This window comes from Parashewanella sp. 2304DJ23-3 (assembly GCF_056591695.1).
The window spans coordinates 230564-288234 of sequence record NZ_JBWQOH010000003.1; the positions used below are offsets into that span (position 1 = coordinate 230564).

Consider the following 57671-nt stretch of genomic DNA (forward strand, 5'->3'; position numbering starts at 1 on the left):
TGAGCGAATGAGGTTTTCTGCTTTTAATTGCCAAGTCATTGAAAAGTGACGAACAGCTTCACGAGCGGTTTTCGCAACATTCACATCGACCATATCTGATGGTAAATCACCAGACATAACCCAGTAGGTTTTCTTAGTAGGTTGCTTAGACTCCATTTTCCAAACCGCCATATAAGGGGCTAGATATCGGCTTTCTTTGTCAAGAACTTTGCTTGGAATTATACCCTTTTCAGCCATAAATCGGTTTGCTTTTTGAAACTGTGCTCGAATCCACTCAGCACGCATTTGCTCTAACTGCTCTGGAGTTGGCTCTGCCTGTTGTGTCTGCGCTTCAGCATTTAATTCTTCGTTTTTAATTTGCTCTTCAGCCATTACTTCTATTCCTTGCTTATTGCTGCTTGTTATAACCGTTAACGTTAATGGAGTTTACGTGCATAAAACCATTATTTAACCAACTTAATAAAGTGGAAACCTATATTGCCACATGTCTCAAAAATATTGCACATTTCATTTTGTTGAGACTATCGCGAAATGCTAAGGTTTCGCAACAACAATAACAAGTAATCAAACAGAAAAATCTGTTGATGAATATAACTACAACATCGGAGATAAAGTAGTGACAGTATTTAGTAATCTGTCTTTTGACGATCACGAGCAAGTCGTTTTTTGTCAGGATAAAGCAAGCGGCTTAAAGGCCATCATTGCAGTTCATAACACCAATCTTGGGCCTGCTGTTGGTGGTTGCCGTATGTGGAACTATGAATCAGATGAAGATGCATTGAATGATGTACTGCGTCTATCACGTGGTATGACTTATAAAAATGCTTTAGCCGGTTTAACAATGGGTGGCGGTAAATCCGTTATCATTGCAGACAAAAACAAAGTCGATCGTGAAAAGCTGTTTAAAGCATTCGGTCGTGCAGTTCACCAGCTAAGTGGTAAATATTACTCTGCTGAAGATGTTGGCGTATCAACGACCGATATAATGATTGCACTGCAAGAAACACCATACATGGCTGGCCTTGAAGGCAAAAGTGGTGATCCTTCACCATTTACTGCATTAGGTACATATTTAGGTATCAAAGCCGCAGTAAAGCATCAAAAGGGCTTAGGTAGCTTGAAAGGTCTAAAGATCTCAGTTCAAGGCGTTGGACACGTAGGTTATTACCTTTGTAAACACTTACATGATGAAGGTGCTGAGCTATTTGTTACCGACATCAACCAAGATAACCTAGACCGTGTTGCGAAGGACTTTTGTGCAGTTGTTGTCGCTCCAGAGGACATCTATAAACAAGACGTTGATATTTATGCTCCTTGTGCACTTGGTGCAACAATTAATGATGAAACTCTTCCGCAGTTAAAGGCAACTATTGTTGCTGGTTGTGCAAACAATCAACTTGCTGAGGCACGTCATGGTGAGCGCCTGAAAGAAATGGGTATTTTGTTCGCACCAGATTATGTCATTAATGCTGGTGGCATCATCAATGTTTCTTTTGAACAAGATTATGACGTAAAGAAAGCAACGGCAAAAGTTGAAAAAATTTACGATACATTGTTAGAGATTTTCGTAAAATCAGATGAGCAAAATCGTACAACAAATGTAATTGCTGATGAAATGGCGCGTGAAATTATTGAAGCAGCAGCTAAATAATTTCTAATGACGCTATACAAAAAGCCCTTCGATAATTGAAGGGCTTTTTTGTGTCTCATTGATATCTGCATCCCATTCATAGGAAAAATGAATCTGCAGAAATTCTAAACTTCACTCGCTGGTACAGTAAATGCGACTGATTTAGTTTTATTCAAATGCATAATGGCCGCAATAAACATACTTACCGATATAAATATCATTGCTATCGCTGTTGCAATCGCTGCACCTTCGATGTCGAAAATTGGAAGCAATAACAAATTCAATACGCCATTAAGTAATGTTCCAATGATAAGTAATATAACGGTAAGGTTTTGTTTACCATTGAACTGCAGCCAAGTGATGGTTCCTGTAGATAGAATACAAACAATATAGCTAAAACATAATGTCAGAAGTGTTTGATAAGCCAGCTCAGTATCATGTCCATAATACGATAATGCTTCATGCCCATAAACCACAATTATCAGGAAAAAAGGTAAGGCACAATATAGCGGAAGAGTCAGACATTTCTTAAGTGTTTTTAGTATTTGCTCTTTGCTTCCATCTTGAACAGTAACAATTTTTATCGCAAGTAAATAAGCAAAACCATATTCTAAATCGAAAAAAATCCAACTAATAGTCTGAGCTGCAGCAAAGTGCCCAACGGCACCTTCACTTCCTAAAATTTCAATCATAAAAATATCAATTTTTTGTATTAGATATTGAGTTCCTGTTGCAATCATTAAGGGAATAGAAACCTGCAACCAATCTTTTTTGGCTTTGCTAAGCGCTATTTTATGTTTTGGAATTAAATTTAAATTTTTCAATTTAAAAAAGTTGAAGAGTAACAATCCTATAAATGTTATAAAAACAGCGAAAATAACATGTTTATCATTGACATCTTCCATCGCAAGAACGATGAACGCAAAGATACAACCACAAATAAGGCCGTAGCCTAAAGAATAAGGTAAGACCGCTAAGTTCAATTTGTTTGCAGCTTGTAGAACACCACTTAACAAACAATATATTGAATAAATAGGTACGATTAATACAGCGATCAATATTGAGTGGTAATGACTTGTGTTAAATATTGCTACATGCAAAAAGTAAAGTACAGCCATTATGGCTGCAATTACTATTGTTGCGAATATAATCAGTAATGAAAAAAACTTTACGTATTCCCAACTCGCATTGCTCGTCTTACTCTTTATTTGATGGCTCAAAAATTTGGGCGCTGCTGCTGCTCCACCAATAGAAGCAAATATTGCACAAAGATAAAAAAAAGCTTCCGCAACTTTAAAGTCGCCATAACTTTCAGAGCCAAGTTGTCTAGAATAAAAGACATTAACTAAAATTGTAACAATGGACCCAACAACGATAAATGCAATGAATTGCATATCTTTTATTGAGCTTTTAGAGATCTTTGAGCGCACTGAACTTCCCTTTTCTGCAGGCATCTCAGAAAGTATAGAAGAGTTTAAGCAGATTAGATTATAGATTCGGAAAGTGATGATATTTAAATATTAAAAACAAAAAGGCCTCATCTAATGATGAGGCCTTTTTGCGAATATTGGCGGAGCGGACGGGACTCGAACCCGCGACCCCCGGCGTGACAGGCCGGTATTCTAACCAACTGAACTACCGCTCCAATGGCAAAGAATATTACTGACGCAACTCGCAAAGGTCAAACACTTTTAACAACATGAATATTCAACTGAACAACTTTTATACACCCTATGTAAGTACGTTTAATTTGACTTCTCTTCAGGCAGTGTCAAATCGATCTCTTCGAGTGTTATCGGAGCTTCATCAGCTAACGAATCATTCATCGCTTCATTAAGCACATTCAATTCTGCCGCTTTCATAGCTGCTTTCATAATCTTACGTTTTCGCCAGTAAATGAAGCTTACAATGCAAGCAGAGATAATGATTAAGTTGGCCACTATTGCTGTAATTATGATACGAGACTTTGCGCTTTCTTCTTTACGTTTTGCTTCTTGGAGTTTAACCAGCGCAACTTCCGCTTCTGAGGGGCCTTTCTCTGGCGGTTCGATTAAGCTAAATGATGAAGTAGGCAGTGAAATCATGATCTCTCGGCCATCTTTAGTCGTTGTTACTGCTTTACCGCTTAATGTGTAGTTACCATAGTTTGTAACTTTAGGAAGCTCAAGTCGCTCGTCTTCATTAAAAATATGATCAAGAATCAACTTATCTTTAAATCCGTTTGGCCCATATAGATTATATTCAACATGTGTTTCATCAAGCTTAATGTTATTTCTATCAGCTCGAATATTTAAACGATAAGGTAATACCGAGTTTTCAGGCGGTGCAACAAGGTCTACTTTGATAGGACTAGGCTCTAACTTAATAGGAAAAGAATATTCGCGACTGAATACTTCATTACTCGCCTTTACCGCAAAAACATAATCGCCCCAAGGCAAATCTAAATCAAAATTACTGGTAAATATACCGTCGCCAGGAGCTTCATCTAGTAACTTACCATTATCATGATAATCACCTAGACGTTTAAAGCCAGCGGCAAAGTTTTCCTGATCAGCTTTCTGAGCGCTTGTGACAGTCGCACGCCAATCCATTAATAATTCCAAACCAGGAATCTGTAGCAACTTGCCGTCACCTTTCAAGTTTGCAGTAACTTTAACAGTTTCACCTTGATATAAAGGCTGAGGTAGCGGTTGTACTTCGATTTGAATGTCGCTGACTTTCTCCAGCTTAGAACCCGGAGTAATTCGGCTGATCAATTGCCATGGGCCAGCCATTGGTTCAGGTATATATACGATATCTCCAGTTATTCCATCCATCCACTTGACGTTCTCTGGATGGCGAGTGGAATACCACTTACGCCCATCAGGTAAAATGATGATTGACGGTGGAGAACCATATTCTCTTTGAATAAACAACGTGACATGAGACACCATATGATCTATTCGAAAACGGTTTTCTAATTCTTCAGCGGTGTTGAAATTGACGATTTTTGCTTGTGATACGCTAATAGTCCAAATAGATAAGACGAGTGCAAATATGCCAAATAATACTTTGTTCAACGTTAGTCTCTCCAGACACACTTACCTGCTTTAGCAACTATGTCGAGTCTTTCTTCATGCTTAAGTAATTCATCGGCACTTGCAGAGATGACTTTAAGACTTTCTCTATTTTCAGGTAATCTAACAATTCCTCCAGTTCCTTGACCTTCTGAATCTGTAGACAAATTGAATTTAGTTTGCCCACCTGTCATTAGCAAATAAACATCTGCTAAGATCTCAGCATCCAATAAAGCGCCGTGAAGGGTTCGTCTGGAGTTATCAATAAAATAACGTTTACATAATGCGTCAAGATTATTTTTCTGACCTGGATGTAAAAATTTTGCGATATCAAGTGAATCTACAATTGTGCAAATATCTGCAGTAATTGGACCTTTTGGGTTCAGCAAGGAAAATTCATGATCCATAAATGAAATATCGAAGGGCGCATTATGAGCCACAATTTCTGCGCCATCGATGAACTCAATAAACCCTTTTGCAACCTCATGAAAACGTGGCTTATCAGAAACAAATTCATCGGTTATTCCGTGAACTCTCATTGCTTCTTCATCAATTAACTGACCCGGATTAATGTATTCGTGATAATGCCTACCGGTGAGCTTTCGATTAATTACTTCTACACAACCTATTTCAATGATTCTATGACCCATGTAAATAGGACCACTAGACTGGTTCATACCCGTGGTTTCTGTATCAAGAATAATCTGGCGTGCCGCTTTAGAAACAATATTCATAGGATTTGTTATACCAAATTTGTATACTCATTATTAATTAATGAATATGGTAGCAATTTGATGGAAGAACTGAAACAAATTCACATTTATACTGACGGATCTTGTTTAGGTAATCCTGGTCCGGGTGGTTATGGTGTTGTGATGAACTATAAACAACATCGAAAAGAATTGAGTGGCGGTTTTGTATTGACCACCAACAATAGAATGGAGTTATTAGCTCCAATCGTTGCTTTAGAGTCACTGAAAGAGCAGTGTGATGTAGTCCTAACGAGTGATAGCCAATACATGCGTCAAGGCATAACTCAATGGATACATGGCTGGAAAAAGAAAAACTGGATGACATCCAATAAAAAACCGGTTAAAAATGTCGATTTATGGAAGCGTTTAGATCTTGCTGCCCAAAAACATAAAATTGATTGGAAATGGGTAAAAGGTCATTCTGGTCATCCAGAAAACGAAAGATGCGATGACTTAGCCAGAAATGCAGCTGAAGCCTCGCCTTCAGAGATAGATGAAGGCTATCAACCTGCTGATTAATCTTTCAATCTTGGCACTCTTCCTGCTGAAGGTGCTGTAGCCCAGTTGGGTGCTCTTTTCTTTTTCCAAGCTTTTGATGGCGTTAAAGGGCACTCTACTTTTTTAGCATTTAGAATATAAAATGAGCCAACTTGAGGAATCCAATCTTCAAGCATATTTTGCCACAAGCTATAATCAGAGTACTTTCCTATTAATGGGTGATAAATCGCTTTTTTTTCTTCAATCACCTGATACCCCAAAACTTCAAGCCAATCTCTTACTCTATGAGAAGTAAAAAACCGGCCATTCCATGGGTATGTATTTTTTCGTTTGGGAATCATTTTACCCAAGCTCAACATGCTCAAAGGATTGCACCCAATAAGATATAAATGTCCACCTGATACCTGAATACGGTTAATTTCTCTTAAAATTTTAAAAGGATTAGCTTCGTACTCTAAAAGTAAAGAGCACACTATTGAATCAATTGAACTGGTTTCAATTGGTAAATGAGTGTATTCACAAATGGCATGCGCCAGCGGCTTATCGCTCAAAGACAATTGATTTGATATTGAAGAGTTTAGTGTATTAATTTCAGCAGAAAGACGCCCGATTTTAAGTAAATGATAACCAAAAGATTGACTTAACATCGGCGATAGAGTTTGTTCTATATTTTGTTTTAACAACTCACCATGTGGGAGTTCAATCCATGAATTTGGCTTATTATGCATAAATGCCTACTCAAACCGGTTTCCAAATAGCTTAAATTTAAAGAATACTCTAGTTTACTTTAAATTGTTATGTACACTGTCCTTATAGCAATATTTTAATCATAAACACAAGTGATAAGTATGTTTGAAGTCAAAAGTATTCCAGCATTTAATGATAATTATATCTGGTGCATTGTTACCGCCAATAATAATGCTTTTGTAGTTGACCCTGGCACTTCCACACCTGTTATCAAGTTTATTGAAGATAACAATCTTACATTAACTGGCATTTTAGTTACCCACCACCACCCAGATCATATTGGTGGAGTAAATGATTTACAAGAATACGCTGATAACCAACTCATCGTTTACGGTCCTGACTCGAAATACATTTCAGAAATAACAAACAAAGTGTATGAAGCCGACTGTTTTACACTCGAAAATATTGAAGAGGAAGTAAAGGTACTAGAGATCCCTGGTCATACGCTTGATCACATTGCATATATGATCGATGGTCATTTATTTTGCGGTGATACATTATTCAGTGCTGGTTGTGGTCGTATTTTTGAAGGAACAGCAGACCAAATGTATTCTGCACTTCAAAAAATAAGCCGACTACCCACTTCAACTTTAGTTTATCCGGCTCACGAATATACATTGAATAACCTAAAGTTTGCCGTTGAAGTTGATGACCAAAATGAACGTTTAAATGACTATATTTTAAAATGTGAACAACTTCGACAAAGTAATATTCCAACACTCCCAACAACAATTGAAACTGAAATTGCTATTAATCCATTTTTACGAGTAAACGAAAAAGCGGTTTCAGAAAAATTAATGTTCCAATTTCCTGAATCTCCGCAACAAGATGCAATCAGTCGGTTTGCAACCTTAAGAAAATGGAAAGACAACTTCTAGCATATAGAGTAGTATGCTTAACTTTAAATCAATTATAAGCCTAGGGAATAAATCCATTTATGAGATTTTCGCACTACTTCCTTACAGGATGTTTTACAGTACTTGCGGGCTGCCAATCCGTTCCAACACAATTAAACAAGCCAACGACTGTTATTGAACAGCCTATAGTAGAATCAGAATCTCTACCAGATCTCTCTACCGATATAGAACAAACCCAAACAACAATTGATGTTTGGGAAAGGCTTCGTTTGGGCTTAGATATGCCGGTACCAGATAAGAAGCTGGTTAACCAATATCGTAATTGGTACTTAAAGCACCAAAAACATATTTTAAGAGTGACAGATCGTGCACACCCATATATGTACATGATCATTGAAGAGTTAGAAAAAAGAAACCTACCTCTTGAACTCGCATTACTTCCATTTGTTGAAAGTTCTTTTGACCCATTTGCATATTCTCATGGCTCAGCCTCAGGACTGTGGCAATTTACATCACCAATGGCCAGACACTTCGGTTTAAAAATTGATTGGTGGTATGACGGCAGAAGAGATGTTTACGCTTCTACCATTGCGGCACTCGATTTTCTCGAATATTTATACAAAAAAACCAATCAAAATTGGTTGTATGCTATTGCGGCTTATAATACTGGTGAAGGTCGAGTTTTAAGAGCAGTAAAAAGAAACAAAAGAAAAGGAATGAATACCGATTTCTGGTCTCTTGATTTACCAACAGAAACTGAGCGATATGTTCCTCAACTACTTGCTTTAGCGGATATCATTAAGCACTCAGATAAGTATGGTATTAAACTATCACCGATTCCGAACGATCCACAAATCAGAGTAGTGAAAGTTAAGCACCAAATGGATTTAGCTGTAGCGGCTGATTATGCAGGTCTAACAACAAAAGAGTTGCACCAGTATAATCCGGGATATAATCGCTGGGCTACAGGCCCAAAAGGTCCACATACATTTGTATTACCACTTGAAAGTGCTGATGAATTTGAACTTGCTCTTAACGAAACGTCACCTGAAGATCACATGAAGTGGCAGCGATATAAGATCAAAAGTGGCGATAATATCGGGGTAATCGCAAAACGTTTTAATACAACACCTTCAGTAATTAAATCAGTTAACCGTATTCAAGGTAATACAATCATTGCTGGCAAACATTTACTAATACCTATTGCGACAAAAGATTTAAGCCACTATACGTTAACTGCAAAAGCCCGTTTAGAGCGTAAACAGAATATAAAACGTGGCGATTATAAAGTTAATCATAATGTACAATCTGGTGAATCGTTATGGACAATTGCTAGAAAATACAGCGTTAAGACTTCACAACTTGCTCGTTGGAACAACATGGCACCAAAAGATCCCCTAAGGGCCGGTAAAAAGCTTGTTGTTTGGCAAAAAGGAACCGCAGTTCAATCTAAAAGTGTTATCCGTAATATTAATTACAAAGTAAGAAATGGTGACTCGTTAGCAAGAATTGCAGATAAGTTTAATGTACGTATCAGTGACTTATTAAAGTGGAACCAATTAGACGCTAAAGAATATTTACAGCCAGGCCAAATGCTGAATTTGTATGTTGATGTGACTAACTTCTCGTCATAAGTTCTAAATTAAATAATGCCCGCTTTATCTTGTAGCGGGCTTTTATTAAAAGTGTATTCACTTCCGCCCTTTCAATCTGAATGCCGATTACCTTCTATTTATTATTTAACCAAGTAGACTTCAACAGCACAGCTATTTATTCGAACTTCGGTATGTAGTCGCTAAAGATAACTCGCTATTTCTTCTCAACTACGTCTTATTCTTGTAATTAGCAGCACTGAATATTACATATTAGGTTTGATTTTAAATCAAACGAATATTGATTTCGCTTTGCAGAGCTCAGGCTATTTAAATTCCAATATAAACAAGGCAAAAAAAACGCCACATTAAGTGGCGTTCAATAACTATCTATTCTGCGGTTAAATCTTTCCAAGCTGCCATGATATAAGCCAACATAGACCAGAAAGTAAGGACGGCTGCAACATAAAGCAAGGCGTAGGCTAAATAGACCATGAAGTCACTTTGCTTCCAGATAAGACCAATAATGGCTATCATTTGGAATGCTGTTTTATATTTACCTATCCAAGAAACGGCGACAGTTCCTCTTTTTCCAATTTCAGCCATCCACTCTCGAAGCGCAGAAATCACAATCTCGCGCCCAATCATAATAATTGCAGGAATCGTTAACCAAACCGATGAGTATTGCTCAACTAATAAAACTAAAGCTAATGCGACCATTAATTTATCAGCGACTGGATCTAAAAAAGCACCAAAGCGTGTTGATTGCTTTAGCTTTCTAGCAGCATAACCGTCTAATGCATCTGTAATTGCAGCTAACCAAAATGCAAACGCAGCAGCAAAAGGCGCCCATGTAAAAGGTAAGTAGAACAGAACAATGAAGACTGGAACTAGGAATAATCTGAAAAGTGTCAGTGCTATGGGTACATTAAACGGCATTATTACATCACTAGTTTGAAAGTTATTGCAATCTTGCCTGATTTTTATCAACCCCGCAATGCATCATGAATCGTTTGCGCCATTTCTGCGCTAATTCCAGGGACTTTTGCTAATTCAGCTACACTAGCACCTTTAACTTCCTGTATTCCGCCTAGAAATTGTAAAAGTGCTTTGCGGCGCTTAGGGCCAACACCAGGAATGTTTTCTAATGAAGACGTACGGCGAGCTTTTTGCCTCTTTCCTCTATGCCCAGTAATAGCAAAGCGATGCGACTCGTCACGGATGTGTTGAATTAAATGTAGGGCTGGAGAATCAGCACTAAGGTTGAACTCTATTTCACTGCCGCCATAAATCATCGTTTCTAAACCCGGTTTACGTCCTTCACCTTTTGCGACACCGATTAAGGTAGGTATATTATCTAAATCGTTAAATTTTTCGTTGACGATTTTTTGAGCGCAGCGTAACTGCCCTATTCCACCATCAATAAAAAGAATATCTGGTACTTTTGCTTCTGCTGTAACTTTGTCAAATCGTCGGCTTACAGCTTGTGACATTGCGGCATAGTCATCACCAGGTGTTATGCCTGATATATTATATTTACGATACTCTGCTTTATCAGGGCCTTCTCGATTAAATACAACGCAAGAAGCTACCGTATTTTCACCCATAGTATGGCTTATATCGAAACATTCCATTCGAGTGATTTGTTGAGTCACTTCAATCGTTTCTTCAAGTAAGTTAAATCGACGTTCTACGGTGTCTTTGTGACTTAAACGAGTTTGCACAGCATTGTTTGCATTGGTTTGCGCTAATTTTAAAAAGTTAAATCTATCGCCACGAACGTTCGTTTTGATGCTAACTTTCTTATCTGCCGATTCTGATATAGCTTTCTCTAGATCTTTGCCTTCTTCAAGTACTTCAGAAAGCAAAATTTCACTTGGAATCGTTCTTTGAATATCATGGTTAAGATAATATTGCGTCAAAAATGAATAAAGCACTTCTTGAATAGCCGTTTGCTTTGGTACATCAGGAAAATAGCTGCGACTTCCAAAAACCTTACCATCTCGGATAAATAAAATGTGAAAGCAAGCAATGCCTTTCAAGTAAGAAACACCTATCACATCCATGTTCCCATGTGTCGATGAGACTTCTTGTTGCTCCGCAACTCTTCTTAGTGCCGTAATTTGGTCCCGAAAAATAGCCGCTTTTTCGTAGTTGAAATCTACAGCCGCCTGCTCCATCTTTGATACAAGATCAGTCATTACCTGCTGGTCTTTACCTTTTAGAAACAATTCAACTAAACGAACTTGCTCTGAGTAATCCTGTTCATTTATTTTATCGACACAGGGGCCACTGCAGCGTTTAAGTTGATATTGTAAACACGGACGTGAACGCGCTTTATAGTAAATATCAGTGCATTGGCGAACAGGAAATATTTTCTGAAGTAGATGTAGGCTTTCTCTTACAGCGCCACCATTAGGGTATGGCCCGAAATATTGACCTTTCTCTCGCCTAGCACCTCGATGATAAGCAAGGCGTGGGTGTTTGTGCTTACTGAGAAAAATATAAGGGTATGACTTATCATCACGAAGCAACACATTATATTTCGGCATGTAGTGCTTAATATAATCATGCTCAAGAATTAATGCGTCGGTTTCACTGTGAGTAACCGTAACATCGATACTTCGAATATGGCTGACTAAAGCTTCTGTTTTTACACTTCCGACATTTTTTCTGAAATAGGAAGTTAAACGCTTTTTGAGATCTTTTGCTTTTCCGACATAAATGACTTCGCCTTTGTTATCATACATTCTGTAAACCCCAGCTTGTTCTGAAACCGTTTTTAAGAATGCTTTTGAGTCAAATAGTGAAGTCATTGGTAATTTATGTATCGATTAAAACTGAGTGGTATCTAATATTTTATAACGAATTGCTAAACGAGTAAGTTCAACATCACCACTGATACTTAATTTATCAAACAAACGATATCGATAACTGTTTACTGTTTTAGGGCTTAAGTTGAGGCGCTCTGAAATATCATTCACTTTCTCGCCATTCGTAATCATCATCATGATTTGCAGTTCACGTTCAGAAAGTGAAGTGAAAGGATTTTCGTCAGAATGCGAAACTTGATTTAACGCCATTTTTTGGGCAATGTCAGGTGCTAAGTACCTTTGACCGTGAGCCACTTGCCTAATGGCATTCACTACTTCGGTCGGAGAAGAATTTTTAGTTAGATAACCAGATGCACCAGCTTGCATTACTTTTGTTGGAAGTGGATCTTCTGCGTGAATCGTCAATACAATAATCTTAACATGAGGCTGATAGCGCATTATTTTTTTGGTCGCTTCAAGCCCGCCCATCCCAGGCATATTCATGTCCATTAGGATTACATCAGCTTCATTTTGACGAGCCCATGCTACAGCCGTTTCTCCGTCAGGAGCCTCTCCGACAACATCAAATGACTTTTCGTCTTCAAGAATACGGCGAATTCCAGTTCGTACTATTTCATGATCATCAACAAGATATACTTTTATCAAACTTCGCAGTCCTTTAACTCAATATAGTGAAATGCTTTGAAGGCGACAACAATCTATCCTATATAAGCGTCATAATGAAGTAATAAATGACTTAAACTTTTTTTCGGTTAAATTCTATTCATTCAATAACATAATTGCCTTCAGTGCCTTGTTTGTATGTTCGGCCTCTTACAAATAAATAATAAAAATGCGATGATTTATTTTGTCTCGCATTTTTTTAAGATTTCATGGCCAATATATTACTCATTGCGAATTTAAATTGTGATCGTGTTCTCCACCTTGATAAACCTATTCATTTAGGTGGGCGTTTTTTATATGAAGATTCAGGTCGCAGAATTGGTGGCGGAGGCTCCAATACTGGAATAAGTCTAGTAATGGCATCTCATAAAGTCAGTTTAATCACCGAAGTTGGGGATGACAATACAGGTCATTGGCTTGTTGAAGCAGCACATGAGCATGGAATGCAAACGGGTTTAATTCAACACAGAACTGGTGACACTCAAGAACTCTTGCTATTAGTAACACCTGATGGCGAAAGAACCATTATTAGACCCTACCGACCACTTTTCGAACTTGGAATCCCACCAGAATTCTCCGAAACAGATGCAGTTTATGTTAACTCATCAGCACAAGGCATAAATAGCTGGTGCAAAATAGCCCTCAATCGGTGCCTTGTTGTTGCACAACTCGGAAAAGATGAACGAAAAAGGCCTTGTCATGTATTGATTGCATCTGCCACTGATATGTTAGGCCGTACGCATGGTGAATTTTGGGAGTATGGTTCCAGTATCGCTGGAAGTTCACTTAAATATTTCATTGTTACTAATGGTGAGCATGGCGCAACGGTTTACACATCAGAAATGAGAGAGTCCGTTCTAGCTGTAAAAACTGAAGTTATAGATGCAACAGGCGCAGGAGATGCCTATGCAGCAGGCTTAATCCACGGACTCGTTAATGAGAAAGATATTATTGAATCCATGCAAGAAGCCGCTAATTGGGCAGCCTGTGCCGTAGCAACAGACTCTTCGATCCCAGGAGAAAAATTAGAGAGTTATCTATCTGAATAACCATGCTAAAGATACTCTCATTTAACCTTGAAGCCTTAGATTTCTAAGGCGAGTTCAACACCTTGTCTAATGGCTCTTTTCGCATCAACTTCAGCAGCAACGTCAACTCCGCCAATCATATGAATAGGTACAGCTGTCGCTTGCAACGCATCTAATAACTCTCTGTTTGACTCTTGCCCTGCACAAACAACGACATTATCAACAGCTAGAACCTCAGGTTTATCATCAACTTTGATATGTAAGCCTTGATCATCCACTTTTTCGTAGTTCACCCCAGACATGTTAATAACACCATGTTGTTTGAGTACACTACGGTGTATCCAGCCAGTTGTTTTACCGAGACCTTTACCCATTTTTGTGGTTTTACGCTGCATTAAGTATATTTTTTTCTCTCGGTGGTGCACAGGCTCATTACCATCAAGGCCACCCGCATTTTTATATTTTTTATCGATGCCCCAATTATCGAACCATTTATTTTGATCTAACGTAATGGAATTGTTTTCAGCAATAAAATGTGCAACATCAAAACCGATACCACCCGCTCCAATGATTGCAATTGATTCGCCTAGCTCAACTTCACCATTGAGCACCTGTTGATAGTCAGAAACCTTATTATGCTCAATACCATCAATAGTTAATTTTCTCGGGGTTACACCTGACGAAAGTATGACTTCATCAAAGCCATTTTCTTTCACCATATTAGGGGCAAATCGTGTATTTAGTTTTAGCTCGATGTTTAACTTTTTTATCATTTCATGGAAATAGCGAATGGTTTCATTAAATTCTTCTTTACCTGGAATTTTTCTCGCTAAATTGAATTGTCCGCCAATTTCGCTTTTTTGTTCAAATAAGACAACTTCATGCCCTCTTTGCTTTGCACTCATTGCAAAAGCAATCCCAGCTGGACCTGCACCAATGACAGCCAATTTTTTTAGATTCGTTGCCTTCGTTAAATTAAGCTCAGTTTCATAACACGCTCTTGGGTTTACAAGGCAAGTTGCTCTTTTTAATTTGAACGTATGGTCTAAACAGGCCTGATTGCAGCCAATACAAGTATTAATTAATTGAGCTTCATCATTTTCAGCTTTTTGAACAAAGTGCGAGTCCGCCAAAAATGGACGAGCCATTGAAACCATATCCGCTTGTCCTGATGCGATGATATTTTCTGCGATTTCAGGAGTATTGATGCGATTTGTTGCAATAAGAGGTACCGATACCTCTTGCTTCATTTTTTCTGTTACCCATGAAAAAGCAGCTCTAGGCACGCTGGTTGCAATCGTAGGAATTCGTGCTTCGTGCCAACCTATTCCTGTATTTATGATTGAGACACCAGCCGACTCGAGCCATTTTGCTAATTGAACGACCTCATCCCACGTAGAACCATTTTCAACGAGATCCAGCATCGACAACCTAAATATAATAATAAAATCAGTTCCGACTTGTTCTCTAACGGCTTTCACAACTTCAATGGCTAAACGACAACGGTTTTCTAACGAGCCACCCCACTGATCATTTCGTTTATTTGTTCTATTACAAATGAACTGATTAATTAAATAGCCTTCAGATCCCATCAACTCAACGCCATCGTAACCAGCCTGTTGAGCTAGCTTAGCTGCTCGCCCATAGTGTTTAATTGTCTTGTGAATTTGTCGACTCGATAAAGGAGACGGAGTAAAGGGTGAGATTGGAGACTTAATTTTACTTGGGCCTACCGCTAATGGGTGATATCCATAGCGTCCTGCATGAAGGATTTGCATACAAATCTTGCCTTCTGCAGAATGAACTGCGTCTGTGACTAATTTATGCTTTTTTACTTGCCAACTAAAACTCAATTGCGATGCATTTGGTGCTAAACGGCCGCGAAAATTTGGAGAGATACCACCAGTAACAATTAAACCTACACCACCCTCTGCTCTTTCTTTGTAGAACTGAGCGAGTTTCAAAAATCCATTTTTTTCTTCTTCTAAACCAGTATGCATCGACCCCATCAGTACTCGGTTTTTTAATTGAGTAAAACCCAAGTCTAATGGTTGTAATAAATTTGGATAGCTCATTTAAACACCCTTTTTAAACGACTGATTGAATTATTATGTTCAATAACATAGCCTGTACAACCACTAACCACAAGTTAGATTTATAAAATCAGTTACAATTGAATTTAGAGATATTTTTTAATTTAAAGTAGCATTTAGCTAATATTTTCAATAAGGGAGTGGCCATGTCCACTAAGAAGCCTCTAACAACCAAAAATACATTAAAGTTGATTTGGAGTGTGATTAACTTTATTCGTCAACTCGTGCTGAATATTGTTTTCTTTCCGTTACTTTTTATAGGGCTAATTTTAGCTGTATTTGCTTTAAGCTCTGATGAGCCAATTACTGTCGAAGATGGTTCAGCTTTAGTCTTAAATTTAAATGGCCAGATTGTTGATCAAAAACATTATGTTGATCCATTGGAGGCTGCCATTATTGAAAGTAAAGGCGGAGCAAAACAATCTGAAACTCTACTTTCTGATGTTCTTTATGTGATAAATAACGCCGCTCATGATAATCGTATTAAAGCGATCGTTTTAGATCTTTCTGGCATGAGAGGTGCAGGAATCAGTAAAACTGAAGCCATCGGTAATGCTTTATCTAAGTTTAAAGAAACGGGCAAAAAGATTTATGCTGTAGGTAACTATTACAATCAGCAACAGTATTTACTTGCAAGCTATGCAGATAAAATCTACATGAATCCTCAGGGAACCGTTTCTCTAGAAGGTATAGGTATTTACAGATTATTTTATAAGTCTGCATTAGAAAAACTTAAAATTACTACGCACGTCTATCGTGTTGGTACGTTTAAGTCTGCAGTAGAACCATACATTCGAGATAATATGTCTCCAGCTGCAAAAGAAGCTAATCAAGTACTTATTAATGATTTATGGTCAAGCTATTCATCAGTAATTTCTAAGAATCGCAATATAAAAGCTGAAAACCTTGTTTTATCACCTAAAGATTATCTTACAGAGTTAGACTCTGTTGATGGTGATGATGCGAAGTTGACCGTCAAGCGTAAACTCGTTGATGAAATTGCAACATCTGAGCAAATCCGTCTTGCGATGATAAAAGAATTTGGCAAAGCTGACTCTGGTCATTCTTATAACAACATTGACTTTAATGATTACCTATCCATTGTAAAACCTAAGCACAACATCATCTTAGGTGACGCCGTGGGTATCGTCGTTGCGAAAGGCACAATTCTGAATGGTTCTCAACAACCTGGAAATATTGGCGGTATCAGCACATCGGAGTTATTAAGAAAAGCACGCTTTGATAGCAAAATTAAGGCTGTGGTTTTACGCGTTGATAGTCCAGGCGGTAGCGCATTTGCCTCAGAGCAAATTCGCCAACAGATATTGGCATTAAAGGCTGCAGGAAAACCAGTAGTTGTTAGTATGGGCAGTTATGCTGCTTCAGGCGGTTATTGGATTTCTGCAAGTTCAGATTATATTTATGCAACACCAACAACTTTAACAGGCTCTATTGGTGTATTCGGTATGATCAATACTTATGAGAATGCGGCTAAGTACTTAGGTGTTCACACCGATGGTGTTGCAACATCTGACTGGCCTTCCGCTTCTTTAACCAATGGTATCTCTCCTGCTATCGGCAAAGTCATTCAACGTGGTGTTGAACACAACTATCATAACTTTATTTCTTTAGTGGCTAAAGAACGAAATATGTCTCTTGAAGACGTAGATAAAATAGCTCAAGGACGTGTATGGACTGGTAAGCGTGCTCTTAAATTAGGGCTTGTAGACGCTATAGGAAATATGACTGATGCGGTAACTAAAGCGGCTGAATTGGCCAAATTAAAATCGTACGATACTGAAGTTATCGAGAAGGAACTGTCTCCAGAGCAGTTATTTATGCAAGAACTTTTTGCTCAAGCTTCAGTATACCTTCCTGAGAGCAGTACTAAAGAGTCATTGCTCAATAGAATAATTAGCAATATAGACACAAGTTTGACTCAACTATCACAATTTGATGATCCTAATAATATCTACATGCTTTGTGAAAGCTGTAATGTTCACTAGGTTACCTTCTATTTTTCAAAAATAGTTTCTTAAAGGGTGGAGAAATCCATCCTTTTTTATTATTTTAGATTCGGCAAAGTATAGTAAACTTCATTTATCCACTCTCAGTAATCACCAATAATGAACAATAAGACTATTTATGTCGCCTATACCGGCGGAACCATTGGCATGCAACAAACAGATAATGGCTTCGCTCCTGTTAAGCACTTTTTAACTGAAACAGTTAAATCGATGCCAGAGTTTTATCACAGTGAAATGCCAGCTTTTGTTATAAATGAGTATTCACCACTTATTGACTCATCGAACATGCAGCCTGATGACTGGCAAAGAATTGCAGATGATATTAAAACCAATTATGACAAGTACGATGGATTTGTGATCCTACATGGTACTGACACGATGGCATTCACTGCTTCTGCATTATCTTTCATGCTTAAAAACCTTGATAAGCCGGTCATCGTAACGGGCTCACAGATTCCGCTTTCTCAATTACGATCTGATGGTCAAGCTAATCTATTGAACTCACTTTACATTGCTGCTAATTACCCTATTCCTGAAGTGACGTTGTTTTTTAATAACAGTCTGTTTAGAGGAAACAGAACAACGAAAGCTCACGCTGATGGCTTTAATGCTTTTGCTTCTCCTAATTATCCTGTTCTGCTAGAAGCGGGAATAAAAATTTCACAAAAAATACAACTAAATACGCAAGTCGAACGGAAAGCTTTGGAGGTTGTCTCGATAGAGCCTCAACCAGTTGGCGTTGTACTTCTTTATCCAGGCATTTCTATTGAACTATTCAAGAATATTTTGCAGCAACCTGTAAAAGCATTAATTATCAGAACATTTGGTGTTGGCAATGCACCAGAAAGTGAAGAGCTGTTAAATGTACTAAAAGAAGCCGACGAAAAGGGAATTGTTTTAGTGAACTTAACCCAATGTATGCAAGGCCGAGTTAATATGTCTGGTTATGCAACCGGAAACGCTTTGTCTAAATCAGGCGTGATCAGCGGTGCAGATCTAACCATCGAGGCAGCTTTAGCAAAACTGCATGTGTTACTTTCTCAAAACTTAACAAGTAACCAAATTAAGTCTGCTATGCAAACAAATTTGAATGGTGAATTAACACCTGATTAACCTTATTGGTCACGTTTTTTTAGGTATAAGCGGTTTGTTTTAATAGCTAATCGCTATATTTCATTTTAATTCATCATTTAATAGAGAACGATGAACTCAATCACGAGCATTAAAGCCAGCATTATCAACACTATAAATGAGAACAAACCATTAACCGATTAAGTATCTATTAATTATATTTCACTGTAATTTTTTGTAAATTCGAAACAAAATCAAACAATAAAATATTGTTCTGAGTTCAAATGATTATTACAACCAATAGACGTTCATCGAACGAAAAGAGACAGCAACCCTTAAATAAAATTTCAATGGATTATTGTGCTTTTCCCAAAGAAGATTCTGTCCTAGTAGAGAAGTTTATTGAAGCCCTTAATTGTTGTTCTTCCATGAATGACTTTGTTGGTGTTCTCATCGATTTCAACGTTGTCACCGAAAACAAAAACTCTTTTCAATGTGAATTAAACTCAAACCTTTCCGAAGCATATCGCAAATTGATAAGACAAAAAATCAAAGTAAATGACTGCCTTGAAATTAGTATTTCTAAGTTTGTAAGAGAATCACCTAACACCTATTTCAATGAGAACCTCTGTGATGCTTTAGGCTCACCAGCAATAACTGCGCAACACTTAAAGGCTCTTAGTGAGCGTGGGTTATTGATAAACAATGACAAAAGGTTATTACAACCTAAAATTATCGCTGAGATGCCAGCCAGTTTTATCAGACAACAATTTGCCTCTCAAACTTTACAAGCAGCAATGTTGAGATCAATTGCCGCCGATAATGCTAAGGCTGTAAATAATTTACTATTGGCAGGTATTACTCTCAAAAGAGATAAAGATTTCCAATTGCCTTGGATACATACCTGTGTATTAAACGACAGTGTAAAAGTTACAAAACTTATGATTCGCTGGGGCATCAATGTTAATGAATTAGATACAAACGGTTCCGCCCCGCTTCATACAGCAGCAAAATCTAACCATTTTAAAACGTTGAGCGTTTTGCTTAAACAGCCAGAACTAAATATTAATATTGAAGACGCTAACGGCAACACCCCAGCTCTTGTAGCCGCAAATCATGATTCATGGGAATCACTTGAGCTTCTTCTTTCATCTGAAAGACTTAATATAAATGCTGAAAATCAAGCTGGTAAAAGTTTGATCTCTTTTCTATTATTTTCGGATAGGGAGCAAATACTCTCTAAAGCCATTAATCATCCACAAATACAATTGATGCCTAAGCACTTGATCAATTCGATTCATAGACACAACCAATATGCTGCATTTGCCATTTTGAATGCTTCTCCAACATTACTAAAGCAATGTGAAAAGGAAACTTTAGCTGTCACAGTTTCGCATGGACATGTAGAAATCCTAAAGTATTTAATTGAAAAAGGCGTTGATATTAATAAACAAGATGCTCGTGGTTGTACACCTCTTCATATTGCGTGTGAGTACAGCCATCCTGAAATCGTGGAACTTATACTCGCATGCCCACAAGTAGACCTCACATTACTTGATTATAAGAGCCAGAATGTTTTATCAATTGCGAATTTGGCCGCTGAATCAGCACTTGCACAAATTAATAATTCAAGTGAAATAACGCCTCAGAAAATGCAGCGCTTAAAAAACAGCCAAACCGTTCTGGATTTGTTAAACGATTACCTTAAATCAATGTATTTATAAAAACACCCTGACCATTTGATCTTTTTTTCATCAAACAGCACAAGATCGACATAACATTATGTAATTTAATTACATAATCCCTTTTCTTTTGTTATCTTGCTCACAGATTTAGACCCCATATCACGGTAAATTTCGTAATAGAAAGAACATTTAGCCAAGTAAGATTTGCCTAAATATTTTTATAGGAATCATCATATGCCAGTAACAAACGAACAAGAGCTTGATCTTCTCGTCGATAATGTCGCAAAAGCTCAAGCTGAGTTTGCTAATTTTAGCCAAGAAAAAGTGGACAAGATTTTTCGAGCTGCTGCATTAGCTGCTGCAGACGCTCGTATTTCACTCGCAAAAATGGCTGCAAAAGAAACCCGAATGGGTGTTCTTGAAGACAAAGTGATTAAGAATCATTTTGCATCAGAATATATTTACAACAAATATAAAGATGAAAAAACGTGTGGCATTTTAGAAGAAGATCATACCTTTGGTACTATCACTATTGCCGAACCAGTTGGTTTAATTTGTGGTATCGTTCCAACAACGAATCCTACTTCAACTGCAATATTTAAAGCACTGATCAGTCTCAAAACTCGTAACGGTATCATTTTTTCACCGCACCCGCGTGCAAAAATGTCGACTACGACTGCAGCTAAACTAGTTTTAGAAGCTGCAATAGCCGCTGGCGCACCAAAAGATATTATTGGTTGGATTGATGAACCAAGTGTTGCGTTATCAAATCAGCTGATGACTCATGACAAAATGAATCTGATTTTGGCGACGGGTGGACCAGGCATGGTTAAAGCTGCCTACTCTTCTGGTAAACCAGCAATCGGTGTTGGCGCTGGTAATACACCAATCGTAATTGATGAAACAGCAGATATTAAGCGTGCTGTTAGCTCAATATTAATGTCAAAAACATTCGACAATGGTGTTGTTTGTGCCTCTGAGCAAGCAGTAGTCATCGTAGACAGTATTTATGATGAAGTAAAAGAACGCTTTGCGACGCATGGTGGTCATTTACTCTCCACAAAAGAAACAAAAGCGATGCAAAAGGTCATCCTTAAAAATGGTGGCTTGAACGCAGATATCGTTGGTCAAAGCGCGATTAAAATTGCAGAAATGGCTAACATCAAAGTACCTCATACGACTAAAGTCCTTATTGGTGAAGTCAGTAAAATCGAAGATGCTGAAGCATTTGCCCATGAAAAGTTATCTCCATTATTAGGCATGTATCGTGCGAAGAATTTTGAAGAAGCTTTGGATAAAGCAGAAGCACTTGTTGCACTTGGTGGTATTGGCCATACTTCTGGATTATACACAGACCAAGATACTCAAGAAGACCGCGTGAAGCAGTTTGGTTTCAGAATGAAAACTGCACGTATTCTTATCAATACGCCAGCTTCACAAGGTGGTATTGGTGACTTATACAACTTCAAACTTGCTCCATCATTGACACTAGGTTGTGGCTCTTGGGGTGGTAACTCAATTTCTGAAAACGTTGGCCCAAGTCACTTAATCAATAAGAAAACTGTTGCTAAGAGGGCTGAAAACATGCTTTGGCACAAACTCCCTTCTTCTATCTACTTCCGCCGTGGTAGCTTACCTATCGCTTTAGAAGAGCTTAGTGACAAACGTCGTGCATTAATCGTTACTGATAAATTCTTATTCAATAATGGCTACTGTGACGAAACCGTTAAAATATTAAAAGCTCAAGGTCTAGAAACCGAAGTATTCTACGATGTTGAAGCAGATCCTACCTTAGCAGTAGTTAAAAAAGGTACAGATGTTGCGATGAGCTTCCAACCTGATGTGATTATCGCACTAGGTGGTGGTTCACCAATGGATGCAGCAAAGATCATTTGGGTCATGTACGAACATCCGAATGTCGATTTTGCTGATCTTGCGCTTCGCTTTATGGATATTACTAAACGTATCTATAAATTCCCTAAACTGGGTAAAAAAGCAAAGATGGTTGCAATTCCAACGACTTCTGGCACTGGTTCAGAAGTAACACCATTCGCAGTTGTTACTGATGAACAAACTGGTCAAAAATACCCTATTGCTGATTACGAGTTAACGCCTAATATGGCTATTGTTGACCCGAACCTAGTTATGAATATGCCTAAATCACTTACGGCATTTGGCGGTGTTGATGCGATTACACACGCTTTAGAAGCTTATGTAAGCGTTATGGCAAATGAATACAGTGACGGACAAGCATTACAAGCGCTGGATCTACTCGTTAAGTATCTACCTGATTCATACGCAAAAGGGGCAGATGCGCCATTAGCTCGTGAGAAAGTGCATAACGGTGCCACAATTGCTGGTATTGCATTTGCGAACGCATTCCTAGGTATTTGTCACTCAATGGCACATAAAATTGGCGCTGAATTCCATGTACCGCATGGTTTAGCGAATGCATTGTTGATCTCAAATGTTATCCGCTTTAATGCTACTGATTTGCCGACTAAGCAAGCTGCATTCAGCCAGTATGATCGACCTAAAGCGAAATGTCGTTACGCCGAAATTGCTGACCACCTAAAACTGGGCGGAGAATCAGATAGTGAGAAAGTTGAAAAACTTATTGCTGCTATTGAAGATATTAAAGCTCAAGTGGGTATTCCAGCATCTATCCAAGAAGCTGGTGTAAACGAAGCTGATTTCTTAGCGAAGTTAGACGAAATTGCCGAAGATGCATTTGATGATCAATGTACTGGTGCAAACCCTCGATACCCATTGATTTCAGAGCTTAAAGAGCTTTTATTAGCAAGCTTCTACGGCAAAGAATACAAAGATTAATCGCTAATTTACTCAACTTAAAAGTGAAATGCCTTGAATAAAGTTCAAGGCATTTTTTTATGCAAAATAAGATTATTTCAGGGATTATATTAAAAATAGTAGTTCACTATTGACTGGGATTAATGTAGCAAGGGTCAGTTCAGTTTTTAAATGCTAGCATGTCTGGACTTACCAACTATATAAAGAGGTAGTCATGAATTACAAATCACCATTAATTCTAGCTTCACTTTATTTTTGCTCCCTAAGTCCAGCCTTTGCGAGTGAAATCCCGAGTGAGTCCCCTTATATTATGATTCATTATAAAAGCCAAGCCGTTCACTCAATGGCCCACGAAGTTAACGATCGTGGCATATTCGATTATGGTTATGGATATGGTAATGGACAAGCAGTCTCACAACGATTTGATAATCTTAAAGGTTGTGAGCTAGCCGCAAAAACAGTGATCCAAACACTATCATCTGACGGAATGAGTGTCAGTATAAGTGCACGAGAAATTGATAGAGATGATGTAAAAGTCTTTGTGCCTAATAACCAAGGCTTTAATGATAAAAGCTCTATTGCTTATTGTATTCCGAGTAGTTCACAAGGTTAACTGAGTCTGACACTGAAAAGATTTCAGTCATTGAAGAAAAGTTTTCATTTACACAAAAAGCCATTCTAAAGAACAGCTTATAACGTCAGAGATTAGAATAGTCAAATTCACACTTACCACTTTGCCCTTATATATAAGGGCAGTCAGTGATTTCTCAATTTAGAATTGATAAAAAGCTTTAAGTTAAACATGACATGGTAAATTTATAAAAACACTAAAATGGTATTCGACATTAAGTTGAAACTACTCATTAAGCTGAGCAGCCATTTTTTGTCAGTTCGTATTCAGACAACGTATCGTAACATATCTCATTTAAAGCATGAGACTCTCATATGACTATCAAATTAGTTTTTTTTTCTACTCTATTAGCTTTAAGCTGCCAAAGTACTGCTATGGCAGAAGAAGCACCATATATATTACTCCACTACAAAAGCCATACCGAAAGTCATACTGGCTTCAAGTATGAAAAACCAGAAAATAATGTCGAAGGATATGGCTATGGCTATGGGAGTGGCTACGGGCAAACTCTCTCACAAGAGTTCGCAAACCTTACAACTTGTGAACTTGCAGCTGAAACTGTTATTCAATTGCTCTCAGCTGATGGGCAGAACGTATTAACTAAAGCAAAAGAGATTGATAGGAATGGTGTGAAAGTTTTCGTCCCCGAAGACAAAAATTTTAACGATCGAACTTCTATTGCTTATTGCATACCTAAAGACTTAAACAATCAATAGTAATACTACAACAAAAATTCAAAGTGCCAACACTGATTGCCAACGGCATTTAACCATTAGAACGAAACCTTCAGAATAGAAAAAATATAAATTAGTGGGCACTTAATGAATGAAAGCAAAAAGCCGCTCTATTAAGCGGCTTTTCTAAATGATGGCGGAGGAGCAGGGATTTGAACCCTGGAACGGGATAAACCGTTGCCGGTTTTCAAGACCGGTGCATTCGACCACTCTGCCACCCCTCCGAACGCCGATAAAGATACTGATTTCCTCGATAGTTGTAAAGCGCTACATCAATATATTTTGTTTAACCGACTATTCTTCAAACAAAATCATTCAAAGTTGATAAACCTTTAACCATAACGTTGATTATTCAAACAAAAGTTACTATTGTTTATATCGTTGAAAATAATTCACAGCAGAGAATTGCGCTTATGTTATCTGAATCTACCCTCAGCCTTATCGATCTTGTTGCCAAGCTCGGCAGTTTTACAGCAGCAGCTAATCATCTAAATAAAGTGCCATCAGCGGTTAGCTATTCAATCAAACAAGCTGAAGATGATTTAGGAACTAAGTTATTCATTAGACATCATCGTAGCGTTACCTTAACACCTGCTGGTGAGCATTTTATCGGTCACGCTAGAGAACTACTGAAACAAATCCAAGAAGTTAAATCATCTACTCAGCGTATCGCCAATAATTGGCAGCCAACACTTTCGATTACGTTTGATACTCTAATTAGAGCTGATAAAATCAGTGCATTAATTGCAGATTTCTATAAAGAGTTCGACGATGTCGAACTTGCGGTCAGAATGGGTGTATTCAATGGAGTTTGGGAAAGTTTAACTTCAGGTGAAAGTGATTTAGCTATAGGTTCTACTGCTGCTATTCCTAACGGTGGTTATTACAAATTCAGAGATATGGGAGAAGTCGAGTGGACATTCTGTGTGAGTGCAAAGCACCCTCTCGCTGCAATTGATACACCATTAACGAATGAATCATTAGCAGAATTTCCTGTTGTATGTGTTGAAGATACCGCCAAAGATACACCTAAAAGAGATTTATGGCGTTTGCCTAACCAAAGGCGCATTATTGTTCCAGATTGGATCAGAGCGATTAATTGTGTTGGTACGGGGTTAGGCATTGGCTTTTTCCCTAGACATTTAGTGGAAATGTTTATCCAAGCTGGCCGGTTAAAAGAAAAACATCTTGAACAACCACTTCCTTCGGAGGCTTGTTGCATCGCTTGGCGTAATGACAAACCCTCTGAGGCGTTACAATGGTTATTGGATTACCTTGGTGAAACAGAGCAACTCCATAAACAATGGCTCTCATGAACAATACCAACTAACTTAGCAACACAAAAAATTAATCATTTATAGAATAAATGTGAGCTAAAATGTTAAAGTAACGGCAATTATGAACTTACACTCTGTTGTTTTGTCTAAGTTGATAAACCGTTTCGTTATCAAAAGGAAAATGAAATGAATCAAAATACGATTTATTCAAATGATGCCAACACAGTTGTCGTCAACAAAATGATTCGCAACACCTATATGTTGCTATCAATGACATTAGCTTTTTCGGCTGTTTGTGCCGCAATTGCAACCATGATCGGAATCGGTCGTTGGGCTTCAATTGGTATGTCTATTGGTGCATTTGTTCTACTTTTTGTTACTCTTAAAAAAGCTGAAGGTGCTTCAGGTATTGTCTGGGTGTTCGCATTTACAGGACTCCAAGGTGCATCTTTAGGTTACATTCTTAATCATTACCTTCAGTTTGCGAATGGTCCATCATTGATCATGCAAGCATTAGGCTTAACCTCAATCATCTTCGTTTCACTATCCGGTTATGCATTGACAACTAAAAAAGATTTCTCGTTCATGAGAGGCTTTTTAATTGCAGGCTTAGTCGTCATGATTGGTGTAATGCTGATAAATATCTTTGTTGGTAGCGGCATGCTATTTATGGCGATGAATGCTGGTATCGCATTATTAATGACGGGTTTCATCTTATATGATACAAGCCGAATCGTTAATGGCGGTGAAACCAACTACATTCGTGCAACCGTTTCATTGTATTTAGACTTCATAAACTTGTTTATCAGTCTTTTAAACTTGTTAGGTTTAGCAAACGACGATTAAGCTTTTATATGAAGCATTAATATCGCAACGGTAGTAACTTACCGCTATAATGGCCCGATTATTCGGGTCATTTTTATTTGAGCTCTATACAGTTTATGAGTCAATTTTTAATACAAGTTACTTGCCCAGCTTATGGTTCAAGCTCTGCATACAGAGCTATCAAGTTCACAGAAAGTGCACTAGAAGCTGGCCATCACATATTAAAAGTGTTTTTCTATCAAGATGGTGTTTCTCACGCCAATGAGCTTATCTGCCCTGCTTCAGACGAACACAATGTCAATAAGAGTTGGAAATCACTCGCTTCCAAATACAATATCGAATTAGTTTGTTGTGTATCCGCAGCATTAAGACGCGGGGTTGTGACAGAAATTGAGTCTCAAGAAGAAGGCTTACCGCAATATAATGTTTCTGCTCCGTTTGTAATGGCCGGGCTTGGTGACTTAATCACAGGTATTGAAAAAGCGGATAAAGTGGTGACGTTTTAATGAAGCAATTAACGATAATATTCAGAACGAATCCTGCTTTTAATAGCAAAGGCCGTGAAGCCTTAGACTTAGCCATGCTCAGTGCCAGTTTTGAACAAACAGTGAAATTGATATTCATCGATGAAGGTGTTTTTAATCTTATTAAAAATCAAAAACCAGAATTAGCCGGCGGAAAGGATTATATTTCTACCTTCAAGGCATTACCTTTATATGATATCGAAGATATCTATGTTTGCGAGAATGCCCTTTCGCAAAATTTAATTGAAAAGTCTGAACTGATTATTGACGCAACCTTAGTGACTACTTCTCGAATAAAATCATTAATCAATGACGCTGATGAGGTCTTAGTATTCTAATGAATTTACACTTGATACAGACCTCAATTATTCGAGATAACGCTCTAGCACTTTGCCTAATCTATAAATCTAGCAATGATAGTATCGTGCTAGCTGGTGAAGCTATTCCAGGTCTTTTAAAGCAAGATTATGAACACTTCTTAAAGGGACACTCGGTTAAAGTACTGCTCGATGACGCTAATGCCTTAAACTTGTCATCTAAGATTAAGCACTTTGAAATGATCAGCTATGAGCAATTTGTAGAATTAACAGTAACACATAAGAAGGTTATTACTTGGTGAGCAGTATTAATTATAATGGTCAAGAAATAGAAACAGACAAACAAGGCTATTTGCTAGACTTCAAACTTTGGAATGAAGAAATCGCAGAGTTAATTGCAAACTCAGATGAAATTGAACTGAGTGATGCTCATTGGGAAGTTGTGCGATTCGTTAGAGCGTTTTACTTAGAGTACAAAACAAGCCCTGCAATTCGTGCGTTAGTAAAAGCAATTAAGTTATCAATGGGTGAGGACAAAGGTAATTCTAAATATCTTTATAAATTGTTTCCTGAAGGCCCAGCAAAACAAGCAACTAAAATCGCTGGCTTACCTAAACCAGCTAAATGCATTTAAACGTTTTATTAATGTATCCCTAAAAAAAACCTCAAACAAAGCTTGAGGTTTTTTTTGTAGGAAGAAAAGATTAACCAATCTTTTCTAAGCCACCCATATAACCACGAAGCACTTCAGGAACGGTAATTGAACCGTCTTCGTTTTGATAGTTTTCAAGAATCGCCACAAGAGTACGACCAACAGCCAAACCTGAACCATTCAGGGTGTGCAGTAATTCAGGTTTCTTCTCACCTTGGCGACGGAAACGTGCTTGCATTCGACGAGCTTGAAAATCTTTCATATTTGAACATGAAGATATTTCACGATACGTTTTCTGCGCAGGTAACCAAACTTCAAGATCAAAAGTTTTCGTAGCACCAAAACCCATATCGCCTGTACACAGTGTCATTACACGGTATGGAAGACCTAAAAGCTGAAGAATCTTTTCGGCATGCCCAGTCAAATCATCAAGTGCTTGCATTGAGTCTTCAGGACGAACTAATTGAACTAATTCAACTTTATCAAACTGATGTTGACGAATTAGACCACGAGTGTCACGACCGTAAGAACCTGCTTCACTTCGGAAGCACGGCGTATGAGCAGTAAACTTAATTGGCAATTCAGACTCATCAACAATGGTGTCACGCGCTAAGTTGGTTAGCGGTACTTCTGCTGTTGGAATTAAGCTTAAGCCTTGCCCTTCTTCAGTTGCTGGTTTGGTATGGAATAAATCTTCACCAAATTTTGGCAACTGCCCCGTTCCTAGTAAACTATCGCTGTTTACTAAGTAAGGGACGTAAGCTTCTGTATAACCATGCTGTTCAGAATGCGTATCAAGCATTAACTGTGCTAATGCACGATGCATACGAGCAATTTGACCTTTCATCACGATAAAGCGCGAACCAGTCAGTTTAACAGCATTTTTAAAGTCCAAACCTTCTAGGGCTTCACCAAGATCAACATGATCTTTTACTTCGAAGTTAAAAACTTTTGGTTCACCCCAGCGACGAGCTTCTATGTTTTCGTCTTCGTCTTTTCCTACAGGCACAGATTCATCTGGCAAATTAGGTAGACTCATAGAAATGTCTTGTAACTCTTCTAAAAGTTTCGCTAGTTCAGCTTTTTTAGCATCTAGCTGCGCACCTAAATCACCCACTTGAGCAAGAATTGGTGCAACGTCTTCACCTTTTGCTTTTGCTTGACCAATGGATTTCGAAATGGAGTTACGCTTCGCTTGTAATTCTTCAGTTTCAACTTGAAGTGACTTACGTTCTTCTTCAAGTTTAGTGATACGAGCAACATCTAGAATATAACCGCGACTTGCAAGTCTTTCAGCGGTTTGTTCAACTTCATTACGAAGGTATTTAGGATCTAACATGATTGATTTCTTTTAGTTAAATGCGAGAAATTATGAACTGCTGACCAAGATATACCATAAACAGGCATATGCCGACATTCAGCAATACGTTAAAAAAAGCTTGGAGCCATTCTCCACGTTGAAACAGCAACAGTGTTTCGTTAGAGAATGTAGAAAAGGTGGTTAACGCACCTAACATTCCAACACCAATAAAGGCTTTCAAAATATGGCTTTCATGCATATGTTCGCCAAAGGCGTATATGATTCCCATGAAAAATGAGCCAATTATATTTACGAGCAGTGTACCAAAAGGAAAACCAGTTCCAAACACTTGAATCATAAATAATGAAATTAAATAGCGTAAACTTGCACCAACTGCACCACCGAGTGCCACATAGAGCAGATTAATCATATCTTTTTGTCTCGCTACTTACGTCAAGTTCAGATAATTGCTCAAGTTTTTGCTTAATACGCTTTTCAAACCCGTGATCTGTTGGGTGATAAAATTGTGCTGTTTTTAAGGTTTCGGGGAAGTAGTTCTCGCCAGCAGCATAGCTATTAGGTTCATCGTGGGCATAGCGATAGTCTTTACCCATTCCCATTTCTTCCATGAGTGTTGTTGGAGCATTACGAAGATGCATAGGTACATCAACGTCACCCGTTTCTCTTGCTAATGCCCTTGCATTAGAGAATGCAATATATGTTGCATTACTTTTTGGTGCACTGGCAAGGTACAACACCGCTTGTGCAATGGCACGTTCTCCTTCATAAGCACCAACTCGATGAAAACAATCCCATGCATTTAACGCAACCGTCATCGCATTAGGGTCAGCGTTACCAATATCTTCTGATGCAATGGCTAATAATCGACGAGCGACATAAAGCGGATCGCCACCACCTTCTAGAATTCTACAGAACCAATATAAAGCAGCGTCTGGAGCTGAACCTCGAACCGATTTATGAACTGCAGAGATCAATTCGTAAAATTGATCACCTTTTTTGTCGTAACTGGCAATTTGATGTCCTGCTACTTGAACCAGCATCTCTAGGGTTAACTCATCACCGTCGTTAACCATATCTGCCATCAATTCAAGTAAATTAAGTGCCCTTCTTCCGTCACCGTCACTTAAGTTTGCTAATTTAAGTAACACATCATCAGGCATACTTAGCTTACGTGTACCTAAGCCTTTTTCTTTGTCGGATAGCGCTCTGGTACAAAGCAATTGAATTTCATCCTCTGTGAGCTTATTAATCAAATAAACTCTAGCTCGAGATAATAAAGCCTTATTAACTTCAAATGATGGATTCTCAGTCGTGGCACCAATAAAAATAACTGTGCCATCTTCAATGTACGGTAAAAACGCATCTTGCTGACTTTTATTGAAACGATGGACTTCATCCACAAATAATAGGGTTTGTTGACTGCGAGATTGTGCAACAGCCTTTGCTTGCTCAATTGCTGCTCTGATATCTTTAACACCTGATGACACCGCAGAGATACGTTCAACATGAGCATTAGCGTAATTAGCAATAAGCTCTGCTAGTGTTGTTTTTCCTGTACCTGGAGGTCCCCAAAACAGCATTGAATGTGCTTTGCCGTTTTCAAGGGATTTTCTTAAAGGTTTTCCTGCGCCTAATATATGAGATTGTCCAATATATTCATCCAATTTTTCAGGGCGCATTCGTGCCGCAAGTGGACGAAAATCAGGAGCGAAATCGAGTGAAAAATTTGACACTTTATTCTCTATTGCTGAATTTTAGTTTGGCGTTGATCATCAATATCAACACCTTTCGGCGGAGTGAAATCGAATAACGAAGTTTCGTGAGGCTTCAACATTCTCTGATGTGATAAGTCAAAAGTACTGGTATTACCCTGAGCATCATGGATTACAAACTTAGAGAGCTTTTCATTATCAAAGCATGACTCTACTTTTGAAACGTTTACGTCCGTCGCTTTTGGCTTAATTTCAAAGCAATGACCATGTTTGGTCACATCATAATTCGACCATGTTTTATCATCTCGATGTATTAACAATGTCATCGGTGACGAGGCAATAGCTTGTGCAAGGTCCATCACAGTTACTTCTTCAGCAAATGGATTATAAACCCAAACACTGTCTCCTTTCGTGACGATCAAAGATTCATCAGGCTGAGTAAGATGCCAATACAGCTTACTTGGCGTTGCTAAAGCAAACGTTCCCTGACCTTGCTGAATAACTTTGTGATTAACATCTACGACAGTCTGCTTAAATGTAGAATGTAAAGACGTCACATTAGCTAACTTTTGTTTTAGTTGGTCAGCTTCATTAGCCAAACTCTGATTAGAAAAAGCTACTCCTGACAGCAAAAATGCTGAGCAGCAAAAACTGATGATATTACTTTTATTCATTTAAAAATCCGATTTTGGTGGCGGTGGTGCTAGCACTTCTCGATTACCGTTATGCCCCTGAGAACTTACAACTCCAGCAGCTTCCATTGATTCAATAATTCTTGCGGCTCGGTTGTAACCAATTTTAAATTTTCGCTGCACACTTGAGATTGAGCCACGGCGAGTTTCTGTTACAAATGCGACCGCTTCATCATAAAGAGGATCAGTATCTTCATCAGACTCCGATGCCTCTCCTGGCAATAAAACTTCAGAACCTTCACTAGAGCCATTAAGGATTTCACTCACATACTGTGGTTTACCACGAGCTTTCCAATCAGCAACAACTTTATGTACTTCATGATCGTCAATAAATGCACCGTGAACACGTATTGGCACTGAAGTTCCCGGAGGTAAATAAAGCATGTCCCCCATACCAAGTAAAGTTTCTGCACCTTGTTGATCTAGGATAGTACGAGAATCCACTCTCGAAGAAACTTGGAAAGCCATGCGAGTTGGTACATTAGCTTTGATTAAACCAGTAATGACATCAACTGAAGGACGTTGCGTTGCTAAAATAAGATGAATACCTGCTGCACGCGCTTTTTGGGCAATACGTGCTATCAGTTCCTCAACTTTTTTACCGACAATCATAATCATGTCAGCAAATTCATCCACAATAACCACAATCGAAGGTAACTTTTCTAATTCTGGCGCTGTATCATCCATACCTTCATTTGCCTTCCATAAAGGGTCAAGAATTGGTTCACCTTCACTTTTCGCTTTAGCAACCTTAGCGTTATAACCTTTGAGGTTACGTACACCAAGAGCAGACATCAGTTTATAACGACGTTCCATCTCACCAACACACCAGCGCAGTGCATTAGCGGCTTCTTTCATATCTGTTACTACATCACACAGTAAATGTGGAATACCTTCATAAACCGATAATTCCAACATTTTTGGGTCAATCATGATGAAACGAACGTCGTCTGGGCCAGACTTATACAATAAGCTGGTGATCATCACATTTACACCAACGGACTTACCAGAACCTGTTGTACCTGCAACCAATAAGTGTGGCATTTTACCTAAGTCAACGACAACAGGTTCACCTGAAATATCTTGTCCTAGCACCATAGATAACGTGGACTGGCTCTTTTCGAAAGCGTCACAATCCAGTACATCACGCATAAATACGGTTTCGCGGAACTTATTGGGTAATTCAATACCTACATATGGTTTACCAGGAATAACTTCAACTACGCGAACACTTTCAGAAAGTAACGAGCGTGCTAAATCTTTCGCTAGATTTGTAATTTTAGATGCTTTAATACCCGGCGCTAATTCAAGTTCAAAACGGGTAATCACAGGCCCAGGAAATACGCCCACTACTTTGGCAACAATATTAAAATCGGCTAACTTAATTTCCACTAAACGCGCGACTTGCTCTAACTCTTCTTCACTGATTGGATTCTTTTTACGATTTGGGACATCGAGTAAAGAAATGTCAGGCAATGGAGGCATATCTTTCGGCGCTACTTTGTCTTCCTGCCCAGGAATGACAATAATGCCATCGACAACTTTGGCTTTTTCTTGTTTGGATTTTGTTTTCTTTACTGGAACAGTATCCAGTTTCTGATTATCTAACTCAACGAGTTGATCATCATCCCTCTTATTCTGAAACGCAAAGACAGGTTCAACTTTTTCAACAGCTTCAGCATCATCTCGCTCTTCAAGCTGAGCATCTTTCTTATTTTCTCTAGCACGCTTAACTCGATCGACTAGCGCCATAAAACTACTTGATTCTTGTTCTGCATCGCGACCACTTCGGTTAAATCTGTCAGGTAAGCAGACGAGAAAATTAAATACGCCTATTAAGCCCTGACCAATCCATTCAATGACCGTTAAAACACTAATACCGGTCAATAAGGTGAAACCGGAAATTAAGAAACATAATAGAAGTAATGTCGTTCCGATAACATTAAAGTAACTGACCATAATATGGCCAATGACGTTACCAACCAATCCTCCCGCTGAATATTGGTATATATCATCGGCGTTTAAACTGGTTAACGTTGCGATACTAAAAAGAAGTAAGAAAAAGCCGATAAGCCGAAGTGCTACAGTGAAGTAATCGATTTCTAAAAGCCGATATGCCCGCTTAAACAACATCCAGCCTGAAGCTGCAATTATCATTGGAATGAAGAAAGCAACATAGCCGAAAAAATACAAAAGAATATCTGCAATCCATGCACCAAAAGGCCCAGTTACATTAGTGACCTTTTCGCCGCTGCTTGATTGACTCCATCCAGAATCAAGAGGATTAAAACTTGCGAGTGCAACTAAAACAAGCGTGGCAAACATACAAGATAAAACGAGTCCACCTTCAAAAAGTCTTTGCACACCTGTTAATTTTGTTTTGGTGTTTCCCTGCATCAAATCTATATGCCTTATTGACCAAAAAATAAAAAATAAATCCAGTTGTTAAAGATACCAGAATACTATGAATTGTGCAGTGTTAGAGGTTAGGAGATTAAAAAAACGATAAAAAAGGGAGCATTTTGCTCCCTCGGTAAGTCTAGTGTGAATATTTAATAATCAATAGTAGGATTAATTGCAATTCTACTCGACTGTTTTACTTCTTCCATTACTACATAGGTACGAGTGTCAGAAACAGATGGAAGTTTAAGTAATGTTTCACTCAATAATCTACGATAAGCAGACATATCTGCTACACGAGTTTTTAATAGGTAATCGAAATCTCCTGATACAAGATGGCACTCTTGAATGTCGTCCAATAACTGAACAGCTCGATTGAAGTCTTCGAAAACTTCTGCGCTGTCTTTCCTTAGTGTGATTTCTACAAAAACTAGAAGTGATGCACCAAGATAATGCGGGTTAACTAGAGCTATATATCCATTAATAAAGCCTTGCTTCTCCAATCTTTTTACACGTTCTAAACAAGGGGTAGGGCTTAGTCCGACTCTTTTAGATAATTCCACATTAGAAATGCGGCCATCCATTTGAAGTTCATTAAGTATGTTTTTATCAATACGATCCAAGTCTTTTATAGGACTCTTTTTATTATATGACATATTTATAACCATTTTTTCCATAAAAAAAGGTGTTTTATGCTGCAGGCATCCAAAGTTTAGCAACATAAACTACAACATGGATACTATACTAAATCCCTCTGAGATAATCATCTCAGAATGACTAAAATAACAACAATTCCCCTAAAAAAGTGGGATTTTATGCAATTCGAGGCTTGAAAAATGATTATTGGTGTTCCTAAGGAAATTAAGAACCATGAATACCGTGTAGGTATGGTTCCATCAAGTGTGCGTGAGCTAACCTTACATGGTCACTCTGTATTTGTTGAAACGACTGCTGGTGAAGGTATTGGGTTTTCAGATCAAGATTATATCAATGCAGGCGCAGAAATTTTAAAAACGGCTGATGATGTTTTTAAACAATCAGAAATGATCGTTAAAGTTAAAGAGCCATTAGCCGTGGAGCGTGCTCGTTTACGTGAAGATCAAATCTTATTTACTTATTTACACTTAGCTCCAGATTTACCTCAAACTCAAGATTTAGTTGATAGCGGTGCAGTATGTATTGCATATGAAACGGTTACAGATGATCGTGGTGCTCTTCCTCTTTTAGCGCCAATGTCAGAAGTTGCTGGACGCATGTCTATTCAAGCAGGCGCAATGGCGCTAGAGAAATCTAAGAGTGGCCGTGGCATGCTTTTAGGTGGCGTACCAGGCGTAGAACCTGCTAAAGTCGTTATTATTGGTGGCGGCATGGTTGGTTGTAACGCTGCACAAATGGCTGTTGGTATGGGCGCAGACGTAACTATTCTGGACAGAAGTATTGATGCTCTTCGTCGAATCAATGTGCAATTTGGTTCAACAGTTAAAGCTGTTTATTCGACAGCTGATGCAATTGAACGTCATGTTATAGAAGCAGATTTAGTTATTGGTGGTGTTCTTATTCCAGGTGCAGCTGCACCAAAACTAGTTACCCGTGATCATATCGCTCGTATGAAGCCAGGCAGTGCCATTGTGGATGTTGCAATAGATCAAGGTGGTTGTGCTGAAACTTCAAAAGCAACGACTCACCAAGACCCAACATACATTGTTGATGATGTTGTTCACTATTGTGTGGCTAATATGCCTGGTGCAGTAGCTCGTACATCTACATTTGCACTAAACAATGCAACGCTACCTTACATCATGAAGTTGGCGAAGATGGGCTACAAGAAAGCCCTTCAATCAGATAAGCATTTATTAAATGGCCTTAACGTAATACACGGTAAAGTGACCATTAAAGAAGTTGCTGAAGCTCATGGTATGGATTACGTACCTGCTGAACAAATGATCTAATCGTATTGATTTATTTACAAAGGGAGGCTGGAGCTTCCCTTTTTTTATAAAGAATCGATTAAGGCAATCGAAATTTTTACCTTTACCACCCTATCTAAATTCCATACAATCTCAGCAATTTGCTAACGCACGGAGAATAAAATGACTGAAGCTCGTCATTGTAAGCTTTTGATCTTGGGTTCAGGCCCAGCTGGTTATACTGCCGCAGTTTATGCAGCTAGAGCTAACTTAAACCCTGTAATGATTACTGGTATGCAACAAGGTGGTCAATTAACTACGACTACTGAAGTGGAAAACTGGCCAGGTGATGCAGAAGATCTTACAGGTCCAGCATTAATGGAGCGTATGCAAAAGCACGCTGAAAAGTTTAATACCGAAATTATTTTTGATCACATCAATGAAACTGACTTATCTGAGCGCCCTTTCCGTTTAAAAGGTGATTCAGGGGAATATACATGTGACGCATTAATTCTTGCTACAGGTGCTTCTGCTATGTACCTTGGCCTTGATTCTGAGCAAGAATTTATGGGCAAAGGCGTTTCGGCTTGTGCAACATGTGACGGTTTCTTTTATCGTAACCAAAAAGTTGCGGTAATTGGTGGTGGTAATACTGCCGTTGAAGAAGCGCTTTATTTAAGCAATATTGCTTCAGAAGTTCATTTAGTACATCGTCGTGATACTTTCCGCAGTGAGAAGATCCTGACTGATAGACTAATGAAAAAAGTTGAGTCTGGTAATATTGTACTTCATCTGAAGCAAACTATGGATGAAGTTGTTGGTGACCAGTTGGGCGTTACTGGCTTAAAACTTAAAAGCACTGAATCTGGTGATATTTCAGACCTAGACGTTGCTGGTGTTTTTGTCGCAATTGGCCATAAACCAAACACTCAAATTTTTGAGAACCAACTTGAAATGAACAATGGTTACATCAAAGTTGAAAGCGGTTTACAAGGCAATGCTACTCAAACTTCTGTGAAAGGTGTATTTGCATGTGGTGACGTAATGGATCAACATTATCGTCAAGCGATTACTTCTGCAGGCGCTGGTTGTATGGCCGCACTTGACGCTGAACGTTTCTTAGATGCATTAGAATCTTAATAGTTTCTCTATAATAAAAAAGAGCAGCTATTTAGCTGCTCTTTTTTTATAACTTTAACTACTTCTTAAACCTTCTTCTAAAGAAGGCGAATGGAATTAAAGCTAAAAGGCCTGAAAAGATTGCAGCCCCTTTACGTTCATATTTAACTTCTTCAGGTGCATCAGTAATATCGCAAGCTTCCTCACCTTCTGCAGCAGGTTTTAGGACAACCATTCTAGGAATTGCATTGGTCACAGGATTTCCATCTGCATCTAATACAAACAATGGCTTTTTCGTTTCAGGATCGACAATTGGATTTCCGTTCACGTCGACTTGGTAAGCAGGTCTCTGAATTAGTGCAGTACCTACAATTGTCCCATCATCATTAATACCAGTAGCATCAACAACTGAAATTTTACTGTCGTAAGTAAGCGTCTTGCCTGTGCCATCCGTTACTTCAACTTTATGTCTTGCCCACTTCCCATCACTGTTTCTTTCATAACCTACAGAGTCACAAGTAAGTAATGTGTTGATATTACTGAATGTTTTTTCATTAATATCAAATAGGAACCCTACATGAGGACGAGTTGTACTTGATTCATTCGTAGTTTCAGTGTAACCAACTACCTGACCTTCATCATTAATGGCACGCCCACGACTTCTTAAATCTGATACTTTGCCGGTAAAGTCTTCTGGAGTAACGACTTCTGCATTATCAGCTTTAGTATCGTAATAGAAGAATTTATCAACTGGTGAAGTTTGAGTGCTAAAGAAAGTTGAGTACGAACCTACAGCAATACCGTTGTTATTAATATCATAGGCAATCGATTCTCTATCATCTTTTACATCTGGAACAGGGATCCAGTGATATTCATATGAGCCATCATCTTTTTTAGTCCAGAAAGCAGCATCGTAGCGCCTTCGGTTACTATTCCCTTCACGCTCGACATAAGATCGCCCAACTACAACACCTTCATCGTTAACACCTAAAGCTTGAGCACTATAAATACTGTTATCATTTTCGTCGGGTGTAAAACCTAATGGTAATGCTTGTGGAGTGACAGTGTTGTTTGAATCAATTTGCCATACATAACCACGCACTTGATAATTAACTCTTCTAACATTTCTAGAGTCAGGGAATTGATCTTGTTGAATACAGATAGGAAGAGGAAGCGAGCGATTATCATTATTTAAACAATCATTATCTAGATTGTCTTTACTGTTTTTTGAAATATCTATCCCTGCGTAACCAACAACTAAACCATTTACATTAATAGCTGTTGCTCCTGAGAAACCACCAATATCAGCAGTTTCTCCTTCATCGTTAGTATACGAAGTATATGGAGAAGGCAAGTCAATTTGTTCGCCATCCTTTACTGCAACGGCTTGTTGTTCATAATCTCTGTAAAACCAATACTTTTGCTCTGTATCGTCGCCGTCATAAGGAAGCGTTTTCTCTGCTGCGCTCATATTACCGACTCTAATACCGTCTTCATTGATGCCAAAGTATTGCGCATCGACTGAGTCTACTGCATCAGTATCAGTGGAATCTTTAGGCGCTGTGGCACCATTAATCGATTCAAAAGTAGGAACCCAAGTTTCACTGGCAACAAAAGGATAATTATTGGCAATAATTTCAGAGTTAACACTGTAAGAGATAGCTTCCGATGGTGCGATGCCGTCATCAGCATCAACGAACTCATCGTCAACATCCTCTGGGTTTAACTTTTTACGGCCAAGAGCAATACCCACTAATTCATCTTTCGAATTAACGCCTTGTGCATATCCGTTTCTCGTGGATTCGAGTGTTCCTTTACCCGGACCGACGAAATCGAAATCCTCAATATTTTGAATTTTATAAACGGGTGCTGCAACAGCAGTACCCAATGCACTTAATACACCCACTGCTACTGCAGATAAAGCGGCTTTACGCTTCAACTTCATTAACTTCTTCCTGTTTAATTCAGCTACTCTGACCAACCTACTTCTGGGACTCTAACTCTTCCCAACGCTCAAAGTAAACTTCTAGTTGTTGTTCTTTTTCAGCCAATAAACTCAACTTTTCGTTAACAATACTTTGTTCTTGGCTATAAAAATCACCAGCATTCACTAATGCTTGTAACTTCTCAATTTCTGTTTCAAGGTTATCCATTTTAGCTGGTAAATCTTGTAATTCTTTTTGAAGCTTATAACTTAACTTCTTAGCAGGCTTTTTAGCAACTTCTGTTTTAGGCTTTTGCAATTCAGCTTTGTTATTGACAACAGGTTCTTGCTCAAGTTCCTCACGATAGAATTTTGCACCTTGAGAAACAGCATCTTGATAACCACCAACGTATTCTTGCCAATGGCCATTACCAGCAAACCACCAACTGCTTGTCACAGTATTATCAATGAACTCTCTATCATGAGAGACAATTAATAATGTCGCTGTATATTCTGATAATAAAGACTCTAACAATTCTAAGGTCTCAATATCAAGGTCATTTGTTGGTTCATCCAAAACAATTAAGTTTGCAGGACGTAACAATAATTTAGCAAGTAGTAATCGATTCTTTTCACCACCGCTTAATGCTTTCACTGGTGTACGTGCACGAGCAGGTGAAAATAAGAAGTCCTGAAGGTAACTCAAAATGTGTCTATCATTACCGTTGATGGTAATGGTCTGTTTTCCATCTCCAACATTTTCTTCAACCGTTTTTTCAGGATCAAGCGCTTCACGATATTGATCGAAATAAGCAACTTGAAGCTTAGTTCCTACTCTCACACTGCCAGACTGAGGTTCTAATTGCTCCAGAAGTAACTTGATGAGTGTTGATTTACCACATCCATTCGGACCAATAAGAGCAATACTATCGCCACGCATAATTGAAGTAGAAAAGTTTTTAACCAAGCTTTTTTCTGGAATACTAAAGTCCAGATTTTTAACTTCAAATACCAGCTTTCCTGAACGTTCTGCATCTGCCACGGCCATATTCACATTGCCTTGACGATTAATGCGTTGACTACGCTCTTGTCTTAAAGCTTTTAATGCACGAACACGACCTTCATTGCGTGTGCGACGTGCTTTGATGCCTTGCCGTATCCAAACTTCTTCTTCAGCGAGTTTTTTATCGAAATGTGCATTTTGTTCTTCTTCTACTCTCAGCCATTCCGCTTTGCCAACAAGGTATTTTTGATAACTGCCCGGCCAGTTTGTTGCCACACCACGATCAAGATCAACAATCCTTGTCGCAATACGATGAATAAAGCCACGATCATGGCTGATAAATACAATCGCACCTTTGTAATTCAACAAAAACTGCTCTAACCATTCAATGGTGTCAATATCTAAATGGTTCGTTGGCTCATCAAGTAATAATAAATCCGGCTCACTGACTAAAGCTCTAGCTAGAGCTACTTTGCGCTGCCAACCACCAGATAATTCAGATAATGGTTTTTCTGCATCTAAACCCAGTAGTTGACACATTTGGGTTATGCGAGATTCAAGCTGCCATCCATTGTTATGATCAAGGTGCTCTTGTAGACGTTGCATTTTATTGAGCAACTTCTCCATTGTTTCACCTTCAGCAGTAGCAACTGACAGTGATAACTCATGGTATTCTTCAAGCATATCCCCAATTTCAGCTAATCCACCGGCGATATAGGCATAGACTTTACCTTCTGCTGATTTAGGTGGATCTTGCTGTAAACGACTAACTTTGACATCCGTAGCGATATTAAACTCGCCATCATCAAGTAGGATTTCGCCATCTAATATCTTTAATAGTGTTGACTTACCCGCACCATTACGCCCAACGATACAAACGCGCTCACCAGGTTCTATCGTAAAATCTGCATTTTTAAGTAATGGAATATATCCGAAGGCTAATGAGCCATTATTAATTCTTACTAGACTCAAGTTACGCTCCTAAAAACTTTGAAATATCTTCAACATCAAATGGCCATCCTAGTTCTTTGCCATTTGCGTTGTTCATTAATACTGGGATACGGATCCCATACTGCTCAGCTAAAGCTTCTTCGTCACATATATCTTTCATGACAAACGTTAAACTGAGTTGTTTCAATTGTGCCTCTGCAACCTCACACAAATGGCAACCATCTGTGTGAAACAGCACTAATTCAGCCTCAAGTTTATGCATGCTTTACTGACCAAACGTTATGAATTTGTGGATTACGCTTAAAATCAAGAGGCAGTAATTTAGCATCAAGGTTATGTACTACCAATCCAGCTTTTTCTAGATTTTCATGGTCAATTTTGAACTTGCGCTTGTTGTTGGAGAAAATGATCTCACCCTCTTTACTCATTAATTTAGCTAATGTAATGAGCATGCTGGCATGATCGCGTTCAACATCAAAAGACTCTTCCATTCTTTTAGAATTTGAAAAGGTTGGCGGATCAATAAAAATCAAATCATATTGTGTAGTTTGCTCTTCAATCCAAGTCAAACAATCTGCTTGAACAAATTGATACTTACGCCCTACTAACCCATTTAAGTCAAAATTTTCTTTTGCCCAATTTAAGTAGGTATTAGACATATCAACTGTCGTTACAGATTGCGCCCCACCCATTGCAGCATGAACTGAAGCTGAACCTGTGTATGCAAACAGGTTTAACACAGATTTACCACTCGACTTCTCGCCAATCAGCTTTCTCGTCAGGCGATGATCTAAAAATAGACCCGTATCCAGATAACCTGACAAGTTAAGTTTAAATTTCGCCCCATACTCATGAGCCGTTAATTCAACTTTTTCTTGTCTTAGTTTTTGATACTGATTAGCACCTTTCTGTCTTGAGCGAGTTTTGACAACAATATTATCTGAATTAACACCAGTAAGCTCGGGCAGAACTAACAAGATGTCACTGATTCGCCTTTTTGTAACTGATTCAGGCATTTCTGCAGGAGCAGCATATTCTTGAACTACAAGATAATCTACATAATGGTCGATTGCGACGTTGTATTCCGGAATATCTGCATCATAAATTCGGTAGCAATCTAACTCTTCTTTTTTGGCCCACTTAAGTATTTGTTTTAAGTTTTTCTTAATTCGATTACAAAAATCAGGAGCGACATTAGCAAGATCAGCTGTTTGCGCCGTTACTTCACGTCGCGTACTTTTTTCATGAAGTGTATAGGTATTGAAACCACACTCGATAGCGCCATTAAATAGCTTCAATTGTTTATCTGCTTTTAATTTAAGTGCTGAAAGTAGTTCGATTTCACTGCACAACATCGAAATTTTCCAACCACCAAAACTGGCTTTGAAGTGCTCACCTAGACGATAATATAGTTGCAATAAGCTAGTAACTTTACCTAAACGCTCGCCATAAGGTGGGTTACTTACAATTGTGCCTTGACTCACCGGAGGCTGAACTTGAGTTGCATCAGCAGTATCAAAAGTGATTAATTGATCAACACCTGCACGTTTGGCATTATTTGTCGCAATCGACACTAAACGTGGATCAATATCAGTACCAAAGAATTTTTGTTCACAGCGTGTTCTACCGATGCTCGCTCTCGCTTCAGCTTCGTTAAAAACCTCTTTCCATAACGCTTCATCGTGTCGATGCCAATGCATAAAGCCAAATTCAGTGCGTTTTAAAGCTGGGGCAAAGTCGGCAGCAATCATTGCTGCTTCAATGACAACAGTTCCACTACCACAGAATGGGTCAAATAAATCAGTTTGATTTTCAGTCCAACCGCTACGTGCAAGCATATTTGCTGCAAGATTCTCTTTTAATGGTGCAGAACCTGTTGCATCACGGTAACCACGCTGATGAAGTGCTGGACCTGAGAAATTAATTCCGATCGTTAAGTTACCACGGCGGAAGTGAGCATCGATTCGAAAATCAGCATGACTGCGAGAAACGTCTGGTCGTTGCTCATCATCATCCCTAAAACGATCAACAACTGCATCTTTAATTTTTAAAGCACCGAACTGTGTGTTTTTGATAAAACCACCGGTACCGTGAAAATCAATACTAAAAGTACTTCTATTTGAAAAGTGACTTGGCCAGTCAATACAATAAGCCGTGTCATATAACTCTTCTGGATTATTACAGGTCGCTTTTTGTAAGATTAATACAATACGGCTGGCTATTCGCGACCATAAAGTGATGCGGTACCCTAACTCCAAGGATGCAGAGAAATATACTCCTGCAACACTTTCTTTAATTTCAGTAGCCCCTAGATTTTCTAATTCTCTAGCAAGACTATATTCACACCCCTTTGGGGCAGCAGCAAAAAACTCAAACATGCGTAACTTCAGCACAATAAAATAATGGTCGGCATTATACCGATATAAGCACCTAAAACCTAAAAACTAATCGATAAAACCATTAATTAAAGAAGCTGTAGTAAAGGATTCATACAATACAAGGAGTCCTGAGCCAGCTATGCCGCAATTTTAAGCGACTGAAACTTAATTTCAAAATACTGCTTGCATTGAATCTACCATGTGGCTATAGTTCGCCCCGCTTTAAAGGTGGACGCGGGATGGAGCAGTTTGGTAGCTCGTCGGGCTCATAACCCGAAGGTCGTTGGTTCAAATCCAGCTCCCGCAACCAAGTCATTAAAGCAATTGAAAATTATTAGGACGCGGGATGGAGCAGTTTGGTAGCTCGTCGGGCTCATAACCCGAAGGTCGTTGGTTCAAATCCGGCTCCCGCAACCAAATAATTATTCGATATCGGACGCGGGGTGGAGCAGTTTGGTAGCTCGTCGGGCTCATAACCCGAAGGTCGTCAGTTCAAATCTGGCCCCCGCAACCAATTCTTTATACATCTGAGATGTTAAAGACAATTGTTAGAATACAATTAAAAAATTCTCATCCGGACGCGGGATGGAGCAGTTTGGTAGCTCGTCGGGCTCATAACCCGAAGGTCGTTGGTTCAAATCCAGCTCCCGCAACCATTTTTAGTTAGAAGGAAAGCTCATCGGGCACAACTCTAACTAAGCCAGCGAAAGTCACTGATTCAATTCAGCCTTCGCAACAAATTCTTTATATATCTCTTATATTAAAGAAAATTGTTAGAACACAATTAAAAAATTCTCATCCGGACGCGGGATGGAGCAGTTTGGTAGCTCGTCGGGCTCATAACCCGAAGGTCGTTGGTTCAAATCCAGCTCCCGCAACCAATTTTAGTTAGAAGGAAAGCTCATCGGGCTTAACTCTCACTAAGCAAGCGAAGGTCACTGATTCAATTCAGCCTCCGCAATAAACTCTTTATATATCTTTGATGTTAAAGACAATTGTTAGAATACAATTAAAAGATTCTCATCCGGACGCGGGATGGAGCAGTTTGGTAGCTCGTCGGGCTCATAACCCGAAGGTCGTTGGTTCAAATCCAGCTCCCGCAACCATTTTTAGTTAGAAGGAAAGCTCATTGGGCTCAACTCTCACTATGCTAGCGAAGGTCATTGATTCAATTCAGCTTCCGCGACAAAATATTTATATATCTCTTATATTAAAGAAAATTGTTAGAACACAATTAAAACTTTCTCATCCGGACGCGGGATGGAGCAGTTTGGTAGCTCGTCGGGCTCATAACCCGAAGGTCGTTGGTTCAAATCCAGCTCCCGCAACCAATTTTAGTTAAAAACAGAATTCATCAAGCTCAATTCTCACTAAGCAAACAAAGCTCGCTCTTCTAAGTCAAATTCTCAATTTTTTAGTTTCACTTTAAATTTTAGTAATCCCACTAATATTGTTTATCATATCTCATCTTAAATACTCGTTAAGTTGTATTTCATACCCTACTCTACTCCAATAGCCATATTTTCATTTTGTTTAAGAACCTCTTGCACAGTGCAATTAAATTAAGTTGCTTTAACTAAAGCAATCTTTTTTAATTGCTTTTGATGTTGCAGTTGACTATTATCTAATCATCTATCATTGAGGCTAAAAAAATGATCGCTGTATTAACGGCTGACTTAGTCAACTCGACAAAATTAGAACCAAAAGATTTAGTGAAAACTACGACTTGGTTGGAGGAATATTTTGTTCAAAATTTAAAGACAACTCATACGTTGTCAGCAATATACCGTGGAGATGAGTTTCAATTAGTTTTCAAAAAACCACAACAGGCCCTATATGAAACTGTACTTCTAAAACTTAAATTAAAACTCGCATTCACATGGAACCAAGACTGTACAATGTCATTAGCTTATGGACACGCAGATATTATTACTGATGGGCCTCAAACATCTCAAGGGCCAGTCTTTGTAACTTCTGGTCGTAACCTAAGTAAAACCAAAAAAGGCGATTTGCTCATAAGTTCACCTGTTCAATCAAGCAAAACCTATACATTACTTTTAAAACTAATAAATCATCAGCTTGAAAAGCTGACAAGATCCCAAGTAAAATTATTGACGACTTACATAGAAAATAAATTTCCAGAACATAAAGAATTAGCTAGGATTACAGATACATCCAGACAAAACATTAGTAATCGATTGAGTTCAATAGGTGCAGATTTGATAAAGGAATTTATACAATTAGACGAATATATCTAAGATTATAGAGAACAATAAATGGAATTATTATTAGCGCTTACCGCAATTCATACTTTATGCGACTTTTACCTTCAGCCTAATTCATGGGTTGAAGATCGATTTAAGAACAAAGTTCTTTCTACTGCTCTACTTAAACATATTTCTGTTCACTTTATCGCATTCTTGGTTTTTCTATCAATTCTAGATTTTACTCTTATACAAGTAATTTCTGTGACCATATTTATGGCATTTTCACATTACCTTATTGATGTTTGGAAAAGTTATCAGCCACGTAATAATCTTTTCTTTTTGATTGACCAATCATTACATTTCATTGTCATACTCTTCTGTTGGTTATTTTTAAAACCTGAAAACCTACATGCTATTGTTGAAACTTTTGACAAACTTTATTCATTTAAAAATATAAGTATACTCCTTGCTTATTTACTGGCATGTAAGCCCATTTCGATTCTCATGTCACTTGGACTACAAAAATATTCTGAGCAAGTTGATAATCAGCAGCACGGCCTTCAAACGGCAGGAAAATGGATAGGCTATATAGAAAGGTGCTTGATCATTACCTTTATTTTAATAAATCAATTCACCGCTATAGGATTTTTACTCGCAGCAAAAACAATTTTTAGGCTCGGTGACTTGAGTAAAAGTAAAGATATGAAATTAACTGAATACATGATGATAGGAACGCTATTCAGCTTCAGTAGCGCAATAGTGCTAGGTCTTTTAGCAAAGTAAATATGGTTGCCTATTAGCAAGCAACCATAAATGATTGAATATTTACGCTTCGTTACGTATATGTTCTCTCGTTAATTTATTGAGTTTGGGTAGTACCAATAAAGAGATCAATGTACACCCTAATGCGGCAAAACCTAACTTATAAAACAAATCAGTATATATGACCATCGTTTTGATTGGATCAGTAATATCGTGAGGCACACTGGCATAGTTTGCAACAAGCCCACCTAAATATTGTGAATTCCCTGATGAAACAAAATATGCCCCCATCATAAACCCACAGATACGTTCAGGTACAAAGCGTGCAATCATTGCGAGCCCCAAGCCCGACACCAGTAGCTCACCTAAAGAGTATGCAGCATAACCCCAGACCATTACCCATGAAGACGTCTTACCATTTAAAGCAAAAAGATTTGCTTGAGAAAAAATAAAGAATCCGACAGCTACAACAAAGAAACCAAGTGAAAACTTTATACCAATGGTAAAATTCACCTTGTTTCTATGTGTCCAGTTATATAACCAAGCTAACATTGGGCTCATAACCATAATCCAAAGGGGGTTCAGAGCTTGAAACTGAGCTGGTTGCCAATTCCATAAATGAACGCCAAAGGCATCAAAACTCCAATCAACATTTCGTAAAGCGAATAAAGAAAGTGATGTAGATAACTGCTGATAAAAAATGAAGAAAAAGACACTTTGTAAAGTTAGAATCAATGCAATGATAAGGCCAGGACGTTCGACTTTCTTAGATTTAGAGATCAAATATAAGAATATTATCGCTACAATTACGAAGGCAGAATATACGAAAAACTTTGCAAGTTGTTCATATTGTAAAATAATGGCTGATACACCAACAGTCAAAACACAAGCAAATAACACAGCAAGTAAATGCTTAATATTAATTGGCTTTTCCTCAACACGGGATCCATATTGCTTTAGTGTTCCTTTCATTAAATTGTAGTTAGCGATACCAATCAATAAACCAATAACAGATACACCAAAAGCACCATGCCACCCAATCTCAGGGCCATACTTTGCGGTCAAGATTTCTTTAATAACAGGAGTAACAAGAATAGTGACAGTCGAACCAACATTTACTGACATGTAGTACATCGTAAATGCACTATCGATTTTAGAGTTATCACCATGATAAATTTTACGAACTAAATTACCGGCATTTGGTTTAAACAACCCATTACCAACAACAATCACACCTAAAGCACAATAAAGAAGCCAATGATTGGTAGAAGGGATTGCCATCATTGAGTAGCCAATGATTAGCACAAAACTGCCCAATTGTAAGGTACGTTTAGTACCTAAAATTTGATCACCAATCCAACCGCCAAACGCCGGAGAAACATAGATAAGAGCTGCTGCAGCACTCCAAACTAAAGTTGCTTTTGAATCAGGGAAACCTAGCCTCTGCACCATATAATATACGATGATCGACTGCATTCCGATAAACCCAAAGCGCTCCCAAACCTCAATCAGACAAACGGTCATAAATGAACGAGTTTTACTAACTGATGGCAGATGCTCTACTGACATACCTACCCCACTTTATCTTGTATTGTGCATTTAAAACTGATTTTACATAGCAAGAGTGCGTTGTAGATTAGTGTAGGTTAAAATTCTATTTTGAACTTTTTAATACTTATTCAATCAAAACTTCAACACTAGGGGTTGGCAAAAGATTTGCGGCAAGAATGCTTCCCTGTTCAAATTAACTTTTTCTGACAGCTCCTCTAAGTGCCTCCTTCTTACGCACATTTGAACGTGTATATCAGACTAATATTTATGTAACGTATTCACGCTATTACTTAGATACTACAGCAAGATAAAGATAATAATGATTAATTCGGATTAATAAAGACAAGCCAGTACAGCAATCATTCAACTGTGAAATGCAAGATCAAAATGGAAATGAAAACAATTACTAACTGCTTAAAAGTAGATAAATGTAGGTCTAATTATCGATATTATAAATAAGCAGCATAAATAAACATTTAGTGAATAATTACGCTGCTGCTTGAGACTTGGACTTTAGAGAATGTAGTCGATCTTGCATGACTTTTATCGTATCAAATTGTTTAAGCTTTTTTGTATCATTAAGCTCAACTTCAGCGGATAAAACCATAACAAGCGTTGCTTGTAACGTAGACTCAATGGCTAAAACCAACGTTCTTTGTCTTGTTTCTGAACATATTAATTCAAACACCTTTCCTTGTTCACTATAAACACAAACTTGGCTCGATTCGAAAAACCAAGATTTAGGCATTTGAGGCTTTAACATAAAATGTGCAGCAGTCGCATTAAGTGCAATTTGCACAAGCGCGCCTTCAGTACAAGTGAGTACGTTTTGTAATCTATCGATTAAATCAATATAAAATTTAGCATTTTCAACATTAAACTCCATAACACCTAATGCGTCAGGTATGAGCAGTTTATTTGTATATGGTGTTAAAAATTCTAATTCTGGACCAAGCGATAAACCTAATACACCATGTGCATCATTATATTTCCATTGCCAGTCCTTTTTTGGCATTAATAACATAACAATAACCTTTTGGGTGACAGTCGAAAATATATTAGACTATTTTTTACACTAATTCAAAGCTTTATTATAATTTGGTATATTAAATATATAAAGATCGTATTTTATATTTAGATCATAATTTGATCAAAACATTAAATACGATCATTTAGACTGATCTAAATAAATTTTAGATCTATTTTTTAATTAAATAACTTAAAATATCTTTAATTAAGTCTGGGCCTTTATAAATAAAACCAGTATAAATTTGAACGAGTGATGCACCTGCATTCATTTTATCTTTTGCATCTGAACCACTTGATATACCACCTACACCGATAATAGGAAGTGCACCATCCAAAGCTTTAGATAGTTTTTGAATGATGACTGTTGATGCCTGTGTCACGGGCTTACCACTTAAGCCCCCTGCTTCATTTCCGTTAGGTAAATGACTTACGCCATCTCTACTTAAAGTAGTATTAGTTGCAATAACGGCATCAAACTTATTTTTTAATAACGAGTTTGCGATCTGTTTAACTTCATCATCATTTAAATCAGGTGCAATTTTTAAAGCTAACGGTACATATTTATTGTACTTTTCACTCAGATCTTTTTGTTTAGTTTTTAATGAACTTAAAAGATCATCTAATAGATCACCAAACTGTAAAGATCTTAAATCAGGTGTATTAGGCGAAGAAATATTGACTGTAATATATGATGCGTAAGGATATACTTTTTCCATACAGATCAAATAATCATCTTTTCCGTTTTCAACTGGCGTATCTTTATTTTTACCAATATTTACGCCAACAATAATATCTGATTTTTTTGCCTGTAAGTTTTTAACTAAATAATCAACTCCATGATTATTAAATCCCATTCTATTGATAATACCTTCTGATTTTTCAATGCGAAAAAGCCTTGGTTTCTCATTACCGGATTGAGGTCTCGGAGTTACAGTACCAACTTCAACAAAACCAAACCCCATTGAATGAAAAGCATCAATGGCTTCTCCATTTTTATCTAATCCTGCAGCTAATCCAACTGGGTTAGGAAAATTTATTCCCATAACATTAACTGGGGCTTTCGCAAATTTGTGATGATAGAAGCACGAAAAAGGTGTGTTTGCTGTTTTCTTTAGACTTGAGATAGCTAAATCATGCGCTTTCTCAGCATCCATGTTAAACATGAACTTTTTCGCAATATTGTAAAGCATGATCAATCCTTATTATTTTTATATATTTTTCATCAAAAAAAGCCCCGGCAATTTGCCAGGGCTTTTTAACGTAATTAATTACTTAGAGCCTTCACAATGTAAGACCAGTAAATTAAGTTCACGTAATGCTACTGAGAATTTAGCAAATTCATGACCTTGGGAGCTCTTAAAGTCGCCCAACATATGATTCCAACGTTCCAATAGATTTTGATGTTCATCAATCCACTTAGTAATGATGTCACTTGCATCACATTTAGCTTCGCAATCAGCCAAAATAGTCCCTGTTAAAGAACGTTGTTGCCAGTCTAACTCTTCACGATAAGCAGCTCTAGCAAGTGCTTGCCAGTGATTTGATACTGGTTGTCCTGTAATCTGAACCAAGAACCAGTGAAGTTCTAAACGTGCACCCAACTTAAAGTATGTTTCAGCCACTAAAGATACAGGCTTACCGCTATTTTCAGTAATTTGTGCAATATCCAATGCAGGGAACAAAGTAGTCATGCTAGCAATTACTTTAGCAACTTCAGGCGTTACATTTTCTTCAATGAGCGAATCGACATCGGCTGCAAGCTCTTGAACTTCAGCTTCTACCATATAGTTGTTGATATTTGCTTTTAAATCTTCAACAACTGGTTTAAAGAAGCTTACTGTTTGTTCAATGCTATTACTGCGATTTCTGTGACGTAACAACCAACGGATTGCACGACGCATACTACGGCGAATCTCATGGAGCATTTCACTTTGAACAACAGCTGCAACACTAAAGTTAAGCTCATCAATTTGTTTAATTAAGTCACCTAAGTCGAATACTTCACGTGCAATTGTGTAACAAATACCAATTTCAGCTACTGATGCACCTGTTTCATCTTGCATACGTTGAACAAAATTCAAGCCCATATTATTAACTAATTCATTTGCTAATGAAGTAGCAATGATTTCACCACGCAACGGGTGTGAAGCCATTTGAGCACTGTATTGTTGTTGTAACTTCTGCGGGAAGTAAGAAATTAACAGCTTACTTAGTAACTCATCTTCAGTAATTTCAGGAGTTACTAATTGTTCTTTCAATACCATTTTTGCATAAGCAACAATAACGGACAGTTCAGGACGAGTTAGCGCTCTACCCTTTGCCAGTCGATCGGCCAACTCATCTTCATTTGGTAAGAATTCAAGCGCTCTATCTAACTTACCTTCTTTCTCTAAATGATGAATAAAGCGAATTTGCTCTTTAAGTTGTTCTGCACCACGAACCTGCGTAACAGAAATCGAGCGAGTTTGATCTTGACAGTCTTGAAGTACGATTTGACTCACTTCCTCAGTCATTTCTTCAAGTAATCGGTTACGTTGTTTAACCGTCATTTCACCGTCAGTGACAAGAGCATTAAGTAAAATCTTAATATTTACTTCGTTATCTGAACAATCAACACCACCAACGTTATCCACGAAGTCAGTGTTCATACGGCCGCCATTTGCTGCGTATTCAATACGGCCAAGTTGAGTACAGCCTAAGTTACCACCTTCACCGATAACTTTTGCACGAACTTCGTCACCATTAATACGAATAGCATCGTTTGCACGATCTCCGACTTCAGCGTGTGTCTCTGAAGTAGCTTTAACATAAGTACCAATACCGCCGTTCCAAACGAGATCGACAGGCATCTGTAAAATGGTTTTTAATAACTCATTCGGTGTCATACTAGATTTGCTAGTACCCAACATCTTCTTCATTTCTGTAGAAAGCGAAATTGACTTCGCATGTCTAGAGAAGATACCGCCACCTTTTGATATCAACTTACTATTATAATCTTCCCAAGAAGAACGAGGTAAGTTAAACAAGCGCTCACGCTCAACATAACTTGCTTCAGCTTCAGGGTTAGGGTCAATAAAGATGTGCATATGGTTAAATGCAGCTTGCAGCCTAATATGTCGAGACAGCAGCATACCATTACCAAATACATCCCCAGCCATGTCGCCAACTGCTACACAGGTGAAGTCGGTAGTTTGACAATCAACACCAATTTCGCGGAAATGACGCTTAACTGACTCCCAAGCACCACGTGCTGTAATCCCCATCTTCTTGTGGTCATAACCATTACTACCACCAGAAGCAAACGCATCACCTAACCAGAAATTATATTCTTCTGAGATTTCGTTAGCGATATCAGAGAATGTGGCTGTTCCTTTGTCTGCAGCAACTACCAAATATGGATCATCTTCATCGTGACGAACAACATCAACTGGAGGAACAATATCACCGTTAGAAATGTTATCTGTAATATCTAATAAGCCACGGATAAACATACGGTAGCAGTTTTGTCCCTCAGCGAAGAAAGCGTCACGCCCGCCTTCGGTAGGTAATTGTTTACATACAAAACCACCTTTAGCGCCTACAGGAACAATTACTGTGTTCTTAACTTGCTGCGCTTTTACAAGGCCTAAAACTTCAGTTCTGAAATCTTCACGACGGTCAGACCAACGTAAACCACCACGAGCAACTTTACCTCCACGTAAATGGACACCTTCGATTCTTGTTGAATAAACAAAGATCTCATAATGCGGCAGCGGCTTAGGCATTTCAGGAATAAGATCCGGCTGGAACTTGAATGAAATGTAGTCTTTGGCCTGACCATTTTCGTTTTGTTGATAGAAGTTGGTACGGAGTGTAGCGTTAATTAAATCAAGGTAACGACGAATAATTCTGTCATCATCAAGGCTAGATACTTCATCTAGACGTAAGTTAATTTGCTCAACAAACTTATCTAAAGTTCGAGTCTTAAGTTTCGGATTGAACTTACGGATAAACATCTTCACTAGCAATTCGGCAATGAAAGGATAGCGAGTAAATGTTTCTTCGATATATGATTGACTGAACGTTGCATCAATTTGACGCATATACTTCGCATAAGAACGAATAACAGAAACTTCACGACCAGTTAAGCCTGAAGATAAAACGATACGGTTAAACCCATCGTCTTCGAGTTTTTTCTGCCAAACTTGGGATAATGCATTTTGGAAACGATCTTGGCTATCGGCCAAATCTTCAGTAACAACTGTACCTTGTACCGTCATTAAAAAGTCAAGAATCCAGTATGTTGCACCATCCGTTGTTTTAACTTCGTATGGACGCTCGTTGATAACACGAAGACCAAAGTTTTCAAGCATCGGAAGAACGTCTGAAAGATGGATTGGTTCATCTTTATGAAATAACTTTAAACGAACTTTGTTGTCATTCAGTGCCGCTTCTTGCGGCTGATAGAACAACATACCAAGTTCATTGTCGATATTTAAGGCCTCAAGTTGCTGTAAATCAACAACTGCAGAACTTGGTAAAACATCTTCTTTGTAACTTGGATGGAATGCGCCAAGATAACGTTTAGTTAGTGCTTTACCTTTCTCTTCGCCTAATACATCGCTAAGGGCAGAATTTAGCTTGTCTTCCCAAGAACGGGCTGCTTCAATAAGGTTATTTTCAATTGCTGGCACATTGACGTCCATATTGTTGTTTTCAACTTTCACAATGTAGTGGGTTCTTGCAAGAGTCGATTCAGAGAAATAAGTTGTGAATTCAACTTCTTCATTGCTTTTGAAGTGTTGAGCAAGAATACGCTGAGTATCTTCACGTAGCTTGGTGTTATAACGATCCTTTGAAACATAAACCATGCATGATAAGAAACGGCCATACCCATCTTTGCGGACAAACAATTTCAGTTTGTCACGGTCTTGCATATCAAGAACACCTTGAGCAACAGAAGCTAGCTCTTCTTCCTTCGCTTGAATCAGCTCATCACGTGGAAGGTTCTCAAGAATATTCAGCAGGTTCTTGTAATCATGTGAACGTGGTACAAAACCAGAGCGCTTCATGACACGTTTAACTTTATCTGCTAATAACGGAATTTCGCGGGCACTACGGTTATAAACGTTTGAAGCATATAGGCCAATAAAACGATCTTCACCGATGACTTTACCGGCATCGTTAAAGCGTTTCACACCTACATAATCGATGTAAGCTGGACGGTGAACACGGCTCTTGCTATTACTCTTTGTCAGAATCAATAAACTGCTATCAAGTGCTTCTTTACGTGCAGTTTCTGAGAATGACGAAAGCATCAAACGACGCTCAGGTTTTGATGCACCAGGTTTGTTCATCAAGCCCAAGCTTGAATCTAAATCTGGAACCAACTCCATATCACCTTCAACACGCTTAAGATCATAACGGCGATAACCTAATAATGTGAAATGATGATTATTCAGATAATCAAGAAACTTAACAGCTTCAGCGCGAGAGTCTTTATCACCAGGGTAAGGACGCTCTGGTAATTCAGTCACAACTTCAGCAAGTTTTCCTGACATCGCTTCCCAATCATTAACAGCAGCCGCAACATCGATAATTACTGACTCAATCTCTTTCGTGAGAGATTTCATTTCAGCAACGTCACTCTGACGGTCAATTTCAACTAAGAAGACGGCGATTTTTTCTGATTCTTTTTCTTCGCCTGTAATCGCAGAAATGCTACTGACAACCTCTTCACCTCTCTCTATTGCCAAAGGTGTGTGAAGCATCATATGAGCAGTGATACCCATACGGTTTAAAATCATACCTACTGAATCAACCAAAAATGGCATATCAGGTAGGATAATTTCAATAATGGAGTGAGCTGAATGCCAACCATGTTTAGATTGACTCGGATTAAAAACTCTCAAGTGAGATTCACCTGATGGAGTCTTATTTAAAGCATTCCAGAGGCTTAGAATTGCACCGTATAAATCGCTATCGTTACGGTCGTTCAAGTCGTCTTTCGACATGTGGGCGTATAAGCTAGTCGCAAATTGCTCAACTTGCTTCGCTTGAGAATTAGGTACTTTGGTATGAATCAAACTGATTACATTTTCAAGTAATACTGAAGGCATTGCATCTTTCAAGGCCATTTTGCTGTTTCCTTAAGCGTCTATGGCAGCGCTTTTTTTATCATAGTTCGGATGCTCAAAATCGGGTATGCAACATAAGTATAACTTCAATTACAAAAAATTAACGAAAACCTAGTCATACCAGTATACAGAGCCGCTTGCAGATTCTGTAATATGTGGCGCAGTTTATTACTAAATGCGATTTATTTCGAGTAATATTTTTGTGGTAATTCCTCTCATTTTAGAGAAATTTTGTGACTTTGATCTACAGGATGAAGAAACAAGCAGAATTTTGAATAAACTATGCATAAATATGCGGGAACTAAGTTCCCGCAAACTTAACATTAGCAAGACTTTCGCCAGAAAATAGATGAAAGTGCAGGAATAATAATTATTGCACCCAACATGTTAACTAAGAACATGAATGTTAATAAAATTCCCATGTCCATTTGGAATTTAAGTGCAGAAAACACCCAAGTACTCACACCAATAGCTAAAGTCAGACCAGTAAAGATCACTGCACTACCTCTTTCTTTAAGCGCTTCAAGGTAAGCTTTTTGAACATCAAGACCATCTGAGAGCTTTACTGACATAGTAGACAAGATATAAATACCGTAATCAACACCTATGCCAACGCCTAAAGCAATAACCGGTAACGTACTCACAACTAAACCAATATCTAAGAAAGTCATTAATGCCTGAGCAAGCGTAGAAACTACGTATAAAGGAATAATCACAACAATGGTGGCTTTTAATGACTTAAAGCTCAATAAACATAAAATGAATACAGCAGCATATACATAAATCATCATTGGAAGCTGAGCTTCAGCAACCGCTTCGTTTGTCGCAGCCATAACACCGACAGGCCCAGACGCTAATTTAAACTTAATGTCATCATTATCCAATGCTTGCGAAATTAATTTAACTTTGTCGATAACCGTTTCGATGGTTTCAGCTTTATGATCTTCTAAAAAAATATAAACTGGCATCACTGAGCAATCACGATTCAACAACCCAGAGGTTGTAGGAATTCGACTGATCGCCTGACCCAGTGTTGCCGTATTCCGCGGTAGAATAGCCCACTTAGCATTACCTTCATTGAACCCAGCATTAACCTTCTTGGCTACTGACGCAACACTAATTGTTGATTGTACTCCAGGAGTATTACTCATTAACCATTCAAATTGATCAACCCGATTGATGATGTCATGGTACGTACACCCTTCTTCCTTTGTTTCAGCAATTACAGACATAACATCGGTTGTGATAGAAAACTTATCTGTGATAAATGCAGTATCAAGGTTATAGCGAGAATCAGAATGAAGTGCAGGTGCACCTTCATGCAAATCACCAATTTTCAGTTTTTGAGCTTGATAGAAACCTAATCCATAAAGTACTGCGGTGATGGCTAGTACACTAACAGCATATTTAGGGGTAGCAAACTTAGAGAGTGCAATCCAAACCTTTTCAGTCTTATCAACCTCTTGAACGTTAACTTGCTTTTCTAAATGAGTAAACGAAAGTAAGACAGGTAAAAGTACAAGGTTAGTTAAAATAATGACCGCAACACCCAAAGACGCTGAAATTGCTAATTCTCGAATGATCCCAATATCGATGGCGAGTAAAGTTAAAAATCCAACTGTATCTGAAAGTAACGCAACTCCGCCAGGTACCAGTAGGCTTCTAAAAGCAAGTGTTGCTGCTACTTTTGTCGTATTACCTGAAGCAACACGCTTCTTAACAGCATTGATCATTTGTACGCCATGGCTAACACCGATAGCAAATACTAAAAATGGAACCAATATCGACATTGGATCTAGCCCAAAACCAACAACTGTTAATAACCCTAGTTGCCACTCAACAGCAACAAGGCTACAAACCAATGGTAATACCGTGAGCAATAACGAACGAGAAAACAGATAAACCATTATTCCTGTAATCGCAATAGCAAAGAGGAAGAACAATACAACCCCTTTTGCACCATCTGCTACATCACCTGCCATTTTAGAAAAACCAATAATATGGATTTTGATTTTATCTGACTCAAATTTTTTGCGAAGATCATTCTCTAATTGCTCAGCTAGAGCGATAGTATCGAGCTTCTCACCCGTTTGAGGATCAAACTCCATCAGTTGGGCGGAGACCATCGCCGAGCTATAATCTTCAGCAACAAGACGACCTACAATACCTGCTTTTTCAATGTTCCCTCTGACTCGATCTAAATCAGATTGAGAATATGAGAAATCCGCAGGAATTACGGGGCCACCGGCAAAACCGTCTTCAACAACTTCTGTAAATCGAGTTGATGGTGAAAAT

The 57671-nt window shown here is 38.3% G+C and carries 45 protein-coding genes and 9 tRNA genes (2 of these 54 running past the window's edge); 28 read left to right on the forward strand and 26 right to left on the reverse strand.

What is annotated here, in order from left to right; translation table 11 throughout:
- Positions 1 to 372, reverse strand: the 5' portion of a protein-coding gene (locus AC1EU2_RS09070) for a DUF4826 family protein (RefSeq protein WP_480297930.1). The gene continues 108 nt to the left of window position 1, outside the view; 372 of the gene's 480 nt are visible here — the first part of the coding sequence; the start codon lies at positions 370 to 372; its stop codon lies off the left edge, out of view.
- A gap of 244 nt (positions 373 to 616) precedes the next feature.
- Here AC1EU2_RS09070 and AC1EU2_RS09075 point away from each other — a divergent pair, with 244 nt between their 5' ends.
- The gene (locus AC1EU2_RS09075) at positions 617 to 1651 is read left to right on the forward strand and encodes a Leu/Phe/Val dehydrogenase (protein WP_480297932.1); all 1035 of its coding nucleotides are present in this window, start codon (positions 617 to 619) and stop codon (positions 1649 to 1651) included.
- 104 nt (positions 1652 to 1755) lie between these two features.
- Here the strand turns inward: AC1EU2_RS09075 and AC1EU2_RS09080 are convergent, their stop codons facing one another.
- The 4 genes from AC1EU2_RS09080 to dnaQ form a co-directional block, all read right to left on the reverse strand.
- On the reverse strand, positions 1756 to 3084 hold the full coding sequence (locus tag AC1EU2_RS09080) for an oligosaccharide flippase family protein (protein WP_480297934.1): 1329 nt from the start codon (positions 3082 to 3084) through the stop codon (positions 1756 to 1758).
- Between the two features lie 114 nt (positions 3085 to 3198).
- Positions 3199 to 3275: transfer RNA gene (locus AC1EU2_RS09085), tRNA-Asp, on the reverse strand.
- 100 nt (positions 3276 to 3375) lie between these two features.
- The gene (locus AC1EU2_RS09090) at positions 3376 to 4689 is read right to left on the reverse strand and encodes a TIGR03503 family protein (protein WP_480297935.1); all 1314 of its coding nucleotides are present in this window, start codon (positions 4687 to 4689) and stop codon (positions 3376 to 3378) included.
- Between the two features lie 2 nt (positions 4690 to 4691).
- Positions 4692 to 5420 (reverse strand): DNA polymerase III subunit epsilon, encoded by a 729-nt coding sequence (gene dnaQ, locus AC1EU2_RS09095; RefSeq protein WP_480297936.1) that lies wholly within the window; start codon positions 5418 to 5420, stop codon positions 4692 to 4694.
- 60 nt (positions 5421 to 5480) lie between these two features.
- Here dnaQ and rnhA point away from each other — a divergent pair, with 60 nt between their 5' ends.
- Positions 5481 to 5957, forward strand: coding sequence for a ribonuclease HI (gene rnhA, locus AC1EU2_RS09100; protein WP_480297938.1), 477 nt, complete (start codon positions 5481 to 5483; stop codon positions 5955 to 5957).
- Here rnhA and AC1EU2_RS09105 read toward each other — a convergent pair.
- The gene (locus AC1EU2_RS09105; RefSeq protein ID WP_480297940.1) at positions 5954 to 6619 is read right to left on the reverse strand and encodes a methyltransferase domain-containing protein; all 666 of its coding nucleotides are present in this window, start codon (positions 6617 to 6619) and stop codon (positions 5954 to 5956) included. The two genes, rnhA and AC1EU2_RS09105, sit on opposite strands and share 4 nt — an antisense overlap.
- Before the next feature lie 165 nt (positions 6620 to 6784).
- Between AC1EU2_RS09105 and gloB the strand changes: the two genes are divergently transcribed.
- Positions 6785 to 7561: a hydroxyacylglutathione hydrolase gene (gene gloB, locus AC1EU2_RS09110; protein WP_480297941.1), complete on the forward strand. Its 777-nt coding sequence runs from the start codon at positions 6785 to 6787 to the stop codon at positions 7559 to 7561.
- Between the two features lie 59 nt (positions 7562 to 7620).
- On the forward strand, positions 7621 to 9174 hold the full coding sequence (locus AC1EU2_RS09115) for a LysM peptidoglycan-binding domain-containing protein (protein WP_480297942.1): 1554 nt from the start codon (positions 7621 to 7623) through the stop codon (positions 9172 to 9174).
- A gap of 348 nt (positions 9175 to 9522) precedes the next feature.
- Here the strand turns inward: AC1EU2_RS09115 and pgsA are convergent, their stop codons facing one another.
- Genes pgsA through uvrY form a run of 3 tightly spaced genes read right to left on the reverse strand, consistent with a single transcriptional unit; the run spans position 9523 to position 12611 of the window.
- Positions 9523 to 10071: a CDP-diacylglycerol--glycerol-3-phosphate 3-phosphatidyltransferase gene (gene pgsA, locus AC1EU2_RS09120; protein ID WP_129947688.1), complete on the reverse strand. Its 549-nt coding sequence runs from the start codon at positions 10069 to 10071 to the stop codon at positions 9523 to 9525.
- 47 nt (positions 10072 to 10118) lie between these two features.
- Positions 10119 to 11948, reverse strand: a complete 1830-nt coding sequence (uvrC, locus tag AC1EU2_RS09125; protein ID WP_480297944.1) for an excinuclease ABC subunit UvrC — start codon at positions 11946 to 11948, stop codon at positions 10119 to 10121.
- A gap of 18 nt (positions 11949 to 11966) precedes the next feature.
- Positions 11967 to 12611 (reverse strand): UvrY/SirA/GacA family response regulator transcription factor, encoded by a 645-nt coding sequence (gene uvrY, locus AC1EU2_RS09130; RefSeq protein ID WP_480297945.1) that lies wholly within the window; start codon positions 12609 to 12611, stop codon positions 11967 to 11969.
- Between the two features lie 227 nt (positions 12612 to 12838).
- On the opposite strand from uvrY, the gene AC1EU2_RS09135 reads away from it, so the two are divergent.
- A complete protein-coding gene (locus AC1EU2_RS09135) occupies positions 12839 to 13678 on the forward strand; it encodes a PfkB family carbohydrate kinase (RefSeq protein WP_480297946.1) in 840 nt (279 codons plus the stop codon).
- Positions 13679 to 13713: 35 nt separating this feature from the next.
- Here the strand turns inward: AC1EU2_RS09135 and AC1EU2_RS09140 are convergent, their stop codons facing one another.
- Complete coding sequence (locus AC1EU2_RS09140) at positions 13714 to 15732, reverse strand: oxidoreductase (RefSeq protein WP_480297947.1); 2019 nt, start codon at positions 15730 to 15732, stop codon at positions 13714 to 13716.
- A 164-nt stretch (positions 15733 to 15896) separates the two neighbouring features.
- On the opposite strand from AC1EU2_RS09140, the gene sppA reads away from it, so the two are divergent.
- The 6 genes from sppA to AC1EU2_RS09170 all read left to right on the forward strand — a co-directional run bounded on the left by sppA (position 15897) and on the right by AC1EU2_RS09170 (position 24691).
- Positions 15897 to 17756 carry a signal peptide peptidase SppA gene (gene sppA, locus AC1EU2_RS09145; protein ID WP_480297948.1) on the forward strand — a complete coding sequence of 620 codons (1860 nt, stop codon included), beginning with the start codon at positions 15897 to 15899 and terminating at the stop codon, positions 17754 to 17756.
- A gap of 120 nt (positions 17757 to 17876) precedes the next feature.
- Entirely contained in the window at positions 17877 to 18890 is a 1014-nt protein-coding gene (gene ansA / locus AC1EU2_RS09150; RefSeq protein ID WP_480297950.1) for an asparaginase, read from the forward strand.
- A gap of 308 nt (positions 18891 to 19198) precedes the next feature.
- Positions 19199 to 20572 carry an ankyrin repeat domain-containing protein gene (locus AC1EU2_RS09155; RefSeq protein WP_480297952.1) on the forward strand — a complete coding sequence of 458 codons (1374 nt, stop codon included), beginning with the start codon at positions 19199 to 19201 and terminating at the stop codon, positions 20570 to 20572.
- Between the two features lie 195 nt (positions 20573 to 20767).
- Complete coding sequence (gene adhE / locus AC1EU2_RS09160) at positions 20768 to 23365, forward strand: bifunctional acetaldehyde-CoA/alcohol dehydrogenase (RefSeq protein ID WP_480297954.1); 2598 nt, start codon at positions 20768 to 20770, stop codon at positions 23363 to 23365.
- Between the two features lie 193 nt (positions 23366 to 23558).
- Complete coding sequence (locus AC1EU2_RS09165) at positions 23559 to 23957, forward strand: hypothetical protein (RefSeq protein WP_480297956.1); 399 nt, start codon at positions 23559 to 23561, stop codon at positions 23955 to 23957.
- Between the two features lie 332 nt (positions 23958 to 24289).
- The gene (locus AC1EU2_RS09170) at positions 24290 to 24691 is read left to right on the forward strand and encodes a hypothetical protein (protein ID WP_480297957.1); all 402 of its coding nucleotides are present in this window, start codon (positions 24290 to 24292) and stop codon (positions 24689 to 24691) included.
- Positions 24692 to 24843: 152 nt separating this feature from the next.
- Here the strand turns inward: AC1EU2_RS09170 and AC1EU2_RS09175 are convergent.
- A tRNA-Ser gene (locus AC1EU2_RS09175) sits at positions 24844 to 24933 on the reverse strand.
- A gap of 189 nt (positions 24934 to 25122) precedes the next feature.
- On the opposite strand from AC1EU2_RS09175, the gene punR reads away from it, so the two are divergent.
- The 6 genes from punR (at position 25123) to AC1EU2_RS09205 (ending at position 28286) form a co-directional block, all read left to right on the forward strand.
- On the forward strand, positions 25123 to 26025 hold the full coding sequence (gene punR / locus AC1EU2_RS09180; protein ID WP_480297959.1) for a DNA-binding transcriptional activator PunR: 903 nt from the start codon (positions 25123 to 25125) through the stop codon (positions 26023 to 26025).
- Between the two features lie 147 nt (positions 26026 to 26172).
- Positions 26173 to 26832, forward strand: coding sequence for a Bax inhibitor-1/YccA family protein (locus AC1EU2_RS09185; protein ID WP_480297960.1), 660 nt, complete (start codon positions 26173 to 26175; stop codon positions 26830 to 26832).
- 95 nt (positions 26833 to 26927) lie between these two features.
- Positions 26928 to 27317: a sulfurtransferase complex subunit TusD gene (gene tusD, locus AC1EU2_RS09190; RefSeq protein ID WP_480297961.1), complete on the forward strand. Its 390-nt coding sequence runs from the start codon at positions 26928 to 26930 to the stop codon at positions 27315 to 27317.
- Positions 27317 to 27673, forward strand: coding sequence for a sulfurtransferase complex subunit TusC (tusC, locus tag AC1EU2_RS09195; RefSeq protein ID WP_480297963.1), 357 nt, complete (start codon positions 27317 to 27319; stop codon positions 27671 to 27673). The genes tusD and tusC overlap by 1 nt, the downstream gene beginning before the upstream one ends.
- On the forward strand, positions 27673 to 27954 hold the full coding sequence (tusB, locus tag AC1EU2_RS09200; RefSeq protein ID WP_480297965.1) for a sulfurtransferase complex subunit TusB: 282 nt from the start codon (positions 27673 to 27675) through the stop codon (positions 27952 to 27954). The genes tusC and tusB overlap by 1 nt, the downstream gene beginning before the upstream one ends.
- Complete coding sequence (locus AC1EU2_RS09205) at positions 27948 to 28286, forward strand: TusE/DsrC/DsvC family sulfur relay protein (protein ID WP_480297967.1); 339 nt, start codon at positions 27948 to 27950, stop codon at positions 28284 to 28286. Before tusB ends, AC1EU2_RS09205 begins: the two co-directional genes overlap by 7 nt.
- 70 nt (positions 28287 to 28356) lie before the next feature.
- On the opposite strand, the gene serS is transcribed toward AC1EU2_RS09205, so the two are convergent.
- From serS to lrp, 6 genes are all read right to left on the reverse strand, one after another.
- Entirely contained in the window at positions 28357 to 29643 is a 1287-nt protein-coding gene (gene serS / locus AC1EU2_RS09210; protein ID WP_480297968.1) for a serine--tRNA ligase, read from the reverse strand.
- 16 nt (positions 29644 to 29659) lie between these two features.
- On the reverse strand, positions 29660 to 30034 hold the full coding sequence (gene crcB / locus AC1EU2_RS09215) for a fluoride efflux transporter CrcB (protein ID WP_480297970.1): 375 nt from the start codon (positions 30032 to 30034) through the stop codon (positions 29660 to 29662).
- Positions 30027 to 31304, reverse strand: a complete 1278-nt coding sequence (locus AC1EU2_RS09220; protein WP_480298128.1) for a replication-associated recombination protein A — start codon at positions 31302 to 31304, stop codon at positions 30027 to 30029. The genes crcB and AC1EU2_RS09220 overlap by 8 nt, the downstream gene beginning before the upstream one ends.
- Positions 31305 to 31366: 62 nt before the next feature.
- Complete coding sequence (gene lolA, locus AC1EU2_RS09225; protein ID WP_480297972.1) at positions 31367 to 32011, reverse strand: outer membrane lipoprotein periplasmic chaperone LolA; 645 nt, start codon at positions 32009 to 32011, stop codon at positions 31367 to 31369.
- Entirely contained in the window at positions 32012 to 34426 is a 2415-nt protein-coding gene (locus AC1EU2_RS09230) for a DNA translocase FtsK (RefSeq protein WP_480297974.1), read from the reverse strand.
- A 155-nt stretch (positions 34427 to 34581) separates the two neighbouring features.
- The gene (gene lrp, locus AC1EU2_RS09235) at positions 34582 to 35085 is read right to left on the reverse strand and encodes a leucine-responsive transcriptional regulator Lrp (protein WP_129947710.1); all 504 of its coding nucleotides are present in this window, start codon (positions 35083 to 35085) and stop codon (positions 34582 to 34584) included.
- Positions 35086 to 35265: 180 nt separating this feature from the next.
- Between lrp and ald the strand changes: the two genes are divergently transcribed.
- Positions 35266 to 36378 (forward strand): alanine dehydrogenase, encoded by a 1113-nt coding sequence (ald, locus tag AC1EU2_RS09240; RefSeq protein WP_480297976.1) that lies wholly within the window; start codon positions 35266 to 35268, stop codon positions 36376 to 36378.
- A 141-nt stretch (positions 36379 to 36519) separates the two neighbouring features.
- A complete protein-coding gene (trxB, locus tag AC1EU2_RS09245; RefSeq protein WP_480297978.1) occupies positions 36520 to 37476 on the forward strand; it encodes a thioredoxin-disulfide reductase in 957 nt (318 codons plus the stop codon).
- Positions 37477 to 37534: 58 nt separating this feature from the next.
- Here the strand turns inward: trxB and AC1EU2_RS09250 are convergent, their stop codons facing one another.
- From AC1EU2_RS09250 to rlmKL, 4 genes are read right to left on the reverse strand one after another with little or no spacing between them, the layout of a single operon-like run.
- Positions 37535 to 39400 carry a DUF3466 family protein gene (locus AC1EU2_RS09250; protein WP_480297979.1) on the reverse strand — a complete coding sequence of 622 codons (1866 nt, stop codon included), beginning with the start codon at positions 39398 to 39400 and terminating at the stop codon, positions 37535 to 37537.
- A gap of 37 nt (positions 39401 to 39437) precedes the next feature.
- A complete protein-coding gene (locus tag AC1EU2_RS09255; protein ID WP_480297981.1) occupies positions 39438 to 41354 on the reverse strand; it encodes an ABC transporter ATP-binding protein in 1917 nt (638 codons plus the stop codon).
- Position 41355: 1 nt separating this feature from the next.
- Positions 41356 to 41595 carry a glutaredoxin family protein gene (locus AC1EU2_RS09260; RefSeq protein WP_480297983.1) on the reverse strand — a complete coding sequence of 80 codons (240 nt, stop codon included), beginning with the start codon at positions 41593 to 41595 and terminating at the stop codon, positions 41356 to 41358.
- Entirely contained in the window at positions 41588 to 43711 is a 2124-nt protein-coding gene (gene rlmKL, locus AC1EU2_RS09265; protein ID WP_480297985.1) for a bifunctional 23S rRNA (guanine(2069)-N(7))-methyltransferase RlmK/23S rRNA (guanine(2445)-N(2))-methyltransferase RlmL, read from the reverse strand. Before rlmKL ends, AC1EU2_RS09260 begins: the two co-directional genes overlap by 8 nt.
- Before the next feature lie 233 nt (positions 43712 to 43944).
- On the opposite strand from rlmKL, the gene AC1EU2_RS09270 reads away from it, so the two are divergent.
- From AC1EU2_RS09270 to AC1EU2_RS09310, 9 genes are all read left to right on the forward strand, one after another.
- Positions 43945 to 44021: transfer RNA gene (locus AC1EU2_RS09270), tRNA-Met, on the forward strand.
- A 30-nt stretch (positions 44022 to 44051) separates the two neighbouring features.
- Positions 44052 to 44128 (forward strand) — tRNA-Met (locus AC1EU2_RS09275).
- A 20-nt stretch (positions 44129 to 44148) separates the two neighbouring features.
- A tRNA-Met gene (locus AC1EU2_RS09280) sits at positions 44149 to 44225 on the forward strand.
- Positions 44226 to 44290: 65 nt separating this feature from the next.
- Positions 44291 to 44367, forward strand: a tRNA-Met gene (locus tag AC1EU2_RS09285).
- 148 nt (positions 44368 to 44515) lie between these two features.
- Positions 44516 to 44592: transfer RNA gene (locus AC1EU2_RS09290), tRNA-Met, on the forward strand.
- Between the two features lie 148 nt (positions 44593 to 44740).
- Positions 44741 to 44817 (forward strand) — tRNA-Met (locus tag AC1EU2_RS09295).
- Between the two features lie 148 nt (positions 44818 to 44965).
- A tRNA-Met gene (locus tag AC1EU2_RS09300) sits at positions 44966 to 45042 on the forward strand.
- A 321-nt stretch (positions 45043 to 45363) separates the two neighbouring features.
- Positions 45364 to 45969 carry a hypothetical protein gene (locus AC1EU2_RS09305; protein ID WP_480297987.1) on the forward strand — a complete coding sequence of 202 codons (606 nt, stop codon included), beginning with the start codon at positions 45364 to 45366 and terminating at the stop codon, positions 45967 to 45969.
- A gap of 18 nt (positions 45970 to 45987) precedes the next feature.
- Complete coding sequence (locus tag AC1EU2_RS09310) at positions 45988 to 46701, forward strand: DUF3307 domain-containing protein (RefSeq protein WP_480297988.1); 714 nt, start codon at positions 45988 to 45990, stop codon at positions 46699 to 46701.
- 42 nt (positions 46702 to 46743) lie between these two features.
- Here the strand turns inward: AC1EU2_RS09310 and AC1EU2_RS09315 are convergent, their stop codons facing one another.
- The 5 genes from AC1EU2_RS09315 to AC1EU2_RS09335 all read right to left on the reverse strand — a co-directional run.
- Entirely contained in the window at positions 46744 to 48249 is a 1506-nt protein-coding gene (locus AC1EU2_RS09315) for a peptide MFS transporter (RefSeq protein ID WP_480297990.1), read from the reverse strand.
- A gap of 469 nt (positions 48250 to 48718) precedes the next feature.
- Positions 48719 to 49255, reverse strand: coding sequence for a cell division protein ZapC (locus AC1EU2_RS09320; protein WP_480297992.1), 537 nt, complete (start codon positions 49253 to 49255; stop codon positions 48719 to 48721).
- A gap of 175 nt (positions 49256 to 49430) precedes the next feature.
- Complete coding sequence (gene pyrD, locus AC1EU2_RS09325) at positions 49431 to 50450, reverse strand: quinone-dependent dihydroorotate dehydrogenase (protein WP_480297994.1); 1020 nt, start codon at positions 50448 to 50450, stop codon at positions 49431 to 49433.
- Between the two features lie 78 nt (positions 50451 to 50528).
- Positions 50529 to 55376: an NAD-glutamate dehydrogenase gene (locus tag AC1EU2_RS09330; RefSeq protein WP_480297996.1), complete on the reverse strand. Its 4848-nt coding sequence runs from the start codon at positions 55374 to 55376 to the stop codon at positions 50529 to 50531.
- 323 nt (positions 55377 to 55699) lie between these two features.
- Positions 55700 to 57671 carry the 3' portion of an efflux RND transporter permease subunit gene (locus AC1EU2_RS09335; protein WP_480297998.1) on the reverse strand. 335 nt of this gene lie beyond the right edge of the window, so the window shows 1972 of its 2307 coding nt (coding positions 336-2307); its start codon lies off the right edge, out of view; the stop codon is at positions 55700 to 55702.

What these genes read in the sequence shown, in the direction of transcription:
- AC1EU2_RS09080 (WP_480297934.1), bottom strand. Translation starts at nt 3,084, where the DNA reads ATGCCTGCAGAAAAGGGAAGTTCAGTGCGCTCAAAGATCTCTAAAAGC.
- dnaQ (WP_480297936.1), bottom strand. Translation starts at nt 5,420, where the DNA reads ATGAATATTGTTTCTAAAGCGGCACGCCAGATTATTCTTGATACAGAA.
- rnhA (WP_480297938.1), top strand. Translation starts at nt 5,481, where the DNA reads ATGGAAGAACTGAAACAAATTCACATTTATACTGACGGATCTTGTTTA.
- gloB (WP_480297941.1), top strand. Translation starts at nt 6,785, where the DNA reads ATGTTTGAAGTCAAAAGTATTCCAGCATTTAATGATAATTATATCTGG.
- AC1EU2_RS09115 (WP_480297942.1), top strand. Translation starts at nt 7,621, where the DNA reads ATGAGATTTTCGCACTACTTCCTTACAGGATGTTTTACAGTACTTGCG.
- pgsA (WP_129947688.1), bottom strand. Translation starts at nt 10,071, where the DNA reads ATGCCGTTTAATGTACCCATAGCACTGACACTTTTCAGATTATTCCTA.
- uvrC (WP_480297944.1), bottom strand. Translation starts at nt 11,948, where the DNA reads ATGACTTCACTATTTGACTCAAAAGCATTCTTAAAAACGGTTTCAGAA.
- AC1EU2_RS09135 (WP_480297946.1), top strand. Translation starts at nt 12,839, where the DNA reads ATGGCCAATATATTACTCATTGCGAATTTAAATTGTGATCGTGTTCTC.
- AC1EU2_RS09140 (WP_480297947.1), bottom strand. Translation starts at nt 15,732, where the DNA reads ATGAGCTATCCAAATTTATTACAACCATTAGACTTGGGTTTTACTCAA.
- sppA (WP_480297948.1), top strand. Translation starts at nt 15,897, where the DNA reads ATGTCCACTAAGAAGCCTCTAACAACCAAAAATACATTAAAGTTGATT.
- ansA (WP_480297950.1), top strand. Translation starts at nt 17,877, where the DNA reads ATGAACAATAAGACTATTTATGTCGCCTATACCGGCGGAACCATTGGC.
- AC1EU2_RS09155 (WP_480297952.1), top strand. Translation starts at nt 19,199, where the DNA reads ATGGATTATTGTGCTTTTCCCAAAGAAGATTCTGTCCTAGTAGAGAAG.
- adhE (WP_480297954.1), top strand. Translation starts at nt 20,768, where the DNA reads ATGCCAGTAACAAACGAACAAGAGCTTGATCTTCTCGTCGATAATGTC.
- AC1EU2_RS09165 (WP_480297956.1), top strand. Translation starts at nt 23,559, where the DNA reads ATGAATTACAAATCACCATTAATTCTAGCTTCACTTTATTTTTGCTCC.
- AC1EU2_RS09170 (WP_480297957.1), top strand. Translation starts at nt 24,290, where the DNA reads ATGACTATCAAATTAGTTTTTTTTTCTACTCTATTAGCTTTAAGCTGC.
- punR (WP_480297959.1), top strand. Translation starts at nt 25,123, where the DNA reads ATGTTATCTGAATCTACCCTCAGCCTTATCGATCTTGTTGCCAAGCTC.
- AC1EU2_RS09185 (WP_480297960.1), top strand. Translation starts at nt 26,173, where the DNA reads ATGAATCAAAATACGATTTATTCAAATGATGCCAACACAGTTGTCGTC.
- tusD (WP_480297961.1), top strand. Translation starts at nt 26,928, where the DNA reads ATGAGTCAATTTTTAATACAAGTTACTTGCCCAGCTTATGGTTCAAGC.
- tusC (WP_480297963.1), top strand. Translation starts at nt 27,317, where the DNA reads ATGAAGCAATTAACGATAATATTCAGAACGAATCCTGCTTTTAATAGC.
- tusB (WP_480297965.1), top strand. Translation starts at nt 27,673, where the DNA reads ATGAATTTACACTTGATACAGACCTCAATTATTCGAGATAACGCTCTA.
- serS (WP_480297968.1), bottom strand. Translation starts at nt 29,643, where the DNA reads ATGTTAGATCCTAAATACCTTCGTAATGAAGTTGAACAAACCGCTGAA.
- crcB (WP_480297970.1), bottom strand. Translation starts at nt 30,034, where the DNA reads ATGATTAATCTGCTCTATGTGGCACTCGGTGGTGCAGTTGGTGCAAGT.
- AC1EU2_RS09220 (WP_480298128.1), bottom strand. Translation starts at nt 31,304, where the DNA reads ATGCGCCCTGAAAAATTGGATGAATATATTGGACAATCTCATATATTA.
- lolA (WP_480297972.1), bottom strand. Translation starts at nt 32,011, where the DNA reads ATGAATAAAAGTAATATCATCAGTTTTTGCTGCTCAGCATTTTTGCTG.
- AC1EU2_RS09230 (WP_480297974.1), bottom strand. Translation starts at nt 34,426, where the DNA reads ATGCAGGGAAACACCAAAACAAAATTAACAGGTGTGCAAAGACTTTTT.
- lrp (WP_129947710.1), bottom strand. Translation starts at nt 35,085, where the DNA reads ATGTCATATAATAAAAAGAGTCCTATAAAAGACTTGGATCGTATTGAT.
- ald (WP_480297976.1), top strand. Translation starts at nt 35,266, where the DNA reads ATGATTATTGGTGTTCCTAAGGAAATTAAGAACCATGAATACCGTGTA.
- trxB (WP_480297978.1), top strand. Translation starts at nt 36,520, where the DNA reads ATGACTGAAGCTCGTCATTGTAAGCTTTTGATCTTGGGTTCAGGCCCA.
- AC1EU2_RS09250 (WP_480297979.1), bottom strand. Translation starts at nt 39,400, where the DNA reads ATGAAGTTGAAGCGTAAAGCCGCTTTATCTGCAGTAGCAGTGGGTGTA.
- AC1EU2_RS09260 (WP_480297983.1), bottom strand. Translation starts at nt 41,595, where the DNA reads ATGCATAAACTTGAGGCTGAATTAGTGCTGTTTCACACAGATGGTTGC.
- rlmKL (WP_480297985.1), bottom strand. Translation starts at nt 43,711, where the DNA reads ATGTTTGAGTTTTTTGCTGCTGCCCCAAAGGGGTGTGAATATAGTCTT.
- AC1EU2_RS09305 (WP_480297987.1), top strand. Translation starts at nt 45,364, where the DNA reads ATGATCGCTGTATTAACGGCTGACTTAGTCAACTCGACAAAATTAGAA.
- AC1EU2_RS09310 (WP_480297988.1), top strand. Translation starts at nt 45,988, where the DNA reads ATGGAATTATTATTAGCGCTTACCGCAATTCATACTTTATGCGACTTT.
- AC1EU2_RS09315 (WP_480297990.1), bottom strand. Translation starts at nt 48,249, where the DNA reads ATGTCAGTAGAGCATCTGCCATCAGTTAGTAAAACTCGTTCATTTATG.
- AC1EU2_RS09320 (WP_480297992.1), bottom strand. Translation starts at nt 49,255, where the DNA reads ATGTTATTAATGCCAAAAAAGGACTGGCAATGGAAATATAATGATGCA.
- pyrD (WP_480297994.1), bottom strand. Translation starts at nt 50,450, where the DNA reads ATGCTTTACAATATTGCGAAAAAGTTCATGTTTAACATGGATGCTGAG.
- AC1EU2_RS09330 (WP_480297996.1), bottom strand. Translation starts at nt 55,376, where the DNA reads ATGGCCTTGAAAGATGCAATGCCTTCAGTATTACTTGAAAATGTAATC.